Source organism: Oribacterium sp. C9 (genome assembly GCF_002007235.1).
Classification (GTDB): domain Bacteria; phylum Bacillota; class Clostridia; order Lachnospirales; family Lachnospiraceae; genus Oribacterium.
Window position 1 is genome coordinate 57,672 of record NZ_MUHW01000001.1, and the last position, 57,671, is coordinate 115,342.

The following is a 57,671-nucleotide window of genomic DNA, read 5'->3' on the forward strand; positions in this document are numbered from 1 at the left end:
TATCGTGATTATCCTGAGTTCCGCAGAGTGTTTGACGGCGTTTCAGAGGAACTTCAGAAAAAGAATTCATCTGACAGGAATTATGATCTCTGTCGTTTATGTTTTGAAGATCCTGATGGTGTGATAAATCAGACACGTTACACACAGCCGGCTATGGTGGCTTTTGCCTGCGGTGTAACAGAAATACTGAAGGTCCATGGAATACGTCCCGATTATGCGGCAGGATTATCACTCGGAGAGTATTCAGCATTACAGGCAGCAGAGGTCATGGATTCAGAGACTGCCGTAGAAATGGTGGCATTCAGAGGGCAGAAGATGGCTGAAGCCAGCGAAGGTGTTGACTGTGGTATGACAGCGATTTTAGGAATGAGTGAATCTGACATTCAGGATTGCTGCGAGAAGGTAAGAAAAGAAAGTGGAAAGATAGTATCGATATGCAACTATAACTGTCCCGGTCAGATCGTTATCGGTGGAGAGAAGGAAGCTGTAGATAAGGTAACAGAGTTGGCAGCAGGCTTTGAAAAGGTACGATGCATCCCGCTTAAGGTATCGGGACCTTTCCATACAAGTTATATGTCATCGGCAGGTGATGCACTTCAGGGGTATTTCAAGAATATCCGTATGAACCGTCCTAAGTGCAGTGTACTTTTTAATTTCCTGGGAGATGAGTCGGAGGCTGTTACTTCATCGATCAATTCGACCACTGCAACGACTGCCGCAGCTTTTCGTAAGGCTATTCCAGAGCTTCTGGTAGAGCAGGTACAGAAGCCTGTACGTATGGAATCGATAATCAGAAATCTCTTTGCGAAGGGTGTCACTGATTTTGTTGAGATAGGTCCCGGACATACCCTCAGTGGTTTTGTAAAGAAGGTTGCCAAGGATATGGGAATAAGAGAGTTTACAGTAAGTGCGGTGGAAACATCTGAGGATGTTGAAAAGTTAACATCAAGATAAAGAGAGAATAGGATGAATAGTTTAAATGGAAAGACAGCAATCGTTACAGGTGCATCAAGAGGCATAGGAAGAGCTGTAGCGGTTGAGCTTGCGGCGAGAGGCTGCAATGTGGTGGTTGATTATGCAGGAAATCAGAATGCAGCGGAGGAAACCGTAAAGCTTTGTCAGGAAGCGGGAGTACAGGCAATTTCAGTGTGTGCGGATGTATCTGATGAAAATGCTGTTAATGAACTTATAGCGAAGACACAGGAGCACTTCGGAAGCATTGACATACTTGTGAATAATGCGGGCATAACCAGAGATAACCTGATGCTCAGGATGAGTGCTGAGGATTTTGATGAAGTTATTTCAAAAAATCTTCGCGGTGCATTTCTTATGACAAAGTATGCAGGAAAGATCATGTTGAAGCAGAGATCCGGCAGAATAGTTAACATTTCGTCTATAGTAGGCCTTCACGGTAATGCGGGGCAGGCAAATTATTCCGCATCAAAGGCTGGAATAATCGGTCTAACCAAGACAACAGCCCTGGAATACGCAAGTCGAGGAATAACTGCTAATGTTATAGCTCCGGGCTTTATCGATACTGATATGACAAGTTCGCTTCCGGATAAGGTCAAGGAAACCATGCTTTCGCGCATTCCTGCAGGAAAATTCGGACAGGCAGAAGATATAGCAAAGGCAGTAGCATTTCTTGCATCAGATGATGCCCGTTACATCACCGGTCAGGTCCTCGGCATTGACGGTGGAATGGGAGCGTAGGAGTTTGCATCAGCAAACTCCGGAGCGATATGGCCCGAGCGAGCTCGGGTCCCGAAGGGATCAGGTGAGGTTGACAAAACCGAACCTGACCGGCGGAAAACAGAGGGTCCGGTCAGGTATATTTGATTTTGCATATTTAATTAGATTGGAGCAAAAATGGAGAATAAGCGAAGAGTAGTGATAACAGGTCTCGGAACTGTCAATCCAACAGGAAATACAGTGGCTGAATCCTGGGGCAATATCCGCCAGGGAAAATGCGGTATCGCAGCTATAACACATTTTGACACAGAGAATTTTACTGTGAAGCTTGCAGGAGAAGTAAAAAATTTTGATCCTTCAAGGCTGATAGACCGTCGTGAGCAGAAGCATCTTTCAAGATTTACACAGTTTGCCATTGTGGCGGCAGAAGAGGCAATTATTCAGAGCGGACTCAAAGAATCAGAGGAATATGACCCATCACGAATCGGAGTTATAGTATCTTCAGGAATCGGTGCGCTGGATACTATCGAGTCAGAGCATACAAAGGCGGAGAATCATGGATTTGAGAGAGTATCTCCCTTTTTCATTCCTATGACTATTTCAAATATGGCAGCAGCCAATGTAGCCATCCGTCATGGATTCAAGGGAATGTGCAGTTGTCCTGTTACAGCCTGTGCAGGTGGTTCCAATGCAATAGGTGATGCATTCCACAGAGTAAGAGATGGATATGAAGATGTTATGATAGCAGGAGGAACAGAAGCGTGCATATCTCCACTGGGAATAGGCGGATTCAGCAGCATGCGTGCACTGAATCATTCAGAGGATCCAAATCGTGCAAGTATTCCGTTTGACAGCGAGAGAAGCGGTTTCGTCATGGGTGAAGGTGCCGGTATTCTCGTAATGGAGGAGTATGAGCATGCGGTTCGCCGTGGAGCAAAGATCATCGCAGAAATCGTGGGATATGGTGCAAACTGTGATGCATTCCATATAACAAGCCCTAATCCTGAGGGAGAAGGGGGAGCTGACTGCATGCGTCTTGCAATCAAGGATGCAGGCATAGATCAGGCAGATATTTCCTATATCAATGCTCACGGTACCTCCACGCATCTTAATGATTCATGTGAGACCAAGGCCATAAAGGCAGTATTTGGTGACAATGCCTACAACATTCCTGTGTCTTCTACCAAGTCTATGACGGGACATCTTCTTGGTGCCGCAGGAGGAGTCGAAGCAGTATTCTGTGTAAAGGCTTTAGAGGATGGATTTATTCCGGCCACCATTAACTACAGGAGTCCTGATCCTGAGTGTGATCTGGATATAGTTCCGAATGAAGGCAGAAGTTCAGAGCTCAAATATGCATTGAGCAATTCACTCGGCTTTGGCGGACACAATGCATGTCTTATTTTTGCAAAGGCATAAATAAGATATTAATGTAAGATCTGGAAGTAAGAATTTTAAACTTAGTTATTGAGTCAGATACCGACATAGCGGATCCAAATATAATTCTGATTCATGGGGGTAAAAATGGCAGAGGAAATAAAAGAACAGGATAATGCTTCTGAAGGTAGGATACCGAAGACATTAAATATAGAAGAAATCAAAAAAATCATTCCACACAGATATCCATTCCTTCTTATAGATCATGTTAATGACTATGAGCCGGGTAAATTTGCGAACGCAAGAAAGTGTGTCAGCGTAAATGAGCCGTTTTTTCAGGGACATTTTCCTGAATATCCTGTTATGCCGGGGGTGCTCATCATCGAAGCTCTGGCACAGACAGGAGCGGTTGCCCTGCTCAGCATGCCTGAGAATCAGGGAAAGATAGCTCTTTTCGGAGGAATTAAAAATGCTCGTTTCAAGCGTCAGGTAAGACCAGGTGACGTTCTGGAATTTCACTGTGAGCTGACAAAGATGCACGGACCTGTGGGGATAGGTACAGCCACAGCAACTGTTGACGGAAAGACAGCGGTTGTTGCGGAGCTGACATTTGCAGTACAGTGAAAGGCTGTGATCTAACAAGACTTTGCAGCCGGAATAAGAAATTGAGTAAAATAATTCAATAGTTTTTTTCATAGTGCAAAAATAGCGATACTATGGCTACCGATTATATATTAAATCGATAGCCATTTTTGTTATAATGATTTCACACTTGTTTATATTATTCTTAGAGGGTATATATGATATAATCAATAGTAAATTAAAATCCAAAGAAATAATATGATTTTTATATAGTTAAGGATGAACAGATATGTTAAGTAATACTTTTGAGGAATTATATAATCGATTCCGTGTACATTTTTATATGCAGGTTTTTTCCAAGGAAAATTCCGGTGATGATACATTGACCTCTGTTGAGGCATTCAGTCTTGAGTGTATAAAATCACTTGGGGAACCTACGGTTGCTGAATTTGCAAAGATGATGGGGATTTCGGCACCAAATGCAGCCTATAAAGTCAATGCTCTGATCCAGAAGGGGTATATCGAAAAGGTACAGTCGGAAACGGATCACAGAGAGTATTTTTTGAGGGCAACGGATAAGTTGAAAGACTACTACAAAAACAGCTATGAGTTCCTACAGCAGATAGTAGAAAGATGTGAAGAGCGTTTTTCTAAGGAAGATATAGATAGGCTGGATCAGATGATAGCTACCATCACCGACGAAATGATACCGGAGCTGGATCCAAAGCATTTTAAAAAGAGAGACAGAAGGTAGGACGAGGGATGAGAGATGAGAGAGCTACTTTAGATATGCTCATCAATGTACTACGTCCTATATATCAGATGAACGTTTGGAATGTTATTTCAGAAGTCAGAGTAAAAAAACTGAGTTCAGAAAGGACATTTCCGGACGTTTTTTTATTTAGTGAAATACTGACAAAAACAGAAGTAAAATTAGTATTTATTTTACTAATTGACATATTAGAGTAAACAGAATATATTAAATGTAAGCGCTTACAAAAGTATGGCAGAGAACTGTGAGATAAGTAAGCATTATATTAAAATAAAGTTGATTCGATTGAAAGGGGATAATTCAATGGAAAAGTTAAACTATCAGGTACTCGAGAAGTCAGGTTATGAGGGGTATATCCTTAAAGATGCGCCTGTAAAGGTGATGCAGTTCGGTGAGGGAAATTTCCTTAGAGCTTTTGTGGATTACTGGTTTGATATGTCAAACGAGAAGGCAGGATGGAACGGAAAAGTTACACTTGTTCAGCCTATAGGACAGGGACTTACAGATCTTATAAATGAGCAGGAAGGGCTTTATACTCTTTACCTTCGTGGATCTGAGAATGGGCAGAAGGTTAATAAAAAGAGGGTTATTTCATCAGTTAAAAACTGCATATCTCCTTATACAAAGGAAGGATTTAAGGATATGCTTGAGCTTGCAAAGTCAGATGATCTCGAGTATATCGTTTCCAATACAACTGAGGCTGGTATAGTTTACGATCCTGAAACAAAGTTCGATCAGGAGCCTCCGGTTTCATTCCCCGGAAAGATGACAAGAGTCCTCTATGAGAGATTTAAGGCAGGAAAAGCAGGCGTTGTTGTTCTTTCCTGTGAGCTTATAGACAATAACGGACAGGAGCTCAAGAAGATTGTTAATCGTCATATCGATGAGTGGAATCTAGGAGATGATTTCAAGAAGTGGGTTAATGATGAGGTTCTTTTCTGCTCAACACTTGTTGACAGAATCGTTCCGGGTCGTATCCGTGATCCAAAGGAAGTGGAGGAGCTTGATAAGGAGAACGGCTACACAGATCCGCTTACAGATGTCGGTGAGGTATTTGGCGTATGGTACATCGAGGGTCCTAAGTCGCTTGAGGATAAGCTTCCGTTCAAGAAGGCTGGAGTAAATGTTCATGTTGTTCCTGAGGTAGCTCCTTATAAGAAGAGAAAGGTTCGTATCCTTAACGGTGCTCATACAGGTTTTGTTCTCGGTTCTTATCTTGCAGGGTTTGATATCGTTCGCGACTGTATGCATGACGATGTAGTTAAAAACTATATGAACAAGATGCTTAAGGACGAAATTATTCCTATTCTTCCATTAGATAAAGAAGATTGTGAGAATTTTGCATCAGCAGTTGAGGATCGTTTCAATAACCCGTTTGTAGATCATCAGCTCATGAGCATTTCGCTTAACTCCACATCAAAGTGGAAGGCAAGAAATATGCCATCACTTCTTGAATATGTTGATAAGTTCGGAAAGCTCCCAGAGGTTCTTTCGATGAGCTTTGCCGCATATATCGCATTTTATAACAATGATGTACAGCGTCGAGAAGAGGATGGACTCATCTGCAAGCGCCCTAAGGGTAATGAATATAAGATTCAGGATGACAAGGAAGTTATAGATTTCTATGAAGCCCATAAGGATGATGATGTAAAGACTCTCGTTCATGCTGTAATGACAAATGAAGAATTCTGGGGACAGGATCTTACCAAGGTTCCGGGTTTTGAGGAAGTAACAGTAAAGAATCTTACTCTTATCAAGGAGCAGGGAGCAAAGGCTGCATACGCGTCAGTACTTTAATGAAAGGAAACCTTCTTAGGGAAAAGAAACATGGCCAAAGCACAGATAGTACATATCAATCCGGAGGATAACGTTGTCGTTGCCATCGCGCCAATAGCCAAGGGTGACGAAATCAGAATCGATGATATTGATATAAAAGCAATCGAGGATATTCCTCAGGGACATAAGGTAGCGGTAAAGCCGATTCCCAGAGATGAGCAGGTGATCAAATATGGTGTGTCCATTGGGCACACCACTAAAGATGTCAAAGCAGGACAATGGGTTCATACACATGACATGAAGACAAATTTAAGCGGAGAAGTTGTGTATACCTACAATCCCGCTGTACCGGCAAAGGCAGAAATGCCTGTGGAGACATTTGAGGGATATGTCAGACCTGATGGAAAAGTCGGAACACGTAATGAGATTTGGATCATCCCTACAGTGGGCTGCGTCAATGATGTGGCAAAGCATCTTGTTGAGATGAATCAGGATCTGGTAAAGGGTTCTATAGATGGGCTCTATACATATACTCATCCATTTGGATGTTCCCAGACAGGAGGAGATCATGCACAGACACGTAGGGTACTTGCTGATCTGGTTCGTCATGCAAATGCCGGTGCTGTGCTTGTTCTTTCATTGGGCTGTGAGAACCTTACTCATGAACAGTTCCTTCAGGAGCTGGGCGAATACAACCCTGACAGAGTGAAATTCCTTACCTGTCAGGATGTAGAGGATGAATTCGAGGCCGGTTCAGAGCTGTTACGTGAGCTTGCTGAATATGCGTCAAAGTTTAAAAGAGAGACAGTAGGGATCGACAAGCTCGTGCTTGGAATGAAGTGCGGAGGATCAGACGGTCTATCTGGAATAACCGCTAACCCGACAGTAGGAAGAGTATCCGATATGGTCGTTGCTCAGGGTGGGACAACCATATTAACTGAAGTGCCCGAGATGTTCGGCGCTGAAAGTATGCTTATGGACAGATGCGTAAATGAAGATGTATTTAACAAGGCTTCAAATATGCTTAACGGGTTTAAGGACTATTTCATTAGTCACAATGAGGTTGTTTATGATAATCCTTCACCGGGAAATAAAGAAGGCGGAATAACCACATTGGAAGATAAATCCTGCGGATGCGTACAGAAGGGCGGAAAAGCTGCAATAGCTGACGTACTTTCATATGGCGAAGAGGTTCATACAAAGGGGCTTAATCTGTTATACGGTCCGGGAAATGATCTTGTATCGAGTACCAATCTTACTGCTGCAGGCTGCACAGTGATACTTTTCACAACTGGAAGAGGAACACCGTTTGGTTCGCCGGCTCCGGTCGCAAAGATCGCTACCAATGATAGGCTTGCTGAGAAGAAAAAGAATTGGATCGATTTTAATGCAGGTCCGGTTGCTTCCAGGGGTGAATCAATAGATGATGCCGGAAGACGTCTTTTTGATTTTGTAAAAGAGATAGCTTCAGGAAAGCAGACTCAGGCAGAAAAGCACGGATTCAGAGAGATATCCATATTTAAGGATGGTGTTGTATTATAATATAAAGAACGGACCTGAATCGGAAAGCCGGTTCAGGTCCTTTAATGCTTCAAAAAAATACCTCCCGGGCTAATGGGAGGTATCTATAGAAGAAAAATCAAGTCATGACTAAAAAAACACGACTTAAAAAATGAGAATTAAGTTTAAAAATTAAGCTGAAAAGATAATAGTCTTATCACATTTAATTTCAACCACCTGATTCGGATCCATGGAACCATTTGAAATCATACCAAGAAAAGAATCGACAGATGTATTTGTCATTTCAATATCTAAGTGTGAATTAAAACGGTAAACACTGATTTGGTGGTCTCCATTAAGCTGTGACAGAACCTTACGAATTCTATCCATCGCTATCCCCTCCTTATATTGATATCAAAGAGCAGAATAAATGCCAAAAACAAGTTGATGATCAATCAGATATATAATCAACCGGCAAAATCAAAATACTCTATAAACAAGTTTTAATTATAGCATATTTACATCAAATAGTCACATTAAAATCAAAATAATAACGCATTATGCACAACGGATATCAAATTCAAAGCCTGATTTATAAGGAAAAACATATATATTGTACATGCAAGTGAGCGGATAATTTGATATATTTTGTGGTACAGAATAATGTCGTTATGAAAGGGAGATAAAAAATGATCGATGAAAAGAAAATAAACGAATTCAGTGAAATGGCAGGGATCAAGTCTAAGAGAGACATTGAAGGAGGCGAGTCCCTGATGGAGAACTATATAAAAAATGCAAGAAAGTTTACATTAATTGGAACAGTAGGAGTCTTTATAGGGTTAATATGCATTCTGACCATAAGGGAACAGAATAATCCGTTTATGATACTTGCAGCCATAGTGATGTTTGCAGGGGCGCTTATAGCAGTGACAGGAATTTCCTCGTTAAGAGCAGAAGGTATGCTCAGGACTTTTGCGCAGATAGCTTCCATGCAGCCAACAACAGCTTCTATGAAAGATCTGGAAAAGGCTATAGTGCGCTGTGGTATGACGGGTGTTCGCAAGCAGGTTAAGTTCCAGATAGAAGCTGCTGTTTCAAAATATGAAAAGCTTGAAGGGGCTGATCTGGAGCTGGCTGAGGAAGTAAGAAGATCCGGTCAGAAACTGCATGTGAAAAGAATAATCTGAAACAGAAAATAGACACATTCAGTAACAACTGTACGATATTAAAAAATAATAATCTTTTTGTCTATGATAGTTTATAATCTGTGTAAAAATCACAAAAAATATTAATGTTTACATTAGGGCATTGCTATTTAATTCCTATGGTGGTAGTATTCCTTGCGATTATAAAATCCATGGTTCTGAGATATTTTTGTATACAGAAATTCAGTCTATACGGAAGATATACTATTTGTAAAAAGTATTAAAATCTCAAAAAGTTTTTGTTTGAACTATGGAAAGAATTAAGACATGGTGATATAGTGCATTTCATCACATGAGTTAAAAAGTGTTGGGTATAGAAAAAACATCCCATTTTTTTATTTTCAGGAGGAGTGATACGATGAGTGAATTAAGCATTATGATTCCGGATCGTGAGGCCGTAAGTGATTTTGTTGAAGTAACTTCAAAGCTTCCGTTTGATATGGATATCGTTCAGGGATCAAAGATCGTTGATGCCAAGTCAATACTTGGAGTTATATACATGGGTCTTGGAAAGGTTCTCAGCCTTAAGTTCAGAACAGAGAATCTTGCAGACGTAAAGTCATCACTTAAGGATTTTATCGTAGAGTGATATGTTAAATCTTTTAGAAGCGCTTGGATTGGGATGAATACCGATTCAGGCGTTTTTTATTTTATATAAGCACAGTGGCATTATATTAATTAATATTGGCATTTCTCCAATACCTGCTTTAGTTGTGGTAATATGAATCCAGGATGAGGTGTATATGCAGATAGAAATACAAAGATGTAACAGGAAATCAATAGTGATAAGTGTTAACAGTAAGGCGGAGGTAGTGATCAAAGCGCCTTACAGGACAACTGATACTGAAATACAGGAAGTATTGAAAAAAAGAGCTGCATGGATCAAAGAACATGTGGATAAGGTAATGAAGGAGAGGGAGAGAGCCGAGTCACTGGAACCGATTAGTAGCGAAGAACTGCAGAAATTAGGTGATAAGGCTGTTGAATTTATTCCAAAACGTGTGGAATACTTTGCAGAGAAGGTGGGGGTCTCTTACGGCCGTATAACCATAAGAAACCAGAAGACCAGATGGGGAAGCTGCAGTTCCAAGGGAAATCTGAATTTTAATTGTCTTTTGATGTTAACACCTCCTGATATAATAGACTATGTAATTGTACATGAGCTTTGTCACAGGAAAGTGATGGATCATTCTATTAAGTTCTGGGCTGAAGTCGAGAAGGTTCTTCCTGACTATAAAAAAAGGCGTAAATGGCTAAATGACAATGGTGGAGTGATAATAGGCAGAATGGAATAGAGAAAGCCCCGTTGGTACTGTCAGAGTACCAACGGGCTTTTTATCATCTTCTGCGATTTCTTTTTTTGGAGCGGCTGTTCAGAAGTATATCACGACGGGCCTTCTGCTCTCTGGTAAGGTCATGAGTGTGTTTAAGCATACGGGAGCGGCGTCTCCTTCGTATAAACTCCTCATGTCTTTCTAAGAGGTAGTATATTCCGAATACACTGATGGCAATCAGTCCAATCAAAGCAAGGATAGATACAAGCCTGATGATAGGCTTTTGGATCTCTATACGTCCTTCCTCCTGATTCAAGACCACAGGTGCGTGATTCTCGGCGCTTTCAACAGGCAACTGCCCTGAAACTGTAGGATGTGTGCTGTCACTATAGCTTACGCTGATGCTTTCAGGAACTGTTTCAACGATATTAGATTCGGTTTTTGCCTGTTCACTTGAAGCTGAGATATATTCATCTGACTGATCTGATAGCCTGATGTAGGCATTGCCGACAGATTTATCACCGTATGTATAGTCAATACGTGCGAATGCACCGTCTGTTTTTTCCGAATCATTTAATTCGTAACTTATGGAGCTTGAAACATCATCAAAGGATGCATCGGCAGGAAGGGTGACATGATATGAGGACGGGATGTCAAAGCTCAGAGAGTTTACCAGCTGAATACCATCTACCTTCAGGTTACTGGAAAGCTTATTTATCTTTGCATCATATGCTGCAGCCTCGTAGGATTTGAAATTCTTGTATCCGAAATCAAAGAGTTTTTTTGTATCTGTATATTGTGAGTTATGTCCGTTGAGAATTACGGATATAAGTGTCATTCCGTTCTTTTCACAGGCTGTTACAAGTGTATTTCCTGCCAATGTTGTATAACCGGTCTTTCCGGCGAAAACACCGGGGTAATACTCCGAATAACTCTTACGCATCATGTGATGGTGGGCATAAACTGTATTTTCGCTATCTGTATCATTGGGATACTTTGAGATGGGAGCGTGAGTATATACCTGAGCAGCATCGATAGCCCTGAAGGTATCGTTTTTAATGGCGTACTGCATTATCTTTGCGAAGTCATAGGCACAGGTATAGTGGTCAGGATTGTTAAGACCCGAAGGATTCGCAAAATGCGAATTGATGCAGCCGATATCTGCGGCCTTTTCATTCATCATATCAGCGAATTTCTCATTTGAGCCTGCTATATATTCCGCGAGAGCGTTGGCACAATCGTTGGCTGAATGCAGAAGAAGGCCATAAAGACAATCTCTTACAGAAAGTTTATCTCCGGGAATCGCACCGATGATTGTGGAGTTTGGCTCCAGATTACCGTTTACTGCTGCATAAGAGAAGGTGACTTTATCTTCAAGATCCTTGCAGTTTTCAAGAACAAGGACTGCAGTAAGTACCTTAGTAATAGATGCAGGGAAGTATGCTGTTGTGGAATTCTTTTCATAAAGTATGGCACCTGAGTCCGCATCAATAAGTATTGCACCCTCTGAATTCAATGAAAAGTCAGCCTGGGGCCATGAAACGGCTGCAAATCCGGTAATCGGAGTGAGTTTTAATGAATCGAAAACCTTGTTGACAACTTCCATGGAATGTGGATAAGCAGATGCGGTATCTGATATAGGGGTACCGGAGATGTTATATGTTTGTATGGAATTTGCTATAAGAAATGTGGCAGACAGAGCGAAAAACACTCGTCTGCCGAATTTTTTTATTTTTTTAAAAGAATAATTATTTTGTATCATTTGTTTCTTCTACAGTCTTTTTTAATATAACACTTACCTTGTAAAGATCACCATCTATAGTTATAACCAGTTCACCGTTCATAAGCTTGGTAAGGCTCTTTGCAATGGAAAGACCTAGACCTGAACCCTCTGTGGTACGGCTTACATCACCACGGACAAATCTTTCAGTAAGTTCCTCAGGAGAAATGTTCAGAGGACTGGATGAAATGTTCTTGATGGTGCAGGAAGCTGTACCGGATTCCTCATCATCAGTTATATCAACATATACTCTTGAACCACGTAATGCATATTTGCAGCAGTTGTTCAGAAGATTTTCTATTACTCTCCAAAGATGTCTGCCGTCGGCACTGATCATAACAGGATGATCCGGATAGTTGAGAATGATATCCAGTTTGGCTGAACTTGTTTTATCCTCAAATTCACCTAAAGCCTGTTCAACTATTTCGTTATAGTTGATCTCTGCAAACTCTATCTTCACATTTCCGGAGCTTGCCTTACTTGCCTCAACCAGATCTTCGGTAAGAGTTTTTAATCGGTTGGATTTCTGGTCAAGAACATTTATGTATTCCTGAACCCTCGGATTATCTATTTCTTCACGCTTGAGAAGATCAACGTAACTTATGATCGAAGTTAATGGTGTCTTGAGATCATGTGAAACGTTAGTTATAAGATCAGCCTTGAGACGTTCTGATTTTACCTGTTCATCAACTGCTTCGCTGAGACCTGTAGCTATACGCCAGGTATAAAAATCTATGGCAAGAATGATGATAAAGATGGCTACAGCAGCGAGGAATGCCTTTAAGCTCTGATTATTTATGAAGTGTACAAATAGAAGCACTATCATAATAAATGCAAAGGTATTGGGCAATACAAAAAGGATATAGCTGAAAAGTCTGGAGCTGGTTTTTTCTGCACTTTTAACATAATAACCGAATATATCACATATCTTTTTCAAAAGTGAAGATGACCATAAACGATCTGCTTTATATTTTCTGATAAGAGAAAAGGTCATGGGGAAGTATACCATGTATTTCATCAGCAGACTGAGACTGGATGTCCAAAAGTACCAGTTATCTATAGTGCCGATGATTCTTTCCACAGACTCAAGTATCTCTGGAGACAACGTATCAGCTATGAATCCCCATAAGAAGATGATACATAATGAGATCTCGGTAGGACAATTATCTATTTTATACAGATGAATTTTGGAATCGTTTTTATCACTACTGCGGCCGCTCCAAAGTACAAGAAGAATAAGAGTGAAGACAGTAGTGAGGCTGGAAAGAACCAGCATGGTGAGACCAACAACGCTTGTCACATGGTGCTCTGTATATTCATTGGACTGCCTTTGAAATGTATCCTCATTAGGGAAGGAAGTATCTATACCTACAGAAAAACGATATTGAGAGGAACTTGATCTGAAAGGATTACGTGCCTGTATAAGAGGAATCAGATTCTGAGGAAGGCTCATGAAGTTCGTTGAAACCTCAAGGGAATTGGAATCGGCATAGGCAAAGCTTGGAAGATTGCGGATATCCTCTTCTGAACGTGCAGGATCGTTGGTGAATGTGATTTCATCTTTTTTTGATGTGTAGGTTATATTGAAATAAAAATTGGTATTTTTATTATCGAATTCACTTTTTACAGCATAGTAACGGGCAAGATAAGTGAGTGCTTCTTCAGCGAGAGCGCCAAGGGACATCTGCCCGTCAGTAGGGCTTGTCTGCTTGTAATCCGGAAGATATGCCCTGTACTGCACTATGATCTGATGGTTCAATTCGTCCTCTGCTTTTGAAATGGTTCTTGCTCCATCATGTTGAAGCTGATTCCATGCATCAAAGTAATATCCCATGGATCTGGCGTATTGTATAAGGTAATCCAAAGAATATGAAACATTTTGCCCCTGAACATCTGCCTGGGCGATAATGAGCCCTAGATTAAGATTTCCATCTTCCTCAAAGATGTCTGTCAGCTGTACATAATCAAAAATATCCGTCATCATGTGATTCGTCTGCTCTTCAAAGGCTGAACTGTTCACATAATTCGGCTGACGCACATATTCAAGTGCAGCTCCGTCTGCAGCACCGAGAGTCAAAATGCCTACACTGCAGATGATCAGGAGGAATGAGATTATATTGATAAATGTAGTTATTATTTTTTTCATAAGGTCTAAATAATGTAAATGCCGGGAAAGAGAATTATCTCCAACCCGGCGAAATGTTGTGTAAAGTGTTCAGAAATAATTGGAAATGTTATTTAGCTGCATCCTGTTTTTCGATTTTATATCCTACGCCCCAGACTACCTTGAGGTATCTTGGCTCACGGGGATTTATCTCGATTTTTTCACGGATGTGACGAATATGAACAGCTACGGTGTTGTCGGCACCGATGGCTTCTTCGTTCCAGATTGAAGTATAGATATCATCGATAGAGAAGACTTTTCCGGCATTTTTTACTAAAAGGAGAAGTATGTTGTACTCTATCGGTGTGAGCTTTACAGGATTGCCATCAACCGTTACTTCCTTGGTATCATCGTTCATGAGGAGACCACCGCAGGCATAGATATTGTCATTATTATCAGCTTCACCGATATTACCTAGCTGGGTGTATCTGCGGAGCTGAGATTTTACACGGGCCACCAGCTCTAAAGGATTGTAGGGCTTGGTGAGATAGTCGTCTGCACCGACATTAAGACCGAGGATCTTGTCATTATCCTCACCTTTAGCCGATAACATAATGATAGGAATAGAACTGGACTCTCTTATCTTAAGGACTGTATGGACACCATCAAGTCCAGGCATCATAACATCTATGATCAGAAGATCAACCTTGTGCTGATCCATGATCTCGAGAACATCATAACCATCATACGCTTTAAGGACGTTAAATCCTTCGCCGGTCAGATAAATAGATATAGCTTCAACGATCTGCTTATCGTCATCACATACGATTATTGTCTGCATAAAAAACCTCCTGTTGGCAGGTATATAGTATCAAGGATACTAATAAACTACATTATTATACATTATTGATTTGTTCAATGCAAAGAGCGGGAAATATGAGTGAACAATAGAAGAAGATTTACAACCTAAAAGTAAAGTAATAAAAAGCTTCCGGTACCGTTCCGGAAGCTTTTATCAGCCATCAAGTTATGCGGCAGGAGACTCCTGAGCTACCTCCTGAACAAACTGTTTGTTCAGATATGCATCACGACCGTTGTAGTCGATCATGATCCATTCATCATCAGGAGAACCCTTGTATGTAACCTGCACTCCTGCATCAAGTACCTCAAGTACCTCACAGTTTGTATTGGGTTCGGTACGAACCTTGACACCGGTGGTTGTCACCCATACAGATGAAACAGCAGGTGTCTCGGGAACAGCTGTGGTCTCTGGAATGGTTTCCATAGTAGCCTGTGTTGTCTCTACAGCTGTTTCTGTTGGAGCCTGAGTTGTCTCAATAGTTGGCTTTGATGAGCCGCCGTTAATGATTTTAATAAGTATGATAAGCAGGATCACACATGAAATAGGGATGAGAAACTTCATGATGTTATAAAGATCCCATTCAACTCCCTTTTTACGTTTAAGTCTACGGTTTGGATTATGACCGGAGCGTCCGGATCTCTGGGCTGAAGAACGACGTCCGGAGGTTCTGGAAACACGTTCACTGTCCCTGAGCGGTCTGGTGGGGCGTCCATTACGTCGGTTTCCGCTACCTCTCATATCGGATGAGCCTGAAGATAAAGGAACATTTACTGCATTTAAATCAGAATAGCCTGCGGATACAGAGGGCTGATCAGGTACCTGTGGTTCTGAGTAGCGACCATCGTAAGGATTTCTGCTTACGGTATCAGTATCTGCTTGTCTGTTCTGGGCAGAATCGTATGAAGCAGCTGCCGGTCTTGACTGAAATGAATCAACATAAATATTTAGCTCATCACGAATAAGCGAAAAGGATTCGTTTGCTGCCTGAGATGTAGGTGTTTCTCCGGTCTCTGCCTGTTCCCCGTATATACGGATGGCATGATAATTGTCCCTGGATTGGGAAGAAATAAGTTGATTATCAAAGAGCTGATCTATATCATTTTCCAGATTGTTGGACACAAGTACAGCTCGATCAATCTGCATACGTACAAGCGCTTTAAGGATACGCTTGTCTATTATAAGTGCTTCTCCGTATTGTCCGTTTAATATATTCTGTTGTGCCTGACTTAAATCATTACGAATCTTTCCCCAGATGTTAGCTTCTCTTGGCGTTGGCATGAAAAAAACCTCCTTAACGGAAATAATGATTCAGATAATAGAGAATCGAGACAGAAAAAAGAGACATTCTGCGAATCGGAAAACTCATCTTTTTATTAAATATTCCCGAATATTTTACTTTTATTATACCCAATTTCAAAAATAGCTTCAAGGGAACAACAAGGTAATTGCTTGATTTTTAGTACATCAAAGCCGATAGCTTATGTACTTGCCGAAAAAGGGTTTCTATGTTAAACATAGTAGAAATAAATTTTACGGAGATGTGAAAGAGATAATTACAGAAAGGTTAATATAATATGAGATTGAGACATATTACAGGATCAGAGGATTTTGTGGCAAATTCAGAGTATGTTACCCATGATCCGGAGAAGAACAAGGGTAAGTGGAGAGAATATTTCGGCAATGATAATCCCATAAGAATCGAAATAGGAATGGGTAAGGGACAGTTTATAGAGGCTCTTGCAGCTAGAAATCCGGATATCAACTATATAGGTATAGAACGTTATGATACGGTCATACTTAAGGCTATCAAGAAGAGAGAGCTTCTTGAACAGGAAGGAACAGATCTGTCTAATCTTACTTTTATTTCTATAGATGCAAGACTTCTTGCAGATGTTTTTGCACCTGGTGAGGTTGACAGAATTTATCTTAATTTTTCTGATCCATGGCCAAAGGACAGACAGGCAAATCGCCGTCTGACAAGTCCGGTTTTCATGAAGATATACAGAGAATTTCTTAAGTCTGACGGACAGCTTGAGTTTAAAACCGATAATATGGGACTGTTTGATTATTCTTTGGAATCTGTCCCTGAATCCGGATGGAAGCTTTCTCAGGTGACCAGAGACCTGCATAATGATCCTTCTATGAATGAAGGAAATATTATGACCGAGTATGAAGAGAAGTTTTCTGCAAAGGGAAATCCTATATATAAACTTATTGCAGTACAGTGATATACGTAATAGAAATTACAGGCTGAAATAGTGGAAATCAGCACTTTATTTCAGCCTTTTGAAAAAAATTCAAAAAATGATTGACAAGTATCATTGTATTTTGTAATATAAATGAGCGCTGTGAGGAACGGCGCAGAGATATGCACCTTTAGCTCAGTTGGTAGAGCAGCGGACTCTTAATCCGTTTGTCCAGGGTTCAAGTCCCTGAAGGTGCATTTTTTGTTGCCTTAAATCGAAAAGTTGTCCAGGAAAACCTAGGTTCTTTAGAGAATCAAGGTTTTTTTTATTGTAAGAATAAAGTAACATGAAATTATAATCGTAATGTTATAATTTTATGACTAATGGAGTGGAATTGTGTGCTATCATATCGTGCACAGAGACATTACTTAAGAGGTCTCGATATAGATTGTGCTCCGAAGGAATGCGGAGGAATGGAGATATTTATGTTCAATCGTAAATTATTGCGAGGAACTTCACTGTTACTGACTGCAAGTATGCTTATCATGACTGGTTGTGAGCAGCAGATAAGTGCGACCGAAGGAACAGAAAGTGAATCGGAGATAGTTGTTACAACTGCTCCTGAGACGGAATCAGTTGAAATGGTAGCCGCATTGGGAATTAATTCCAATGTTTTGCCATCTATAGCAGGAGTAACAGTGGATGATTCGGCAGAGGAGCTGGCACCTGTTAATCTTACAGTCGGTGTTATAAACTCCGTAGTTAAGGATCTTCAGCAGAGACTTATGGATCTCGGATATATGGATCCCGATGAACCTACAACATATTATGGAGAGGCCACATCTCTTGCCGTACAGTACTTTCAGAGACAGGCAGGTATGGCCATGGATGGAATCTGCGGCGTTGGAACATGGGACGCCATCATGTCGGAAAGTGCTCCACATTATGCACTGAAGCTTGGATTTCAAGGAAATGATGTAACCCATGCTCAGTATCGTTTATATAATCTGGGATATTTATACAACGGCTCTGATATAAACGGAATATATGATGAAACTACAATGAACGCGGTCAAGAAGCTGCAGGAAACCAACGGACTTACTCCTGACGGAATATACGGTACAAGTACATATAATCTCTTGTATTCAGATGAAGTTAAGGCCAATGTTGTAGCCCTTGGAGAGCAGTCTGATCTGGTTAAGAAGTATCAGCAGATACTTATAAATCTCGGGTATCTCGACGGAGAAGCAGATGGTAATTTCGGATTGGGAACACAGAATGCCATAAAGGCTTTCCAGTCCAGAAACGATCAGGTAGTAGACGGATATCTGGGACCGGATACAAGAACAGCTTTGGATTCACCCAATGCGATTCCGTTCGCTATGCGTCTCGGAGAGCAGTCAGAGTCTGTTAAGGAACTTCAGCAGTATCTGGTGAAGTATGGATACCTTTCATCAGATAAGGCAACAGGTTACTTTGGAGAGCTTACAAAGAGTGCAGTAGCTAATTTCCAGAGAAGAAACGGATTGACAGCAGACGGACTCGCTGGAGCCAAGACCATATCACTTCTTCACAGCGGAAATGCAAAGAAGAATACGACTACAAGCAGCTCTTCAAGTTCCTCAAGCTCAGGCAGCTCATCGGGTACAGCATCCGGTGCAGCAGGAACAGGCGGAACATCTGCAGTTACGATCCCTTCTACTTCAGCAGTAGGAGCAGGTGGAGCGACAGTATCAGGTTCAGCTGCGGCCCTTATATCTATTGCTGCATCAAAGATAGGATGTCCATATGTATGGGGGGCAAAGGGACCTAACAGTTTTGACTGTTCAGGTTTTGTTTACTGGTGTCTCAATCAGGCAGGAGTAGGTATTTCTTATATGACTTCATCAGGATGGAGAAATCCTGGAAGATTCAAGAGAGTATCCTATAACGAGCTTCAGGCAGGTGATATAATCGTAGTATCGGGTCACGTTGGAATCGTTGCAGGTGGCGGAACCATCATTGATGCGTCATCATCTAATGGTCGTGTAGTTCACAGATCACTGGGATCATGGTGGGCAAATCACTTTATCGTTGGATGGAGAATTTTTAGTTAATATGTAAAAGAAAAGCGGTATCGTTCCGAAAGGAACGGTACCGCTTTTTTTCTAAGTTCAGTCGACGGAAACAGATAAGACGGAATTTCGGGATGAGATAAGGCAAACATGATGTCATATCCCGTTTGATTTAAAGAGAAAAAATTTGAAAAATAAATACAGCTGGAATCAAATCCTTGTTTCTGTCACGAAGGTGTCAATGAGCCTTGCGGCTGCAGTGGAAAGATTTCTGGATCTGTCTATGACGAGACAAAAGGTTCTGTCCGGTATTGGTTCCAGCAGAGGAACCCTGTATACAAGACCACGTTCTATAGCATCAGCGGCCAGTGCCTCTGGATAGAAACCAACGCCCAGATCATTTTCAACCATAGGTAGTATCTGATCAGTTGATGATGCTTCAAGTTCAGGCTGAAAAGTCAGCTGATGATTTAGAAAGTACTGTACATAAAGCTCACGTGTACCCGTATCGCGTCCTACGCTTATGATAGGATATCGGTTCAGCTCCTTTAGAGACATGGGACTTTTGGTAAGATGCTTATAACCGGGTCCAACTATGGGTATTTCCCTGAAATTAAACAGCGGATCCATGGTGAAAGGTTCACGGACTGTAAGGGGAGTGGTAACAAGGGCAAAATCCGCAGAGCCGTTCTGGAGGGTCTTTATTGCTTTCGGAGTTGCGTGATTGGAAATACGAATGCTTATTTCAGGATATTTGCTTTTGAAATCATGCAGAACAGGAAGCAGAACAAGTCTCAGGGCGTTTTCGGAAGCGGCTATGGTTACCTGACCGGATTCCAGATTCACATCTTTATCAAGCTCCTTTTCACCAAGTTCCAGCTGCTCAAAAGCGATAATTACGTGTTCATAAAGTCTCTGTCCGTTTTGAGTCAGTGTAATTCCCCGCTTTCCGCGATGCATAAGCTTACATCCGAGACTTTCCTCAAGATGGTTCATGGCTCTGCTGACATTCGGCTGATTGGATCCGAGCACCTTTGCTGCCTGAGTGAAGCTTTTGAAGGTTCCAACATAGTAGAAAATCCTGTAATAATCATAAGAAATCATAATGATAAATAGTCTCCTATAGATCGATAAAAACAAGAAGATTAAATTCTTTTGATAAAAAATTAAATTTAATAGGGTAAAGAAGCGAAAAAAACAGCAGTAAAAAGACTTGTTAAAATTCTTAATATGAATGGGATAACAGGTTATATGTTGTCTTTTTCTGTCGCATATATAAGTGTATGGGGTGAAAATAATAAAAAAATTTGCAAAAAATCCGGGCTTTAAACTCCATCCTCGAGGACAAATTATCATCAAAAAACTCTAATTTTTTATCGAATTTATAAGACGAAATATAACAAATCTGACAATACATGTCAAATTGATATGAGCAACATGTAAAAAATACGGCTTGAATATTAAAAAACCGGAAATATAATAAGGTCGCACGAGTTTTGATATATGTAAAAAAACATAGATCAGAACTTTTAATTCACTATAAAAGTTAAGAATGGAGGTAGTAGAATGGAGCACTTTACCGAGGAACTCCAGGAACAGTTGCAGGTATCGACCGCGTTTACTGTTCCGGTGTTCGGAGGAATTCAAGTTGCCGAGTCAACAGTTATCACATGGGTGATCATGGCAGTGCTTGCTGCATTATCAATTTATCTTGGTTCAAATCTGAAGGTCAGAAACCCTGGTAAGCGTCAGCAGCTGGCTGAGATGATAGTCACATGGTTCGATAACTTTACCGGGGAACTTCTTGGAGAACATGGAAAGCAGTACAGCACCATAATTTCCGTTATTCTCATCTACATCGGATTTTCAAATGTCATCGGGCTTTTTGGATTGAAGCCCCCTACAAAGGATCTTAACGTAACAGTTGGTCTTTCGATTATCAGTATCTTCCTTATCGAGATCGCAGGATTCAGGAAAAAGGGAGCGAAGGGCTGGGTAAAGCATTTTTCGGAGCCGGTAGCTATAGTAACTCCGATTAATATTTTAGAGCTTGTTATCAGACCTTTGTCACTGTGTATGAGATTGTTCGGTAATGTACTCGGTGCATTTATCATCATGGAGCTTATCAAGATGGTAGTTCCTGTTGGTATTCCTGCCATCTTCAGTCTTTATTTTGATATTTTTGACGGACTCATTCAGGCATATGTATTTGTTTTCCTGACATCCCTTTATATTCAGGACGCAACAGAATAAAAATTAAAAAAGAAACTAAATTAATTATTTTATTATTAAAGGAGAATTATTTATGAGCATGACAGCTATTGGTGTAGGTTTAGCAGCACTTGCATGTTTAGGAGCAGGTCTTTCAATCGGTATCGCAACAGGTAAGGCAGCAGAGGCAATCGCAAGACAGCCTGAGGCTGACGGAAAGATCATGAGAATCCTTCTTCTCGGTTGTGCACTTGCGGAGGCAACTGCAATTTACGGATTCGTTCTTGGTATCCTTTGCATTTTCTTCCTTAAATAATTTTATATTGTCAAATTATTTGAAATTACAGGAGAAGAAAACACATGTTAAGAGTAGATATCAATTTATTATTTACTATCATCAATCTGCTGGTACTTGTTTTTCTTATGAAGAAGTTCCTCTTCAGTCCTATCCGTGTTGTGCTTGAGAAGCGTCAGGCTGAGATCGAGGAGTCTTATAAGAAGGCAGAGGAGACAAATACAGCTGCTAATGAACTTAAAGCAAAGTATGAAGCAGGTCTCAATGACATTGAGGAAGAGCGTAAGCAGACTATAAATAATGCCAAAATTGAGGCTTCAAAGGAATACGATGAGATCGTAAATAATGCCAATAAGAAGGCTGACAAGATTCTTGCAGATGCAAAGCTTCAGGCAGCAAAGGAAGCTGAGACGAAGCAGCGCGAGATGCAGCAGCAGATGGCTGTTCTTGTTGCAGAGGCGGCATATAAGATCGCAGCTTCACAGGACAGTGCAGCAAATGACAAGAATCTGTTCGATCAGTTCCTCAGCAGCAACAGCCAGCCAACCAACAAGAATGATCAGGAGGCATAATAGTGAGTCTGAATGCCAGAGAAATAGCAGAACGTCTGATTCAGTTACAGGTTTCAGCAAGCGTGATGAAGGCTACTTCACGTATTTTTGAAGTATTGCCGCAAACCGCATCTCAGCTCAGTGATCCGACTATAGATTTAGCAAAGCGCAATGATGTAGTTGATAGTGTATTTCCTACAGAAGTCAGAGGAATACTGAAAGAACTCTGTGATGAAAACAAGCTTTCCATGTGGAAGGAGATCGCTGATCAGTATAAGAGCATACGTGCCAATGCAGAGAAGCAGCTCCATGTTCAGCTTAGATATGTAACCAGACCTTCTGAAAAACAGCTTCTGGATATACAGAAGTTTGTATTTGATAAATATAATACTCAACATTTTGAGTTTGATATGACAGAGGATAAAAGCTTAGGCGGCGGATTTATCCTCGAGGTTGGAAATGATCAGTATGACTGGTCTACAAGCGGAAGAAGAAACCAGTTCCTTGAGCAGCTTAAGGTGACACGTTCCGGACTAACCAGTGACGCGGATATCCTTACCATCCTTCAGCAGAGTGTCAATAACTTTGATCTTAAGGCGGAGAAGAAGGAGATCGGTTTCATTGAGAGTATAGGTGACGGCATCGCCATAGTTAACGGACTCGATCATGCCATGTATGGTGAAGTTATTTCCTTTGACAACGGTACAAAGGGAATGGTTCAGAATATCGAGAGAGACAGGATAGGTGTAATCCTGTTCGGTGATGAAACAGGTCTTGGTGAAGGAAGCAGAGGTATCCGTACAGGACGTATGGCAGGTATCGGAGTTTCAGACGATTATCTGGGAAGAGTTGTAGACGCTCTCGGAAATCCTATAGACGGTCTCGGCGGAATCAATGAGGTTGAATACAGACCTATAGAACAGCCGGCTCCCGGAATCATCGATCGTCAGCCTGTAAATGAGCCTATGCAGACAGGAATCCTTGCTATCGACTCCATGTTCCCTATAGGAAGAGGACAGCGTGAGCTAATCATCGGAGACCGTCAGACAGGTAAGACTTCCATAGCTCTTGATACTATACTTAATCAGCATGATAAGAATTGTATATGTATCTATGTGGCCATAGGACAGAAGGAATCTACTGTAGCAGCGCTGGTTGAAAACCTGAGAAAACACGATGCTATGAAGTATACCTGCGTAGTAGCCGCTACAGCAGCTGATCCTGCACCTATACAGTACATAGCGCCTTATTCGGCAACATCACTTGCCGAGTACTTTATGTATAAGGGACACGATGTGCTTATCGTTTATGATGATCTTTCAAAGCATGCGGTAGCATACAGAGCACTGTCACTGCTTCTTGGACGTTCACCGGGACGTGAGGCATATCCTGGAGATGTATTCTATCTCCACTCAAGACTTCTTGAGCGTTCCTGCCATCTTAATGATAAGCTGGGCGGAGGATCTATCACAGCCCTTCCTATCATCGAGACTCAGGATGGAGATGTTTCCGCATACATACCAACCAATGTAATTTCCATCACAGATGGACAGATCTTCCTTGAGTCAAACCTTTTCTTCGAAGGTCAGCGTCCTGCGGTTAATGTAGGTCTTTCTGTTTCCCGAGTTGGCGGAGCAGCCCAGGCCAAGGCTATGAAGAAAGCTTCGGGATCACTTCGTATCGATCTGGCTCAGTACAGAGAGATGGCTGTATTTACACAGTTCTCTTCAGATCTTGATCAGAATACAAGAGATCTTCTTACTCAGGGTAAGGTACTGATGGAGCTTTTGAAGCAGCCGTTAGGATCTCCTATGTCCCTTAGCGATCAGGTCATAACTCTTGTGGTTTCACTTAATCATAAGATGATGGATATTGAGCCTAAGAGGGTTAAGGAATTCCAGGGTAAGATGCTGACATATTTTGCCCAGAGATATCCTGAGATCGGCAAGAATATCGAGATCTCAAGACTTCTCGGTGATGATTCAAAGAATCAGATCCTTAATGTGGCAGACGAGTTTAAGCGTCTTTGGGATGAAAAAGACGGACATTTTGAGCTTTCTGAAGAAGAAAAGTGATTGTAACTATGATTGAGCTGTACCGAGAGCGGTATAGCTCAATTAGAAATAGATTATAATGAGGATTAAATAGTGGCAACCATAAGAGAACTGCGAGACAGAATCTCGAGTATTGATAATACTTTAAAAATAACAAATGCCATGTATCTTATCTCCAGCACGAAGCTTCGTAAAGCAAAGACGGAACTTCAGCAGACTGAGCCGTACTTTTATACACTTCAGACCATGATTCAGAGAATCCTCAGACATCTGCCTGAAGATTTCACTCATCCGTATCTCGATCTCAGAGAGAATCTCCGTGAGACAGTGGATCCCGTTGATTATCGCACCGCTATTATCTGCGTTACTGCTGATAAGGGTCTTGCGGGAGCATACAATCATAATGTAATTAAACGTACAGAAGAGCTTCTCAGAGAGAGACCGAAGCACAGATTATATGTGGTCGGTGAAATGGGACGTGTTTATTTCCGTTCCAGCGGAGTAGATGTAGATGAGCAGTTCCAGTACACAGCACAGAATCCGACTTTGCATCGTGCCCGTGTTATAACAGGTAGAATGCTGGATCTTTTCCAGGAAGATAAAATAGATTCCGTTTATATCGTATATACGAGAATGAAGAATTCTCTGGAGATGGTAACGGAGACAGAACAGCTTCTTCCTATCGATAAGATCAATGGCGGAATATTGGGCAACAATCAGATACCTATGGTGGCAGGAATGGAGGATTTCAGACTTCGTCCTACACCTAAGGCAATTATCGACAATGTTATCCCTGACTACATCAATGGTTTTATATACAGTGCGCTGGTAGAGTCCTTCTGTTCCGAGCAGAATGCAAGAATGACTGCCATGGACGCTGCCAACCGAAGCGGCAACAAGCTTAGACAGGAACTGAGCATCCAGTATAACAGAACCCGTCAGGCTGCCATCACACAGGAAATAACTGAGATAGCAGCAGGAGCGAGAGCCCAGAAAAAACGGTAACGGATAAAGAAATCGAAGTACGCTTTATATATAGGAAGAAACAGCTTATGTAAAGTGTTGATGAGTGAGCAGAGGGCAAAGCATTGTCAGCTGCCATAAGGAGATATATATGCAGACAGGAAAGATTGTGCAGGTCATGGGACCGGTAGTAGATGTTGAATTTGAATCAACGCCGCTTCCGGAGATCAAGACCGCACTTACAGTAGATAATCATGGTACGAAGTGTACCATGGAAGTTGCCCAGCAGTTAGGGCGCAGTACCGTTCGCTGCATAATGCTTACAGCGAGCGAAGGTCTCGAGAGAGACATGGAGGTACAGAATACAGGGGCCGGTATAACTGTTCCTGTAGGTGAGAAGACACTGGGAAGACTTTTTAATGTTCTCGGTGATGCCATAGATGGACAGGCGGCTCCTGAAACAGAGGAGCGTTGGGAAATCCACAGAAAACCTCCTAAGTTTGAAGATCAGAATCCTGTTCAGGAAGTTCTGGAAACAGGCATAAAGGTAATAGACCTTCTGGCACCTTACGCAAAGGGCGGAAAGATTGGTCTTTTCGGTGGTGCAGGTGTAGGTAAGACCGTCCTTATTCAGGAGCTTATCAGAAACATCGCTACTGAGCATGGCGGATATTCCATATTCACAGGTGTAGGTGAGCGTTCCAGAGAGGGAAATGATCTTTACAGTGAGATGACAGAAAGCGGTGTTATCAAGAATACAGCGCTTGTATTCGGACAGATGAACGAGGCGCCGGGAGCCAGAATGAGAGTTGCGGAGACAGGTCTCACCATGGCGGAGTACTTCAGAGATGTTCAGCATAAGGATGTACTTTTGTTCATAGATAACATTTTCCGTTTTGTACAGGCTGGATCAGAGGTTTCTTCCCTCCTCGGAAGAATGCCTTCAGCAGTAGGTTATCAGCCTACTCTTGCAACAGAAATGGGACAGCTTCAGGAAAGGATCGCTTCCACCAGAGAGGGTTCCGTAACATCTGTTCAGGCAGTATATGTACCGGCGGACGATCTTACTGATCCGGCTCCGGCAACAACCTTTGCCCACCTTGATGCGACTACCGTTCTTAGCCGTAAGGTAGTTGAACAGGGTATTTATCCTGCTGTAGATCCGCTTGAGTCATCATCAAGAATTCTTACAGAGGAGATAGTCGGTAAGGAACACTATGAGACAGCTCAGAGTGTCTTGCGCATACTCCAGAAGTATAAGGAACTGCAGGATATCATCGCCATCCTCGGAATGGAAGAGCTTTCCGAAGAGGATAAGCTGACTGTATATCGTGCACGTAAGATACGTAACTTCCTTAGCCAGCCGTTCTTTGTTGGAGAACAGTTCACAGGTGTTCCCGGAAAGTATGTTCCTCTTGAGGAGACAGTCAAGGGCTTCAAGGCTATCATTGACGGTGAGATGGATGAGTATCCTGAAAATGCATTCTTTAATGTAGGAACCATAGAGGATGTCAAGAAGAAGGCACAGGATATCTCAAATGCTGAAGCGAAGAAGATATAAGGAAAGAAGCGGTTTATGCCGGTGGGGATAAATTGCCTTCGTGACCTTGATCTGTGTGAGCGACAGAGATATTGATATTTTTTGTAATAGATTATGGGAGGTTTTGAAATGGCAGAAACACCAACGTTCAGCCTGAAGGTAATAGCTTCCAATAAGGTCTTTTATGACGGACCGGCAGAATATCTGCAGATTATTACACTTACCGGTTCACGTGGATTTATGGCGCATCATGCACCATGTATAGTTGCCGTAGAGACCGGTACCATGAGTATAGTGAAGCCGGGAGGAGAAAGGGAGACCGTTGTAGTAAGTGGAGGAATCTGTTCCTGTGCAAACAACAGACTTACAGTGCTTGTAGATACCTGTGAAACAGCTGACGAGATCGACGTACGAAGAGCAGAAGAAGCAAAGGAAAGAGCTCTCGAGCAGCTGAGACAGAAACAGTCCGTAGGAGAATATAAGATGACCCAGTCAGCCCTGGCGCGTGCCCTGACCCGACTGGAATTCTCCAGCCAAAAGAAACACTATATTTGATCAGCCGTTGCAAACGCAACAAGACAAGGAAGCAACCTCGCTGCAAGTTTACTTGCAAGCGAGGTTGCTTTTTTGGATTGTTATGTGGCAATGCCACATAATCGGCACGTAGCACGAAGTGCTATGCCGCAGATTGCGGTGGCAATGCTAATCATAACCAAAAAGAAATAGAAATCCACAATACAAAATTATAAAATGGATAGAGAACTCTTGATAGAAAGGCAAACCCTATGAAGACCATAAATGAACTTAAGATAGGTTATATCGGTTTCGGGAACATGGCAGGAGCCATCGCTCAGGGACTTATAAATTCAGGATTCAAAGCATCCAATATGTACGCTGTGGCGGGACATTTTGATAAGCTAAGTGAGAAATGTGAAAAAATGGGCGGTATCAATGCGCTTTTGGATCCACTGGAGCTTGCATCTGCCTCGGATATAGTTTTTATAGCGGTAAAGCCAAATAAAATAAAGGATGTAATTACTCCTCTTGCAGAAGCTTTGTCAGAGGAAAAAGTGGTTATATCCATAGCATGGGGTTATGACTTTGAAAGATATTTCGAAGAAGATGTACTGAAGACAGGTACACATCTAATTTGTACCTGCCCCAATACTCCTGTTTCCATAAACAAGGGAATATTTGTGGCTGAGAACAGGCACTCTCTCGCAGAGGAAGAGCTTAAATCTGTTGAAGAGCTCCTTTCAAATTTAGGAAGACTGATATTTGTTGATACTAAGCTTATGGGAGCATCAGGAACAGTATGCGGCTGTGGTCCGGCATTTGCTGATCTTTTCATGGAGTCAATGGCAGATGCGGCTGTAATGTATGGTATTCCGAGAAAAACAGCCTATGAGATGGTTTCTGCCATGATAGAGGGTAATGCTGCTCTCCAGCTTTCAAGTGGCAAGCATCCGGGAGAAATGAAGGATGAGGTCTGCTCTCCGGGAGGATCCACTATAAGAGGCGTCGCGGCCCTTGAAGAATATGGATTAAGAGCAGCGGTTATAGCTGCAATAAAGGCTATTCAGGAGAAATAAACATTTAAATATTGACTAAATTCCGCTTACAGGAATCATCATATGTTAATCCCAACGATAAAAAACTTGTAAGTATTACGTAAAAAGTGTATTATATAAAAAATATTGGCAGAATTATGCCGGTTTAGACATTGAATACCAAAAGGGATTTCAAGGAGATTTAATTAAGATGATGAGTCCAAAAGCAAAGAAGACTATATCAGCGGTTATTGTCATTGCTCTTATACTTGCAATGGTGCTGACTATGGTTCTTCCTTATATTGTTTGAAGAAGACAGAGTAAAACGAAGCGGCAGTCCATTGAGGACAGCCGCTTTTTTTATAACAGCAGTAATATTTGTTTTGGGATTTCTCATTAAACATAACAGCAGATTGGATATTTAATATGAAATATAAAATTACTCCCGGTCAGGATCTGGTTATGGTCGGTGAAGCAGGAACCTACGCTGTCAGAAGGCTTTTGGAGGGTTTTTCCGATAAGATCAGTGGCAGATTCTCAAATAGTTATCTTGCTGAAGAGATCAGTAAACTTTCTGAACAGGATGAGGCTATAGAACAGTGGTATAATGCAGCGAGAGAGGCACGAGCGGGACAGCTAGATGATCCTGTGGAAAGTCTGATTCCGGGCTATAAAAGTAAATACGGAGTTACAAAGGTATGTCCTGTTGAGAAGGGGGGAGTTCTGAAGGCTCTGTGGGATTTTTGTGAGTCAGAGGCATTGGACCCTGAAACAGGAAAGAAAAAGGGAAATGGAGTTGGCTGTGAATTCAGATATGATCGTATCCCTGTAAGCCAGTTCACAACTGAAATTTGCGAGATATTTGATTTATCGCCATTTAGGCTGTGGTCTGAGAATTGTTGGATCATGGCTATGGATAAAGGGACTCAATTCTGTGAAGATTTTGTAAAGCTTCAGATCGAGCATTCCAAAAGTATTGCCGATGAAGGCCTTTTAAATGGAAAGAGAGCAGGCTTTGACAGCGAACATCTGCGTACCACTGAACCTGTTAAAGCTTCTGTTTTTGGAAGATTTACAGCTGAAAAAAAGAGAATACGTGTAGATGGGGCGGAAATTGCCTATTTGACAAAGGAATCTTATGAGGAGTTGGATAAAATACTCATGGGAGAAAGTGAGGAGAAAAAATGAGAGAGAAAATATTGACTATAATAGAAAAGAATTCTCGTCTTACCGTTAAGGATATAGCCAGTATCCTTGGAGAGGATGAGGTAAAGGTAGCTGCTGAGATTGAAGCTCTGGAAAAGGAACACATAATTTGCGGTTATCATACACTTATTAACTGGGACAAAACAAATGATGAAAGAGTTGATGCTCTTATCGAGGTAAAGGTTACTCCACAGCGAGGACTTGGATTTGATTCCATAGCACAGCGCATTTATCAGTATGATGAGGTGGATGCAGTATATCTTATGTCCGGCTCTTTTGATTTTACCGTTCTTATCAGCGGAAAGACTATGAAGGAGGTAGCATCTTTCGTTTCCAGCAAGCTTTCTCCTATGGATTCTGTACTTTCAACTGCAACACATTTCGTACTTAAGAAGTATAAGGATCACGGCACTGTCATTGAGCAGCCGAGAGTTGATGAGAGAATGAAGGTATCACCATGAGAAATCCTTTAAACAGTAAGATCACAGGAATACAGCCAAGTGGAATTCGTAAGTTCTTTGATATAGTTGCAGATATGAAGGATGCTATTTCCCTTGGTGTAGGTGAGCCTGATTTTGATACTCCGTGGCATATAAGAGAAGAGGGTATACATTCTCTGGAAAGAGGAAGAACCTTCTATACATCCAATTCAGGTCTTAAGGAGTTAAGACAGGAGATCACCAATTATATAAAGAGGAACTATGATGTTGATTACAATCCTTTGACGGAAGTTGTGGTTACAGTAGGTGGTTCAGAGGCTATAGATCTTGCCATGAGGGTAATGCTTGATCCCGGTGATGAGGTACTTATTCCTCAGCCAAGCTATGTATCTTACGTTCCTTGTGCCATAATGGCGGGAGGTGTTCCGGTTCCTATAGAGCTGGAAGAGAAGGATGAGTTCAGACTCACACCTGAGAAGCTGTCTGAAAAGATAACAGAAAAAACAAAGCTTCTCGTTCTTCCGTTTCCAAACAATCCTACAGGTGCCATAATGGAGAGGGAGGATCTTGAAAAGATCGTTTCCATCATCGAAGAGAAGGATATCTATGTTATCACTGATGAGATATACAGTGAGTTAAGCTACAAGGGTAAATCTTCGAGTATCATAGAGTTTCCTGGTATGCGAGAAAGAACCGTATACATAAACGGTTTCTCCAAAGCCTATGCCATGACAGGATGGAGACTTGGATACTGTTGCGGTCCACAGCTTATAATGAAGCAGATCCTGAAACTGCATCAGTTCGCTATAATGTGTGCACCTACAACCTCCCAGTATGCAGCGGCTGAAGCATTGAAAAACGGAGACGAAGATATCGCCAAGATGAGAGAATCCTACAATGAACGCCGCAGGTATCTGGTGACCAGACTTAGGGATATGGGGATGGAGTGCTTTGAACCTTATGGAGCGTTTTATGTATTCCCATCCGTAAAGAATTTTGGTATGAGCTCTGAAGAGTTCGCCACAAAACTTCTTGAGGAGGAAAAGGTAGCCATCGTTCCGGGTACTGCTTTTGGAGATTGTGGAGAAGGGTTTATGCGTATTTCTTATGCATATTCTATTCAGGATCTGAAGAAGGCTCTGGACGGAATAGAGCGTTTTGTAAGCCGGCTTAAAACAAAATAAAGCGGAGGAAGCTATGGCATGGTACGATAGTGCAATTTTTTATCACATGTATCCCCTTGGCATGGTAGGAGCTGATAAGGAAAATGACGGAGGAGAAGTAAGACAGCACTTTCATGAGCTGACAGCCTTCATACCTTATTTAAAGGTCCTCGGATGTGACGCTATCTATATAGGACCCATATTTGAGTCCGGAAGTCACGGTTATGACACCATTGATTATAAGATGGTGGATAGAAGGATAGGTTCCAATGAGGACTTCAGAAAATTTGTGGATACAGCCCATAACTATGGAATCCATGTAGTCGTGGATACGGTATTCAATCACACAGGAAGAGGCTTTTTTGCATTCAGGGATATCCAGGAGAAATTGTGGGACAGTCCATACAAAGACTGGTACAAGGGCATTGATTTTTCTCAGAGATCTCCTTTGGGAGACAGTTTTTCTTATTCTGCCTGGAGAAATGCCTGGGAGCTGCCGGAATTGAATTTCAACAATGAATACATGAGAAAGTATCTCATTGAAGTGGTTCAGTATTGGGTAGATACCTTTGATATAGACGGTCTTCGTCTTGATTGTGCAGATGTGCTGGATATTAATTTCCAAAAGTCTCTCAGATACTTCACAACTCAGATGAAGCCGGAATTCTGGATAATGGGAGAGGTCATTCACGGGGAGTATCCGAGATGGGTCAATGCCGAGACTCTGCACTCTGTTACCAATTATGAACTGCATAAGTCCATATACAGCGGTTTCAACAGTCACAACTTTTTTGAGATAGCCCACAATCTGAACAGAAACATGAATATAGCCAGAGATCTCTATCTTTTCCTGGAGAATCATGATGTTGATAGAATAGCATCAAAGCTGGAGAATAAAGATAATCTCAGATCTTGCTATATGGCACTCTTCACATTGCCCGGAAAGCCTTCCATTTATTATGGAGGAGAATTCGGACTTGAGGGAAAGAAAAGAGACGGCTGGGATGACAGTCCCCTTAGACCATCCATCAATATAGATGAGATGAAGCCGAATAAGCTGACTTCCTTTATAGCAAAGCTTGCCGAGATACATGGAAAAAATTCTGAGTTGCATATGGGACAGTATAAGGAGCTGTATCTTCAGTGTAAGCAGTGGGCGTATGCTCGTCTCGATACAAACAGTGCAGTGATTACGGCTCTGAATAATGATGAGGAGCCGGCAGTGTTCTATGTTACTCTTCCTGTTAAGGGAAATGTCGCCTTTGACCTGTTAACTGAAGAGGAGATCCGGATAGAGCAGGATAACCGCATCATGATTACCCTGAAGCCTAATTCAGGAAAGATCATAAAGGTGAAGTGAATATTAATTCCATTTTTTGAACTAATACGAGATTTATTTTTCAGACCGATCGGCAAAAGCCGGTCGGTTTGTTGTATAATGAGACTGATTAGCGATTTATGAGCGTATGGAGGGGAATCATGGCAACAAGGTCTTCAGCAAGCAGAAAACTGACCAGAGAAAAAACAGTAACGAAAAGTGCTGCAAAAAAAACCACAGCCGGGAAAAATACACTCAGAGTGGTAGAACAGATTGAGACAGCTGAGGTCTCAAATGAAAAAAGAAAATGTAATGTTGAATTGGATCCTGTTTTCATAACAGAGTTGGATCGTTATCTGTTCGGACAGGGAAGAAATTATAAAATATATGAAAAGATGGGTGCACATCCGGGCACTTTGTTCGGAAAGAAGGGCATGCATTTTGCTGTTTGGGCGCCTCATGCAAAGGCAGTGTCCATAGTTTGCGACAGAAATAACTGGAATGTAACTGCAAACTATATGCTTCCGCTTGAGAACAGTGGCATATATGAAGGTTTCATAGAGGATATGGGATATGATGAGCTATACAAGTTCGCCATACACACCCAAAGAGGAGAGGTACTTTATAAAGCTGATCCCTATGGCTTTTCAGCTGAATTTCGTCCGGGAACAGCATCTAAAACTGCAGACGTATCAAACTATAAATGGGGAGATGCAGACTGGCTCAGTAAGAGAGCGAAGACTCCGACATTTGCACAGCCTATCTCCATTTATGAATGTCATATAGGTTCATGGAAAAAGAAGGATAGAGAAGAGAAGAATGGTTTCTATACCTATGTTGAAGCAGCGGAGGAGCTTGCAGAGTATTGCAAAGACATGGGGTACACGCATGTGGAGCTTATGGGAATAGCAGAGCATCCGCTTGATGCAAGCTGGGGATATCAGGTAACAGGATATTATGCCCCTACCAGCAGATATGGTACGCCTAAGGAATTTATGTATATGGTGGACTATCTGCATAAGAATGGCATAGGTGTTATCCTTGACTGGGTGCCGGCACATTTCCCGAAGGATGCTCAGGGACTGGCGGATTTTGATGGTACTGCCACATATGAGTATGCAGATCCACGTATGGGAGAGCACCCGGATTGGGGAACAAAGATTTTTGATTACAGTAAGAATGAGGTTAAGAATTTCCTTATCGGTAATGCACTCTATTGGTATGATGAGTACCATATTGATGGATTGAGAGTGGATGCGGTAGCTTCTATGCTCTACTTGGATTATGGACGTGAAAACGGGCAGTGGATACCGAACAAATATGGTGGAAACGGAAATCTGGATGCCATAGAGTTCTTTAAGCACTTAAATTCTGTTATACGCGGCAGAAAAGACGGCACCATGATTATAGCCGAAGAGTCAACTGCCTGGCCCAAGGTAACTGCATCTCCGGAAGATGAAGGACTTGGATTTACCTATAAGTGGAATATGGGCTGGATGCATGATTTTCTAGGATATATGAAGCAGGATCCACTGTTTCGTAAAGGTGCTCACAATATGATGACCTTTGGTATGAGTTATGCTACTGCAGAGAAATTCATACTGGTTCTGTCACATGATGAAGTTGTTCATCTTAAATGCTCCATGATAAACAAGATGCCGGGATTATATGAAGATAAGTTCAGAAATCTTAAGTGTGGTTATCTTTTCATGTTCGGTCACGCCGGAAAGAAGCTTCTTTTTATGGGGCAGGATTTCGCACAGCTGCATGAGTGGAATGAGGCAGTAGCACTGGACTGGTATCTGACAGAAGAACCATGGCATAAGAATATGCAAAATTTTGTTAGAGATCTTCTTCATATTTATAAGAAGTATCCTGCTATGTGGGCTCTGGATGACAGCTGGGATGGTTTTGAATGGATAAATGCTGATGATGCTGACAGATCTGTATTTAGCTTTGTACGTAAGGACAGTACCGGAAAGAACAGCCTTCTTTTTATAGTCAATATGACACCGATGGAGAGAAGTGACTATGTCGTAGGAGTTCCAGTAAACGGAAGATATACTTTGATACTTAACGAAGATGGAAATGTTGATTCAAAGCAGTCAAAGAATGTAGTGCACTCTGAGAAACAAGAATGTGACGGACAGCCTTATCGTATAAGTTATCCACTTCCTGCATACGGATGTGCGGTATTCAGATTTGATTACCATAAATAAATGTTAAACTATTAACAATAAACAAAAAGGAAACGGAAATTTCGTTATTTATTTAACAATTTTCTGTTTCCTTTTATTTTTTGCTGTAGTAAAATTGGCATATAAGTAAGAAGGATGTTTTACTTGGTAAAGGAGATAGAATATGGCTAGAGAATTATTATCACAGAGCTCTTCAAAAAGCGTATATCGTGACGGCGACAGAATCTTAAAAATATTTGCAAAGGACTTTGATAAGGCAGAAGTATTCCATGAAGCATTCATAAATACAAGGGTAGAGAACATCGAAGGTATAAATGTTCCTAAGATTTTGGGTGTATTCGTCGAGGACGGACAATGGGTGATCGAGAAAGAGTATGTTGAAGGAAAGACATTAAAGCAGCTCATGGACGAAAATCCTGAGAAGCTGGATGAGTATATCGGAAAGCTTGTAGATCTTCAGATGACGGTATTTACGAAAAAAGCACCGTTGCTTCAGAAGCTTAAGGATAAGATCACATATCAGATAAACGGATTAAACACTATTGATTCCAGCACAAGATATGAACTTCTGACGAGACTGGAGTCTATGCCTAAGCACTTTAAACTTGTGCATGGTGACTTCAGACCCTCCAACATTATCGTTAAGGATGACGGAACCATGTATCTCATCGACTGGGTACATGCGGCACAGGGTAATGCCAGTGCGGATGTGGCTAGAACCTATACGACTTTGTATTTATATGATCAGAACGCTGCTGAGAAGTATTATGCTGATTTCTGTTCAAAGACCAACACTGATAAGAGTTATGTTCATAAGTGGCTGCCTATCATAGCTGCTGCCAACCTTACAAAGAAAAGACCTGAGGAAAAAGAAATCCTCGAAAAATGGCTCAATGTTGCAGATCTGATGTGATATGGGTTTGACAATTGAAAAAAAGATATGATAAAATCGCTGTCATTAATCTGACAGCGATTTTATCATATGAAGAATCTGATTATTATAAGAAAAAATATCCTATAATCGTTAATTAGTACATATTTATTATCGTTAAACAGTATTATAATGTGTTATACTATGATTAATTGATGCAAAGTGCTTTTCAAAATACTTTTTTATATTTAAAATATAAAAGCTTAAGACCGAAGCTTTTGTGAGCACTGATAGTTTTTATTTTGTGAGGTGAATATATGAAGAGATGGTATAGCGAGGAAAGAGTCGCTCTTGTAATCAGTAAAGAAGAGTTTCCTGTTATATATCAGAACTATCTTATTAAAAATATGAAGTATATCCGAAATGAGTGGATCAAGGATATGAAAGACACTTCAACTCCTAACGTAACTCAGGAGCAGTTCATGAATCGTGAGATCATTGGTGAGACTAAGTGGATCCGTGCGCAGTTTGCCGGAAGCATGGGTGAGGCTGAGGAGCAGTTCTTCAGTGTTTATGCTCTTGATAACAAGCCTGCTGAAAGAAGTATCGTATTCACTCCATTTATTTCTGTAGATGGATTCGGAAGTGCCGGTTTCAATTCAAAGCGTACAAAGATCGATTACTCAGATACTGATAAGCTTTACTATATTCTTCCTGATAAGATGGATTACTGTGATATGATTTCTGCTGTATCAGGTACAGTTTATTCTACGAAGGCCCTCAGCACAGAGTATCGCACAAAGCTTGGTGATTATCTTCCAGGAAATTTTGCCATCGAGTCACATATCGGTCTCATTTCCTTTACTTATGAGAAGGAAGTTTAAGCGTAATAATATAAAATAGTAGTCTCCCGGGGTTAGATATTCTGCCTTGGGAGACTTTTTTTCGATAATATTTCAGGGTACGTTTTATTCGATCATGCGTCTTCAGGAAGCTTATTCATTATCAGATCAAGAGCGATCATCATGCAAAGACCTATTTCCAAAGCCATAATAAGAGGGAATGCTTTTTTGAATATAAGTCCGCCTTTCAGGAACCATACAAGAGATGGGATAAGTATCATCAACAGTATCGTGAAAAGTATTTTTCCCTTTAAGGAGTTGGATCTATTTTTTTCACTAAGTGATTCTTCAATAGTTGGTTGATGAATCATAGCCGCTTCTGATACTTTTTCACATTTCTTTGTTTTTCCCGGAAATGAGAAGAGACCGAAAATCTTTGGATGTTCTTCTTCGGAAAGATCCTTAATTTCCACCCCCGGCACAAGATCATCTTCGGGGTAATCCTCATTTCCATAGTCCGAGTTAAATGCAATTTCGTCAGCTGAATAGACTGTTTTAGGTGAGTGGTGGAGTTCAGGAATATCTCTATGTGATGTTGAGTCATTAGCAGAAGGGGAGGATGAATATGAAAGAGGAAGCTCGTTAATAGCTTTATCGTTTCTTTTTATAGAAGTAAAATCACTCTTACTATCATTTTTATACCTGGGATCAAGAACTATGCCTGCATCTATGGGTCTGAAGATTCCATCATCAGATACCATAGTCCGGGTTTCTGCTGTCTTATCAGTAGATGAATCGAATTCCGACGAAGAACAGTTGATCTTAGACATTTGTTCTTTGGCCATATTTGTTCTTACTATACGAAGCAGATCCGTGAGCTGATAGAACTCCTTTCCGCTTTCCTGAAATAATGAATAGGCCATGATAATGGCTCTGTCATCAGTATAATCAATATGCTTAAGCAGATAGGAAAGAAAATCTGACAGGGTAGTTCGGAATATGTTTTCAAATGAGGGGATAAGCGTAAAGATCCATTCATCGTTTTCAGGACAGAAAAAAACAGATGAAGGCGATAGAAATACTGAGTTTTCGGAGATCATATATTCCTCGAGGGTAGAGAGCAGCTTATTCAGACTTTCCATGAAAATGGAGATGGCTGAATGGGTCAAAGGATGGGATTCAAGGTGTTTTTCCATGGATTCGAGGCCCGAGATGACATAGCTAAGTGTATGATCTTCTGCCGAAATGCTGTAGTTCATCTTTAATGTACCGGGAATAGAGGTTTCTTTTAAGAGCTTTGATTCATAGCTGTCCTTCGGCAAAGATACATTTTTAATATGCATATAGCTGTGTCTTAAAGAATATTCATAGCTTATGTTGTTTTCTGTTATATTCATAATTGGTTCTCCTTATTCTGCGGGATCCACATCCTGTTCAAATAGGCTGATCTCCCGTATGAAATTTTCCGGTTTAAATATCTTTTCTCCATCGGCTTCATGACTGTTGATTTCGGATTCCAATGCTGATCTCGTGTAGGCATTGATCCTGGATTGAAGATGTATGGCACCGTTGATCAAAGTTGCGATGACCAAAAGGGAAATGCTGAAAATATATGCGGCTTCAAGAGTGTTCATAAAAATTCTCCTGTGAATTCCATATTTCTTAGAATGAAATAAAGTCCGGGCAGCATAAAAGGGATAAATGGAAGGGAAATGGTATATAAATGTTTTCCTTTCAGCTTCCCATAAATCAGAATGATGATGCTTGCGATAAATGCTGTCATAAAACCACTGATGATGAGGATAAGAATATAGTTTAAAGGAATAAATAATGCGGAAACAGTTATGAATACAGCGTCACCTATTCCCAAACCGCCTCTGGAGACTATGCTTATCAGTGAAAGGACGATCCCTGGGATAAATCGTACCAGGGAGCATATGACCAGATCAGGTCTTAAAACGGTTTCTGACAGGAAGTTGAAGTATATAAAAACGGGGAATCCCACTAGAATGAACAAAATATGCAGAAGATTAGGAACGCTTTTGTTCTTTAGATCATAGATACTTGAAAGAAAAAAATATGACAGAAATATCAAGAGATAAAAATAAGTTATGGAAAAAGAAATGTACATTTGAATTCATATCCTTTACAAAATCAGCTACATCGTACACAGGCGTGTTTTCCTGCTGCTACAGCTTCAGATTTTTTCATCGGCTGGATATAGCTGGATAGTGTTTTACATGTAGGAGTGCTGTGATAACTTCTTGCTCCACTTGTGTAATAGACCGTAGAAAGTCTTGTATTAGGTCTGCAGGAAGCGCAAGGAGAGAAGCGTCCTCCGAATTTGGTTCGAAGATTAAGGATAGCTGCGCCGGAGGTCATTTTGATGTCGTGCGTTATGTAAGTACAGCTCATGGTGCTATGATATACGTCACTGTCTTTGGTGCTTACAAAAACGGTTTCATCCGCGTTATCGTCAGAATTACCGTTATCCTCCATCCAGCGATTGCCTTTTTCACCTATCCATGCCCGTCTGCTGGCGACGATCTGCTGGGAGAGACCGTTTAATCCAAAGACGGAAAAGGGTAAGATGGCTTCATAATTGGCAACGTATTTGATTTTTTTGTCTGTGACCTCTGATTCACTCAGCATATCGATGTTCTTCATGCCGGGCTGTTCAATCTGTGATGAAAGAGAAAGAGCGGAAATAGTGGTTTCCATCCCGTTCATAATATCTGTATCCAGCTTTATGGTGCCATCCTTGGTCTTGTAGTATTCTATGTATTTTTCCTGAGCCACCATACGTGCATTATCTTCAAGAATGATACTTGCGTTGCGCTGGTGGTTCAGGATCAACATAGGAGTAATGAAGATCACACTGGCAAATATGACAAGTGTCAAAGCAAGTGAAGCCTCCACTGTGTATGAAGAACGACATGAGGAAAGAAGCAGATTATTTAATTTTTTAAAAAATAAGGTTTTGTATTCTGATTGCGATTGTTCGTACCTGGAGTGTGTGAACGTTGGCAAAATAAAATCAATAAAGTTCTTCTTCATGTCGGTTTTCATTAATGAGTATCGTTTTTGTATTTATAGTAGGTGGATAAGTTAAAAGAATACTTTTTTTCGGGATTTGAACCGTATACAAGAGGAATGATCCCGGTATCGTACATTACATGCTGCGTGTCTGCCTGAATATCTATCCTTAGGGCATAGAGGCATTCATCTATAGAAAATGAGGTTTCTGGATCCTTCCCTATAACCTGTATGTTTTTTTCTATTCTGCTGAGCATCCTTTTATTAATGATGGTCTGGTCGAGTAATCCCTGACCGAGAAGAAATGTTCTGAGATAATCTCTATAGGATAATCCCTTTTTACTGTCAGAGTCAGCCTCAATAGAACGGCTGCTTCCAAAATCCAGAAGACCGCCTATATCCATGGACCAGCTTTCAGAATCGTGAAAAACAGGTACCTTTCCGTTGGAAAGAAGGGTTTTAACGTCTTTTATTGATTGTGCCAGAGCCCAGATTCCCAATACAAAAAAGGTAAAGACCGAAATAAGGGCAGGATTAGCTGTTACACAAAGAAAAGAGGTCACAAATGCCCGTGCTTCGTTACGTTTTGCTGTATCGGTATAGAGGTAGATAAGGTTAAGACCTTCTCGCAGGGTTACAAGCTTGGCGACAAATTCAGAAAGATTTTCATAGTCACTTTCTTCTCCGCCTATAAGATACTCTATTTCCAGATTGGTGTTTCCGCTTGGAGGCATAGTATCTTTTTTGGGAATACCCTGATGATAATAGTTGAAATATTTTATGGCATATTCTCCCATGATGGCTATTTCCACAGGATTCAATGTGGAATCAGTCATAAAATGTGGATTACTCACATTTGTTTTTGATTTTGAGGGAATCTCCTGATTTTTGGGAAGTACCATGGAGAGAAGATCAGCTTCCGCAAATCTGCTGATTTGGTCGAGAAGCTGCTTGTTTTTGTTGTTTATCTGCGAAACATTTCCATGGTAACTTATGAGTGGAAAACTACTCCAATCATGAGCGGCACTATTGTAAAATTCGGTGATTTCAGAAGAAAAGTCATAATCCTCATCGTCTTCGTCATCCTCATCCTCACAAGACTCCATAGCTTCTTCCAGCCATTCTTCAAATTCTATAACATTGTTTTCTACACGATCCGCTTCATTGCGAAGATGCATAGTTTGTGAAGGGATCGCTTCTATTTCTGCTCTGACAGAGCCATTTCCTGAAACATAATTTTCATATTCTGATATTTCAGCTTCTATTGCGGCAATGCCCTCTGCGGAAAGAGTGGCCTTTCTGGATTCAAAATCATTCCTCAATTCCTGTACCTTTAAGGCAAGGTTATCTGCTGCAGAGCTGAATTCCCGGACATATGAATCGATAGAATCAAGAGAAGCTGTGAATTGATCCTTATGGCTGTAAAAACTGTAGGGGCTTTCTGCGTCAAGATAAGACCGGCAGTCATGATGACAGGCGGTAGCGTTTTTTGCAGCGGCGTCAACATTGAAAATAGCATTTTCAACCTGTTTAAGGTCATCGGAATTCAGAGAATATTTTTTTTGCAGTTCGCTTATTTCTTTTGTTTCGCTTGTCCTTTTGAAGATGTTTTGCATTTCTTCGGAAATATCCGCTTCGATATATTCAGATCCTGCGAAGTGTATAAGAGAATCTATGAGCCCGTATTTCATATATTCAAGGACCTCTTCTTCAAAACAGGTATCCTCTGTTAAATGAAGCTGTTCTGAGAGAATGATGTTTTCTTCCTTGAGACTTCCCGGAAATAGATTATGGGCTGTCCTGTAGGGTTCGGTGAAGTTATAGAATTCTTCTATGAGATCACCATCCGTTCTGTATTGGAGTCCCAGGACTCTGTAATTTTCCCATAGTGTACGATGATATTGAGAAAAAAGAGATTCCATGGATGCGTCGGAAGCTACCTGCCAAAAGTATCTTTCACCTGCGGTTCTGCAGGATTCAACTATGGTAAGCAGTAGTGCGGCGATCATGGTAAAGCTCAAAGCCATGAAAATAGTTACAGAGCATTGGGTATCTCTACGGAACATCAATATACGCTCTGGGCAGAGCTGTCTATCTGATCAAAGATGTCTGTTAAGAGAGCATTTATCCTTCCCTTGAAGACGATGACAAGGGCAATGAGTACTACCAGAATGAGTACCATTTCGATTGTACCGATTCCGGATTCGCCATGAAAAAGATAGTGAATATGGTTTTTTACAGCATTTTTGAATTTCATACCATAGTAAAAGAGTCCATAACGGCATTTCTCATAGACCTTATTGATCTGTTCCTCGAGATCATTATCAGGTCTTGAGGGTAAACCCGGCATGGTTAAAATGGCTGCAGTAGTAGTTGTGTTCATGTTTAATTCTCCTTTTGAGGTTTTGCCTCAGTTAAAAATATATTTAAATCTCAATATTAATTTTGAGATCCAACAGCGTTTTGAAAATTTCTATAGGAAAACTCTATGTAATTAGAGAACTATTGTATTGCTGTAAGAGCAGGGACGATGATTATCACCATTACTATGGAAAGTAAAAGAAACAGAGGGAGTAAAAGCTTTGTACCTGCTTCTTCTCCGAGACGCTTTGCTGTGGTCTTACGTTGCTCGAAGGCATCGTTCATTTCAAGCTCCAACATTGCTCTCAGATTCTTTGTGCCGGTTCTTCTGTTTTGCTCTATGAGACTGACAAGCTTTGTATATGATTTGAGATTGATTCTTCTTCCCAAATCTATATACACCTCGGATTCAGGCATATTTCTTTGAAACTGGTAGCAAAGTATCCTTAATTCATGATATAGAGGACGGTCGGGACGAAGCTTACGCTTGATCAGTTTGTCGTAGTTTTCGGATATAGTGATAAATGAGTTTTTAATTGTCAGACCTGCTCCGGTATATACAATGAGCTTTGATACAAGGTCGGAGTAATCAAGAAGCAGCATTGCATCCCTTTTCTTTTTTTCTTCCTTTGTCATGGATCCCTGTCGTAGATAAAGAGCTGCGGCTGCGATGATTCCGAGAAACGGGAAAATCAGATAAGTATTATCCTGGGCTTCATGATAACTGAGTTTTAAACCATCGAGTTCTGTAGGAAGAATGAGAGACTCATTTTCAAGACCGGATATATTTGCTTCATTTATTTTTTTATTGAGTGCTTTAAGCAGAAGTTCATAATCGCTAAAAGACTTTGGTATGACATTGACATAGATCTTATAGGGTTCAGAATGATATTTTACCTTTATGTAATCCTTTTGATCCTTATCATCCGCACTATCAGTTTCGGGAACAATGTAGGTGCTCATGACCAGAGAAAGGTAACCTGTTACAACCGTACCTTCCGGGATATCATCATTATTCACCTTTCCGTCATCTTCTATCAGGTGCCGGTATTTTCTGTAATCTGAAGGATCCTCGGTTTCCGGGTAGAAATCCCAGGACAGTTCCACACCATATTCCTTAAGTTTCGTGATCAGATTTAAATCATGGTTAACTGATGCAAGGCTTTGATCGCCTTTTACTATGAAACCCTCGATGTTTTCGACTATATAAGAAAAAACTTTATCAGCTTCCTCTTTTGTGTAACGTCTTGGACTTACAGTTATGTCTAAAGGTATGTCCTTGTCAGATGAAAGACCGGACACTTCCAGAGAGAAGGTCCTGTTGCTGCTGCCGTAGCTGCTTCGTTTAATGAGATTTCCGTTAGTAATGATGCTGGAGTTCAGTGATGAAAAAAAGACTATAGCACTCAGGATGAGAGATACCGCTATGCAGAGTATCTGTTCCTTAAGGACTTTTTGCGGTATGTTTTTGAATTTTGATGTCAGATAGTTTTGTGATTTTTGAAGTAGAGACGAGTATTTTAGATGGTTTTTCATGTATTTATATGAGAATGCTTATATTATACTTCTATGCTCATGATGCGATTTGCGAGAAAAATGGAAAGAAAATATATGAAAAGACATATAGTCATAGTTACCCTTCCCAGAAAGGTAGTATATAGAGATACAAAGAAATCCGGAGAAGTTATATTCATGTAAATGATTATGATAAATGGGATAATGTTCATCATCCGCTGCTCATATATCTTTGATGCGTTTAATGTTTTTATATCTTCAATTATCTGAACCTTATCTCTGATGATCCCGGAGGTGTGAGTCAGTATATGAACCAGATTCCCTCCATTTCTTTTGGCGATATTAAAGGTATCGGCGAAATTGCTGATATCATCAAGACCGGAACGGAAGGCAAAATCCGAAAGCATTTCTTCCAGAGGCTTGTTTAGATTTAAACCATTGACTATAGCGGAGAATTCAGCAACTATCATGGCCCTTTCACTGAACATTGTCTTTAGTTCCGGTATAGCGGCACGAAATGCATTTTCCGTGGAGTAACCGGCACTTAAAAAGGATGAGAGTATGGAAAGAGATTCTTTGAATTGGTTTAGCAGATCTCTCCTGCGTTTTTCTATGAGACTGTTTCGGATAAAAAAGGGATAAATGAAGCATAGAGGCAGCAGGACAAAAAACAGAAGCTTACTGCGGTAAAAGGTATAGCTGATTAAAAGATCGCCTGTTGAAGCGAATAGAACATTACGGAAAAACTCAGAAACGGTGAAAGCGTATTTACTGTAATCTGTTAAGGAGTTTCTGGTTTTTCGAAAGGGATGAAAGTTTTTGAAGCTTTTTGCCATCGTATTTATAGAGCTGATTGAGGATGATTTCACCGTTTTCAATTCCTGTGACCTCCGATATTTCTAGGACTCGACGTTTATGATCCTTGGTTTTTCCCAGATGAATGACTATTTCTATGGCTGATGCAATCATATTTCTAATAGCTGGAAGAGGGAGATCTGCTGCCTGAAGTATCATGACCTCCATACGTTTAAGCATGTCTCTTGCGGAATTGGCATGACCGGTGCTGATGGATCCGTCATGTCCTGTATTCATGGCGTTAAGCATATCGAGAGCTTCTCCGCCTCTGACCTCGCCGACGATTATTCTGTTAGGCGACATTCTGAGAGATGCCTTTATGAGATCAGACATACTTATCCTACCTTCACCTTCTGAATTTGCATTCCTCGTTTCCATGGAAACAAGGTTCTGGACATTCTGTATCTGAAGCTCTGCTGAATCTTCTATGGTTATCACACGTTCATCAGAGGGAATATACTGGCTGAGTGCATTTAAAAATGTTGTCTTGCCACTGTTGGTTCCACCCGATATGAAGATGTTATAACCTGCTCTGGTGAGATTTTTCACGAAATCAGCTGCTTCTTCAGTGAGAGACTTGTAAGAGATGAGTTTTTCCATAGTTATAGGTTCAGGGAATTTTCTGATGGTAAGAGTTGGACCTTTGAGAGAAATAGGAGGAAGTACGACATGTACTCTGGAACCGTCCTCCAGACGGGCATCTACAATAGGATTACTGGTATTTACAGAACGGTTTACCTTACTGACTATAGTCTGTATTACCTCTTCGAGCTGATCCTTTGATTCAAAGCTTCGGTTCCACTTTTCCTGATGGCCGAAACGTTCTATAAAGATTTCCTGGTGAGAATTTATCATTATCTCAGTTATTTCGGGATCATCCAGCAGCTCTGAAAGAACATCCAGACGTCGAAAGCTGTTAAAAATCGCTGATCTAAGATACAGTTTATTTTTCAGACTTAAATCCTTACGCTGATAAAGTATCTCATCTATTTTACCGTAGAGTTCTTCATCATCCAGATTTTGTCCGTCTGTCAGTTCGGAAACGATCTTATGTTTTAAATCTTTTTTTAGTTCACTTAATGAGTTCATGATCAAAAATAAATGTAGTTCTTTATAACGGCGGAAGTATATTCCATAAGAGTATCTGAAGCATTAGGCATATCGATGGAAGGGTGCAGTTTTTCTGTATCGGGTACAATGAGCTTGGTTATATGATTAAGTACCTCGGGGGATTGGGATCTGGAAAGATGTGATTCCAGAAGTCCAAGCTTTAAATTGGATGAGGAATCTTCGGTTATAGGCATAAATATCCTGCTGGCATAAGGAAGAAGTCCTTCGATGCGGCTAAGAATACTGTCTGAATCTAGTATGATGGCATCCTTTTCTGAAACCGATCTGATATGCTGAATGAAATCAATCAATTCTCCGGAATCAAGAGTTGTAAGATCTTCAGGTGTTCTCACCGGCAACAGATGGTCATAGTCCTTTGAGTGACAGATGAGATCCTGAAAACGGGATTTTGTAAGCTTTCCTTCCTTGAAAAAATAGAAGGCTTCAGATAAAGTGTCGTGAAAAAGTGCATCACCGTGGAAAGTTTCAAGATCAGAGACCTCCTCCAGTGTTATGTAAAGAGGATTACAGTCTTTTGTTAGTGCTTTTGTAAGACTTCTGGCGAAGGTTGTTTTTCCGGAACGTCCGATCGGACTGTAAACAAGATACAGCTTTGCTAGTTCTCCGTTATATTCTATTGGGGATTCTTCTCTTTTTCCGTATACGGATAGGATTTCCCGTAAAATGCTTTCTCCGGATTGATATTTATATATTTCATGATTCCTGTGTACGGAGCTTTGGGTGGCTGATTCGGAGTATGGTTTTGGAGGAGACTCTGAAAGTCTGATGAGTGACCTGGCGGGGATCCGGTAGAGGGGATTGTCAAAAGATGCTTCTGTGGATTCCGGGCCTCCGGGGGTATGTGCACCTTGGTCATGATCCGAAACTTTTATTTCACTGCCTACAAGAAGTTCTATGGGGTGATCCTGAGAGAAGTGCTCAAGGGCTTTGTAGTCGTGAAAAGAGTATACAGTAAAGGGACAGTTTGAATGAGCAGAAGCGAATTTTTTGAATCGATCGCTATAGATCTGATCTTCATCAAAAAAAGCAAGTATGTGCTGCATGGTTATCTCCTTATAAAAAGTGTTTCATTGTTTTCATTAGGTTTTGCAGAACTCAGTGAAAACAATTAGTGACCAGTCCCGGAATTGCACCGAGAAAAACAGGAACAGCCAGGGGAAGAGAATTGAATTCTGGAATGGTAATGTAGGCTCCAAGAGTTCTCCATAGTTTTATTAGCAAACAAAACAAATTGTTCGTTTCCCTATCGTGAGGCACAGTTCCTGATACATTGGGGGGAACAATAGAATAAAGAACTGTGACCCGTCTGCAATTATTTTTGGGGGTGAGATCATTACAGAAGGGGTATGTTTTGGCTGATAAACCTGTTTCAGCTTTGCTGATCATGATAAAGGCAAGGGCAAGCAGGAGACCGGGAAGAAGCAAGTAAATGCCTTCGAAGAATCCTGTCCATGAAAGAATGAGAGCCAATAGTTTGGCATCACCTGCCCCTGCATGAGTCATAGCGGTAAGAACTGAGAGCACAAATCCGATGAAAAGATACTGAGTGAGAAAGAAGAGTGGATAGAAGAGGTTCAAAGTGCCGTTTTCTTCCACGATAGAGATACATCGAAAATTGAAGAGAATTCCGAGTGATAGATAAGTACCGAGCAAAAGATTTGGGATACGTCGATCAAAAAGATCTGTGAGAGCAGCTCCGAAAAGAAACTGCAGAAGAATCAGGTTTGATGCTATCATGTTGCCTCCGTATGAATTTGTGAGTTCAGTATAGGCGCTGTTAATCAGGATTCATATAGTCTAAAAAACGACCATGTCTAAAATCAGACTATACGTTCTGTGAAATGAAAACATAATAGTAGAATTATGATGTGCATGGAATCAAGAAGACTGATAGTGCTTACATTCATGGATTTCAAGCCGGTTCACAGATACCTGAGTAAACCTTGGCTGTGAGTTATAAAAACAGAAAACCATAGTCCTTGGTCAATGCTGACAAAACATATGTAAGATTATGGTGATTATATACAAATGCCTTGATATTTCGTAATTATTAATAAGCGCTTGATTGATAAACTCTTGGGATATGCTAAAATATCTAGGTCCAAAAACACTCATATGTCGAGGATGAAGATAAAATCATTAGATATAAATGATGGAGAGCAATATGGATTTTTTTGAAGAGTATAAGCGTTGGATAGAGTTTGCAAAGGGCTCTGATGAAGATATAGAGAAAGAGCTTGAGTCTATGGAGGGTGATGAAGTAAAAATAGAAGATGCCTTCTACAGAGATCTCGAGTTTGGAACAGGAGGACTCAGGGGAGTAATCGGTGCGGGAACCAATCGTATGAATGTTTACACTGTTGCTAAAGCTTCCCAGGGACTTGCTAACTATGTGGTAAAAAAGTATCCTGTCGAGAAGCGCCGTATTGCAGTTTCCAGAGACAGTCGTATCAAATCAGATATTTTTGCCAGAACGGCGGCAACAGTCTTTGCTGCCAATGGAATAGATGTTTATATCTATGAGGATATAATGCCTACACCTTGTCTCAGCTTCGCTACAAGGGAGCTTGAGTGTGCAGCAGGTATCATGGTGACAGCCAGCCACAATCCGTCAAAGTATAACGGCTATAAGGTATATGGAGATGACGGATGCCAGATAACAACCGTAGCTGCTGCAGAGATACTTTCAGAAATCGAAAAGATAGATATATTCAGTGGAGTGAAAAATCTTCCATTCGGAATCGAGGGCACAGCGGATGAGCCTGTTGCCATCACTGATGCCGGCGATGAAAGAAAGGGAAGGATATACTGGATAGGTCCAAAGATCTACACTGATTTCATAAAGAATGTAAAGGCTCAGTCAGTACTTTCTGAAGATGAGAAGATAGATAGAAATGTCGCCATAGTTTATTCACCCCTTAATGGTACAGGATTAAAGCCGGTGACCAGAGTTCTCAGTGAGAGCGGATACACCAACATTACAGTGGTAAAGGAGCAGGAAGCTCCTGACGGAAATTTCCCGACATGCCCGTATCCGAATCCCGAGATAAAAGAGGCTATGGCCCTTGGTATGGAGTATGCAAGGAAGGAAAATGCAGATCTTTTACTTGCAACCGATCCGGACTGCGACAGAGTTGGAATCGCTGTTAAGGATGAAAACGGAGAGTACCGTCTTTTAAGCGGAAATGAGACAGGTATACTGCTCCTCGACTATATTGCATCCAAGCGACAGAAGAATGGCAGCATGCCGGAGCATCCTGTTATGGTAAAGACCATAGTTACCATGGACATGGCAGAGCGTATCGCCGAACATTATGGAATAAAGACCGTCAATGTACTTACAGGCTTCAAGTTCATAGGTGAACATATAGGAAGACTTGAAAGTGAGGGAAGGGAAAAGGATTACATATTCGGTTTTGAAGAAAGCTACGGTTATTTAAGTGGTGGATATGTGAGAGACAAGGATGCTGTTGACGGAGCCTTCCTTATCTGCGAGATGTTCTCGTACTATAAGACCAGGGGTATAAGTCTTCTGGAGAAGCTCTCAGAGCTCTACAGGGAGTATGGATACTGCTTAAATACTCTTCACAGCTATCAGTTTGAGGGTTCTGCAGGATTTGAGAAGATGCAGAGGATAATGCAGCAGTTCCGCATGGATTCCTACGCGGCAAAGCTTCAGGGTGCAGCAGTACCTGAGGATAAGCCGGGACAGCATCAGGCAGAAGCATTGGAATGCTTTGGCGACAAGGCTATAGAAAAGCTTTTGGATTACAAGCCGGGCCTGGACGGACTTCCCAAGTCTGATGTACTGAAGTATCTTTTGAGTGACCACTGCTCCGTTGTGATCCGTCCTTCAGGAACGGAGCCTAAGCTTAAGGCGTATATCTCCATCAGTGCGGAGAGTCGTGAAGCGGCAGAAGCCGTTGAAGAGAAGATAGCTTCAGAGCTTCAGGAAAGAATGAAGTGAGAATAATGACAGTGCGAATACCGAAGAGATTCGATATCATTTTTTGACGCGCACATTATAATATTTGATCCGGTGAATTTTTCGATTTCTGAATCGGAAGATTCACCGGATTTTTTTGTAGAAAAATATACAAATATAGGGATGATTATTTTAATAAGGTGCTTGTCTTTGGATGGTAAAAATAAAAACAAAATAAAATTAGCACTCACCACTTGAAAGTGCTAACAACTGAGCTATAATCATTATTAACAGAGAAAGATATATCCGGATGTTTTCTCTGTATGTTTTTCAGGAGGAATCAGTTTATGAATATCAATAAATTTACCAAGAAATCAATAGAAGCTATAAACAAGTGTCAGGATATAATCACAGAGTACGGGAATCAGTATGTTGAGCAGATACATCTCTTGTTTAGTCTTATCACCATAGATGAGAGTCTTATCGCTCAGCTTTTAAAGAAAATGGGAGTTCCTGTTGATGAGTTCAGGGATAGTCTGGAGGCTGAGATCTCCAAGCTTCCGAAGGTCACAGGAACGGGTCAGATGTACATGTCACAGGCTGCAAACCTTGCCTTGACTAGAGCTGAGGATCATGCAAAATCCATGGGAGATGAGTATGTTTCCGTAGAACATATTTTCCTTTCCATAATGAAGGAAGCAGATCCGGCAGTAAAACGTCTTTTTAAGGAATACAACATAACAAAGGATGGATTCTTAAAGGCACTTTCTGAGGTACGTGGTAATCAGAGAGTGGTTTCAGATAACCCGGAGGACGTTTACGATACCCTTAATAAGTACGGATATGAGATGGTGCAGGGTGCCAGGGAGCAGAAGCTTGATCCTATCATCGGTCGGGATGATGAGATACGTAACATCATACGTATACTTAGTCGAAAGACTAAGAATAATCCTGTTCTTATAGGTGAGCCCGGTGTTGGTAAAACAGCTGTAGTTGAAGGTCTTGCCCAGAGGATAGCAAAGGGAGAGGTTCCTGAAAGTCTCAAGGATAAAAAAATATTTGCACTTAATATGGGTTCCCTTGTGGCAGGCGCAAAATACAGAGGTGAATTTGAGGAGAGACTCAAGGCTGTTCTTGATGAAGTAAAGAAATCAGAAGGACAGATACTGATGTTCATAGATGAGCTCCATACCATAGTGGGAGCGGGAAGAACAGACGGGGCCATGGATGCAGGCAATATACTTAAGCCTATGCTTGCCAGAGGAGAGCTTCACTGTATCGGTGCCACGACTCTTGATGAATACCACAAATATATAGAAAAGGATGCGGCCCTCGAGAGACGTTTCCAGCCTGTACAGATCGATGAGCCGGATGTGGAGGATACCATTTATATTTTGAGAGGTATCAAAGAGAGCTATGAGCAGTATCATGGAGTCACCATTACGGACAATGCTCTTGTGGCGGCGGCAACATTATCCGACAGATATATCTCCGACAGATTTCTTCCGGACAAGGCCATAGACCTTGTGGATGAGGCCTGCTCCATGGTGAAGACCCAGATGGAATCCATGCCGGAGGAAATGTCAGAGATTCAGAGCAGACTTACACAGTTAAGGATGGAGCAGATCTCTCTCAAGAAAGAGGATGATAAGCTTTCAAAAGATCGTCTTCAGGAGATAGAGAAGGAGCTTGCAGAGCTTCAATCTGAGTTTGATGCCAAGAAGGCTCAGTGGGACAATGAAAAGAATTCCGCTGAAAATCTTCAGAAGCTCCGTGAACAGAGAGACCGCGTCCGTAAGGATATAGAAAAGGCCATGCAGATGGCTGATTATGATAAGGCTTCAAAGCTTCAGTATCAGGATCTTCCGGAAATAGAGAGAAAGCTTTCAGAAGTTGAAAACAGTGTTCACGGTGAGGACAAGTCACTCCTTCAGGAGACTGTAACTGAAGAGGAGATAGGGAAGATAGTAAGCCGCTGGACAGGCATACCTGTTTCCAAGCTCAATGAATCGGAGAGAAGCAAGGTACTCCATCTGGATCTCGAGATTCACAAGAGACTCATAGGTCAGGACGAGGCTGTGGAGAAGGTAGTGGAAGCGATCCAACGTTCAAAGGCAGGCATAAAGGATCCGGGAAGACCTATAGGCTCATTCCTGTTTATGGGACCTACCGGTGTAGGAAAGACCGAGCTTGCCAAGGCTCTGGCTCAGAATCTTTTTGATGATGAAAATGCTATGGTACGTATAGATATGTCGGAATACATGGAAAAGTATTCCGTATCGAGACTTATCGGTGCGGCTCCGGGATATGTTGGATATGAGGAAGGCGGTCAGCTTACAGAGGCTGTGAGACGTAAGCCATACTCTGTTGTGCTTTTTGATGAAATAGAGAAGGCACATCCGGATGTGTTCAACATACTGCTTCAGGTACTGGATGACGGACGTATCACAGACAGTCAAGGTAAGACAGTGGACTTCAAGAACACCATAATCATACTGACCAGTAACCTGGGCGCCCAGTATCTTCTGGAAGGGATCGATGGAAACGGAAACATCACAGAGGCAGCAAGGAAAAATGTTCATGATGAACTCTTTAAATCCTTCCGGCCTGAGTTTTTAAATCGTCTGGATGAGATCATAATGTTTAAGCCTCTTAGCAAGGACAACATCGGAAACATCACAGATCTCATGATAAGCGATATCAATAAGCGTCTTTCGGACCGTCAGCTTTCCATAGAGCTTACATCCGGTGCCAAGGAATATATCGCAGATTACGGATATGAACCTCAGTTCGGTGCAAGACCACTTCGTCGTTTCATTCAGAAGAACGTAGAGACAATGGTAGCAAGATGCATACTTGAAGATAAGGTTCAGGAGGGTGACACCATGGTCATCGATCAGAGATTGGGAAAACTCAGTGTTGAAATCAGACATTAAGGATATAAGAGGAGTAGTAATTTCAGTATCCTGTCATCTAAATTTAAGCATTTCTTTTACTATTCTGTGATATACTCAAAAAGATTTAAGATGGTGCACATCATAAGAGCTTTATATGTGCATCATCATATCTTTTTGATTGAAGCAGCCCTTAGGTGCTGTTCATCATATTGTATTCCGGGAGAAAAATATGAAATTAAATAAGATGATAAAAGTCATGATAACAGCGATGACCCTGTCAACACTGGCCGGTGCTCCGGCTATGGCGGACTGGCAGTACACCCTTTACGGACCGGTCGCAGTATGGACCAATACCGTAACCGGTGAACAGACAACTGTGTATGCAGGTCAGCCTGCACCGGATGGTACAGCAGCACCGACACTGGCATTGACACAGGAGAACACAACCGCATCCTATGACGTCAATGCGGCCATAGCGGCAGCAAACGCGGCTGTGGATGCAGCGAAGGCTGCCCGGGGCGGAAGTACAGGCAGTGTTATTTCACAGGAGCAGATGGCGGCAAACACTGCAGCGGCTAATGTAAATATGAATACAAATACGGTTACCGTCATAAACGGAGTCTCATCAGGAAGCAGGGCAAGTGGACTCAGCAACGCAGAGCTCCCGATGATCTCGACCGGAGACCAGACACAGTACAATTCCACAGGTCTTTCTGATGGTACATATGTAGGACCGGGTAACAGTGTTTCTGCAAAGATTTCAGGTGGAAAGGTTTCCACTCAGGATTCAAGCTATGTTGCAAAGGACGGGCATATAGTGACAAATGCCCAGGCTCCTGACGTGACAGCTGTTTCTGTTGCGTCATCAGGCAGTACAGGCTCAAACGGTACCGCTTCGGTTCCGGGAACTTCAACAGCCACATCGACAGCTGCTTCAACAGGAAATACTGTGGTCAATTATAGCGGTACACTGCCATCTACAGGTGCAGGTAATGTAAGCACATATTCAACTCCTGTAGCTTGAGCTTGAGCCTATATTGTAGCCGTAACTTCATAGCCAAGTCATTTAGGCTATATGTAGTGTATAGTAAAACCTAAAAAAATGTGTTAGTATAATCTCCAAATGCCGAGAAGGCATCTGGAGATTTTTTTATGACAGAAAATGAAATAAATAATATAAACAAAGAAGCCGGTGATGATTCAGCTAAGGGTGCTTCGGATGTTGTTATCGACGTGAAGGATGTTACAAAGATCTACAGACTTTACGACCAGCCGATAGACAGACTGAAAGAGGCTATAAGCGTTACCCATAAGAATTATCATCGAGATTTTTATGCTTTAAATCATATAAATTTTCAGGTGGGGAAAGGCGAGTCTGTAGGTATCATAGGTACCAACGGTTCCGGTAAGTCCACTATACTGAAGATCATAACAGGAGTTCTCACCCCGACAAGCGGTTGTGTGAACATTAACGGTATCGTATGTGCACTTTTGGAGCTTGGAGCAGGCTTCAACCCTGACTATACAGGTATCGAGAATGTTTACATGAACGGTACCATGATGGGCTTTACCAGAGAACAGATGGATGCGAAGCTTCAGGAGATTCTTGATTTTGCTGACATAGGGGATTTTGTGAACCAGCCGGTAAAGAGCTATTCAAGCGGTATGTTCGTACGACTTGCATTTGCCATGTATGTAGCCATGGATCCAGAGATCCTGATAGTAGATGAGGCTCTTTCTGTAGGAGATGTCTTTTTTCAGGCAAAGTGCTATCACCGTATGGATGAGCTGAGACGAAACGGTACAACTATCCTTATGGTCACCCATGATCTTGGTTCGGTTATGAAGTACTGTGACAGAGTCATACTTATAAACAAGGGTGAAAAGATATCTGAAGGTCAACCGGGAGATATGGTGGATCTTTATAAGAAGATCCTTGCCGGAAGATTCACAGAGGAAGATAAACTGGACTTAAAGCGCCGCGAAGAAGTTAAGGCTGCCAGTGATTTTATAGATGGGCAGAATTTCGGTGTGGATACTGTTGGGACAGCCGCCATGGATGAAATGGCAGATTCCGCTGCATCCCGAACTGAGGATAAAACTAAGGATGTATCGGCGGTTATCGAGAAAAGTGAGACTTCCGGGAATTCTGAAAAGCAGCATTATACTGAAGCCGGTAAAAATTCTTATGAAGCCGGAAAACTCATGCAGGATGAGCTGAGTCTTAATCCACATGTTCAGCATTACGGTGACGGCAGAGCATCCATATGGGATCTCGGTATCCTGGATGAAAGAGGAAAGGTCACCAATGTTATAGTTAAAGGTGAGATGTTCTCCATAAAAGAAAAAATCAGATTTAACGCGGATATCGAGGCGCCTATATTCACCTTCACCATAAAGGACAAGCGGGGCGCGGACCTGACAGGAACCAACACCATGATAGAAGGCAGCGACATTAAACCTGTTAAGGCCGGAGATGAGTATGTGGTTACATTTACCCAGAGGATGACCCTTCAGGGAGGGGAATATCTTCTGAGCATGTCATGTACCGGATTTGAACAGGGAGAGCATGTTGTATATGACAGAAAGTACGATGTTGCTTCCCTTACGGTACTTTCAAATAAAAACACTGTAGGTGTATACGATATGGAGTCTCAGGTGACTCTGGAAAGGCATAACAAATAATGAGTTTTACACGTCATATGACCAATCTTATAGATTGGTTCTATTTTGAAGATGTGACCACCGGTATGGAAAGGGACGCATCTGTGCTGATCCTCGGTGAAAAGGATTATACAGCACCATTTATCGAGCTTCTTGAAAAAAGAGTAAAGACAGTATCGAGAAGACTTGATGAGTCTACATATGATTACGTTATCATTCCTGTACTCACCAGGAGAGTTCTCAAGATGTTCAAGGGAAATCTCGGAACCATGTACAGCTCAATTACCGGAACCTGGCTCAAGCAGGGCGGATGTATTATGATGGGTATGCAGAATGCTCTGGATATCGACCGTATGTCATCGGGAGAGAAGGAAGCAGATGTTATCTATATGCGCTGGTCAAAGATAAATGAGCTTCGCAGTCTCCTTCGCGAAGAGCATCCTGAGTCAAAGGAATGGATGTATTATCCGGTTCCCGAGCTTAAGATGCCACTCAATTTTTATACTGATGAGCGCCTTCCGGGACCTGCGGATGAAACAGAGAAGATAGCTCTTCTCGTTAAGGAGAATCAGTTCCAGGAGTTTGCGCCATCCTATTATTACATTTTCCAGCCGGACGGAACTCATCGTAGCAGGGCAAAGGATTATCGAAAATACCTTCCGTTATATCTTAAGTACAATTCAAGCAGAAAGCCTGAATATGCCATAAAGACAGAGATATACAGAGACGACAAGGGAAAGCGCCATGTGGTAAAGGCAGGAATCACTCCGGATGCCAATGCTCACATCGATTCTCTTACCGAAAAGGCAAAGGAGCAGCGTAAGGCAAATCCTACCGTGGATGTGCTTATGGCTGAGGAAACAAGTCATGCTCTCGGAGATTTCCAGCTTCTGAGCTATCAGGTATACCCATATCTTGAGGGAAAGAATCTCGGAAAGATCCTTGCAGATATGATAAAAGACGGAGTCGCTCCGTTAAAGGAGCTTGCCGAGTCTGTAGACATGGTCATCGGTGCTGTGGACGGCACGGTCAATCCTGCAAATCTTGATTGTCTCTTTGATAATGTGATCATGGAGAACGGAAGACCTACACTTATTGACTGTGAGTGGGTACTTCCAAGGGAAGTGGAAGTAAGGTTCTTACAGTTCCGTATCCTTTATTACTGGTATCTTGAGTACCGTGACAGCATGGCTTATGATGATCTGTTCGGATTCCTGCGTAATTTCGGATTCACAAAGCCGGAATGTCAGGAGCTTCTCGACAAGGAAAAGGAGTTCCAGCTCTTTGTTCACGGGGACGGTCAGGACAGCAATGTAAATGCCTACTATGAGAATAAAGTGACGGTTCATCGTTTCAATGAGCTCAAGGGCAACCTTGCCGTAGCTGAGAATGAGAGGACCATACTCGCTCAGGAGACTAAGGAGCAGAAGATCGCTCTCAGGAAGGAACGTGAGATCAACAGACTGACATCTGTGCATGTTGCCAACCTTACAAAGGTGATAAAGACCCACGAGAGAGACATTGACACCCTCATCAAGGAGAGAGAATACTATAAGGCTCATATGGGATGGACAGGAAAGGTATCTGAAAGCATCAATGATGCCTACACAAGAAGATTTCCTGTAGGCTCCAGAAAGCGTAAGCTTCTTTCTTATGTCGGTCAGACCTTTGCACATCCTATAAAGATGCTTCCTATGTTCTTTACCGAGGAAGGAAAGAACCTTATCCGCGGTGATTTCAACATAGGCGCTTTTTACAGTGAGTACGGAAAGGTATCATTTGAGAAAACAGACAAGCCTCTGGTAAGTATCGTTATTCCTTGTTATAACCAGATCAACTATACATATCAGTGTCTAGTGAGCATAAAGCAGCACACTGATTTCGAGAAAACTCCGTATGAGGTCATCATCGCAGATGATGTTTCGACTGATGCGACCCGTGAGATCGGATTCTATGCCGATAATCTGGTGATCGCCAGAAATACAGAGAATATGGGATTCCTCAAGAATTGTAATCAGGCAGCAGCCATTGCAAGAGGACAGTATATTTTCTTCCTTAACAACGATACAAAGGTAAATGACGGATGGCTCGATTCTCTTGTTGAGCTTATAGAGAGTGACGACTCCATCGGTATGGTGGGATCCAAGCTCGTATATCCTGATGGACGTTTACAGGAGGCAGGAGGAATCATCTGGTCTGACGGTTCAGGCTGGAATTACGGAAGACTCCAGGATCCTGATGAACCTGAATACAATTATGTAAAGGAAGTAGACTATATTTCCGGTGCAGCCATCATGATCCGCACAGATCTCTGGAAGGAGATCGGAGGCTTCGATGAGAGATTTGCTCCGGCTTATTATGAGGATACCGACCTTGCCTTCGAAGTGCGTAAGCATGGAAAGAAGGTTGTGTTCCAGCCGAAGTCGGTAATCACTCACTTTGAGGGTATCTCAAACGGTACAGACACATCGGATACTTCGGGACTTAAGCATTATCAGGTGGTAAACCAGCAGAAGTTCAAGGAGAAGTGGGCGGAGGAGCTGAAGAAGCAGTCAGTAAATGACGGCAGTCCTAACCCGTTTGCAGCCCGTGAGCGCGGACAGAATTCCAAGTATATCCTTGTGGTGGATCATTACGTTCCTACCTGGGATAAGGATGCAGGCTCCAAGCTTGATTATCAGTACATGCAGCTTTTCATGAAGGTTGGTTACAGGGTCAAGTTCCTGGGCGATAACTTCGCACATGAGGAGCCTTATACTTCGGCTCTTCAGCAGATGGGAATCGAAGTACTGTATGGAAACACCATGCAGTCGGGAATCTGGGATTGGATAGACAGGAACAAGAAGTTCATAAATATCGCATATCTCAACAGGCCTCATATCGCTGCCAAGTATATCGACTATATATGTGACAACACAGAT

General features: G+C 41.6%; 49 protein-coding genes and 1 tRNA gene (2 of these 50 cut by a window edge). 33 read left to right on the forward strand and 17 right to left on the reverse strand.

From position 1 onward, the window contains the following. From BXO88_RS00265 to BXO88_RS00300, 7 genes are all read left to right on the forward strand, one after another. Positions 1–954 carry the 3' portion of an ACP S-malonyltransferase gene (locus BXO88_RS00265; RefSeq protein WP_078035800.1) on the forward strand. 63 nt of this gene lie to the left of the window's left edge, so the window shows 954 of its 1,017 coding nt (coding positions 64–1,017); the start codon falls outside the window, past its left edge; the stop codon is at positions 952–954. A 12-nt stretch (positions 955–966) separates the two neighbouring features. Further along, positions 967–1,713, forward strand: coding sequence for a 3-oxoacyl-[acyl-carrier-protein] reductase (gene fabG / locus BXO88_RS00270; protein ID WP_078035801.1), 747 nt, complete (start codon positions 967–969; stop codon positions 1,711–1,713). A 156-nt stretch (positions 1,714–1,869) separates the two neighbouring features. Continuing rightward, entirely contained in the window at positions 1,870–3,111 is a 1,242-nt protein-coding gene (gene fabF, locus BXO88_RS00275; RefSeq protein ID WP_078035802.1) for a beta-ketoacyl-ACP synthase II, read from the forward strand. Between the two features lie 105 nt (positions 3,112–3,216). Beyond that, the gene (gene fabZ / locus BXO88_RS00280; RefSeq protein ID WP_206099939.1) at positions 3,217–3,693 is read left to right on the forward strand and encodes a 3-hydroxyacyl-ACP dehydratase FabZ; all 477 of its coding nucleotides are present in this window, start codon (positions 3,217–3,219) and stop codon (positions 3,691–3,693) included. A 247-nt stretch (positions 3,694–3,940) separates the two neighbouring features. Continuing rightward, positions 3,941–4,405, forward strand: coding sequence for a MarR family winged helix-turn-helix transcriptional regulator (locus tag BXO88_RS00285; protein WP_078035803.1), 465 nt, complete (start codon positions 3,941–3,943; stop codon positions 4,403–4,405). A 321-nt stretch (positions 4,406–4,726) separates the two neighbouring features. Continuing rightward, positions 4,727–6,220, forward strand: coding sequence for a tagaturonate reductase (locus BXO88_RS00295; protein ID WP_078035805.1), 1,494 nt, complete (start codon positions 4,727–4,729; stop codon positions 6,218–6,220). Between the two features lie 30 nt (positions 6,221–6,250). Then, a complete protein-coding gene (locus BXO88_RS00300) occupies positions 6,251–7,741 on the forward strand; it encodes a UxaA family hydrolase (protein WP_078035806.1) in 1,491 nt (496 codons plus the stop codon). Positions 7,742–7,891: 150 nt separating this feature from the next. On the opposite strand, the gene BXO88_RS00305 is transcribed toward BXO88_RS00300, so the two are convergent. Further along, the gene (locus tag BXO88_RS00305) at positions 7,892–8,089 is read right to left on the reverse strand and encodes a hypothetical protein (protein WP_078035807.1); all 198 of its coding nucleotides are present in this window, start codon (positions 8,087–8,089) and stop codon (positions 7,892–7,894) included. Between the two features lie 299 nt (positions 8,090–8,388). Here BXO88_RS00305 and BXO88_RS00310 point away from each other — a divergent pair, with 299 nt between their 5' ends. The 3 genes from BXO88_RS00310 to BXO88_RS00320 all read left to right on the forward strand — a co-directional run bounded on the left by BXO88_RS00310 (position 8,389) and on the right by BXO88_RS00320 (position 10,199). Continuing rightward, a complete protein-coding gene (locus tag BXO88_RS00310) occupies positions 8,389–8,886 on the forward strand; it encodes a hypothetical protein (protein WP_078035808.1) in 498 nt (165 codons plus the stop codon). A gap of 376 nt (positions 8,887–9,262) precedes the next feature. Then, positions 9,263–9,493 (forward strand): HPr family phosphocarrier protein, encoded by a 231-nt coding sequence (locus tag BXO88_RS00315; RefSeq protein ID WP_044995602.1) that lies wholly within the window; start codon positions 9,263–9,265, stop codon positions 9,491–9,493. 154 nt (positions 9,494–9,647) lie between these two features. After that, positions 9,648–10,199, forward strand: coding sequence for a M48 family metallopeptidase (locus BXO88_RS00320; protein ID WP_206099941.1), 552 nt, complete (start codon positions 9,648–9,650; stop codon positions 10,197–10,199). 43 nt (positions 10,200–10,242) lie between these two features. Here the strand turns inward: BXO88_RS00320 and BXO88_RS00325 are convergent, their stop codons facing one another. The 4 genes from BXO88_RS00325 to BXO88_RS00340 form a co-directional block, all read right to left on the reverse strand. Continuing rightward, positions 10,243–11,940 carry a D-alanyl-D-alanine carboxypeptidase family protein gene (locus BXO88_RS00325; RefSeq protein ID WP_139355461.1) on the reverse strand — a complete coding sequence of 566 codons (1,698 nt, stop codon included), beginning with the start codon at positions 11,938–11,940 and terminating at the stop codon, positions 10,243–10,245. Continuing rightward, on the reverse strand, positions 11,927–14,104 hold the full coding sequence (locus tag BXO88_RS00330; protein ID WP_078035810.1) for a sensor histidine kinase: 2,178 nt from the start codon (positions 14,102–14,104) through the stop codon (positions 11,927–11,929). The genes BXO88_RS00325 and BXO88_RS00330 overlap by 14 nt, the downstream gene beginning before the upstream one ends. 88 nt (positions 14,105–14,192) lie before the next feature. Then, the gene (locus BXO88_RS00335) at positions 14,193–14,903 is read right to left on the reverse strand and encodes a response regulator transcription factor (protein WP_078035811.1); all 711 of its coding nucleotides are present in this window, start codon (positions 14,901–14,903) and stop codon (positions 14,193–14,195) included. A 186-nt stretch (positions 14,904–15,089) separates the two neighbouring features. After that, positions 15,090–16,202, reverse strand: coding sequence for an SH3 domain-containing protein (locus BXO88_RS00340; RefSeq protein WP_078035812.1), 1,113 nt, complete (start codon positions 16,200–16,202; stop codon positions 15,090–15,092). Between the two features lie 296 nt (positions 16,203–16,498). Between BXO88_RS00340 and trmB the strand changes: the two genes are divergently transcribed. The 3 genes from trmB to BXO88_RS00355 all read left to right on the forward strand — a co-directional run bounded on the left by trmB (position 16,499) and on the right by BXO88_RS00355 (position 19,206). After that, positions 16,499–17,152, forward strand: a complete 654-nt coding sequence (gene trmB, locus BXO88_RS00345; RefSeq protein WP_078035813.1) for a tRNA (guanosine(46)-N7)-methyltransferase TrmB — start codon at positions 16,499–16,501, stop codon at positions 17,150–17,152. Positions 17,153–17,294: 142 nt separating this feature from the next. After that, positions 17,295–17,367: transfer RNA gene (locus tag BXO88_RS00350), tRNA-Lys, on the forward strand. A 216-nt stretch (positions 17,368–17,583) separates the two neighbouring features. Further along, positions 17,584–19,206 (forward strand): C40 family peptidase, encoded by a 1,623-nt coding sequence (locus BXO88_RS00355; protein ID WP_078035992.1) that lies wholly within the window; start codon positions 17,584–17,586, stop codon positions 19,204–19,206. Positions 19,207–19,374: 168 nt separating this feature from the next. Here the strand turns inward: BXO88_RS00355 and BXO88_RS00360 are convergent, their stop codons facing one another. Next, positions 19,375–20,268, reverse strand: a complete 894-nt coding sequence (locus BXO88_RS00360; protein WP_078035814.1) for a LysR family transcriptional regulator — start codon at positions 20,266–20,268, stop codon at positions 19,375–19,377. Between the two features lie 462 nt (positions 20,269–20,730). Between BXO88_RS00360 and BXO88_RS00365 the strand changes: the two genes are divergently transcribed. The 15 genes from BXO88_RS00365 to BXO88_RS00435 all read left to right on the forward strand — a co-directional run bounded on the left by BXO88_RS00365 (position 20,731) and on the right by BXO88_RS00435 (position 36,408). Further along, positions 20,731–21,417: a F0F1 ATP synthase subunit A gene (locus BXO88_RS00365; RefSeq protein ID WP_078035815.1), complete on the forward strand. Its 687-nt coding sequence runs from the start codon at positions 20,731–20,733 to the stop codon at positions 21,415–21,417. A 58-nt stretch (positions 21,418–21,475) separates the two neighbouring features. Beyond that, entirely contained in the window at positions 21,476–21,691 is a 216-nt protein-coding gene (gene atpE, locus BXO88_RS00370) for an ATP synthase F0 subunit C (protein ID WP_029199782.1), read from the forward strand. Positions 21,692–21,735: 44 nt separating this feature from the next. Continuing rightward, a complete protein-coding gene (atpF, locus tag BXO88_RS00375) occupies positions 21,736–22,242 on the forward strand; it encodes a F0F1 ATP synthase subunit B (protein ID WP_078035816.1) in 507 nt (168 codons plus the stop codon). A 2-nt stretch (positions 22,243–22,244) separates the two neighbouring features. Next, the gene (atpA, locus tag BXO88_RS00380; RefSeq protein WP_078035817.1) at positions 22,245–24,296 is read left to right on the forward strand and encodes a F0F1 ATP synthase subunit alpha; all 2,052 of its coding nucleotides are present in this window, start codon (positions 22,245–22,247) and stop codon (positions 24,294–24,296) included. A 72-nt stretch (positions 24,297–24,368) separates the two neighbouring features. Beyond that, positions 24,369–25,280, forward strand: coding sequence for an ATP synthase F1 subunit gamma (gene atpG / locus BXO88_RS00385; RefSeq protein ID WP_044995590.1), 912 nt, complete (start codon positions 24,369–24,371; stop codon positions 25,278–25,280). A gap of 109 nt (positions 25,281–25,389) precedes the next feature. After that, positions 25,390–26,799 carry a F0F1 ATP synthase subunit beta gene (gene atpD / locus BXO88_RS00390; RefSeq protein ID WP_078035818.1) on the forward strand — a complete coding sequence of 470 codons (1,410 nt, stop codon included), beginning with the start codon at positions 25,390–25,392 and terminating at the stop codon, positions 26,797–26,799. A 108-nt stretch (positions 26,800–26,907) separates the two neighbouring features. After that, entirely contained in the window at positions 26,908–27,333 is a 426-nt protein-coding gene (gene atpC, locus BXO88_RS00395; protein ID WP_078035819.1) for an ATP synthase F1 subunit epsilon, read from the forward strand. Between the two features lie 230 nt (positions 27,334–27,563). Then, a complete protein-coding gene (proC, locus tag BXO88_RS00400; RefSeq protein WP_078035820.1) occupies positions 27,564–28,370 on the forward strand; it encodes a pyrroline-5-carboxylate reductase in 807 nt (268 codons plus the stop codon). A 384-nt stretch (positions 28,371–28,754) separates the two neighbouring features. Next, entirely contained in the window at positions 28,755–29,516 is a 762-nt protein-coding gene (locus BXO88_RS00405) for a hypothetical protein (RefSeq protein ID WP_078035821.1), read from the forward strand. Then, positions 29,513–29,995: an Lrp/AsnC family transcriptional regulator gene (locus tag BXO88_RS00410; RefSeq protein WP_078035822.1), complete on the forward strand. Its 483-nt coding sequence runs from the start codon at positions 29,513–29,515 to the stop codon at positions 29,993–29,995. The genes BXO88_RS00405 and BXO88_RS00410 overlap by 4 nt, the downstream gene beginning before the upstream one ends. Next, entirely contained in the window at positions 29,992–31,158 is a 1,167-nt protein-coding gene (locus BXO88_RS00415) for a pyridoxal phosphate-dependent aminotransferase (protein ID WP_078035823.1), read from the forward strand. The genes BXO88_RS00410 and BXO88_RS00415 overlap by 4 nt, the downstream gene beginning before the upstream one ends. A gap of 13 nt (positions 31,159–31,171) precedes the next feature. Beyond that, complete coding sequence (locus BXO88_RS00420) at positions 31,172–32,497, forward strand: alpha-amylase family glycosyl hydrolase (protein WP_078035824.1); 1,326 nt, start codon at positions 31,172–31,174, stop codon at positions 32,495–32,497. A gap of 218 nt (positions 32,498–32,715) precedes the next feature. Continuing rightward, positions 32,716–34,674, forward strand: coding sequence for a 1,4-alpha-glucan branching protein GlgB (glgB, locus tag BXO88_RS00425; protein WP_242945124.1), 1,959 nt, complete (start codon positions 32,716–32,718; stop codon positions 34,672–34,674). Positions 34,675–34,816: 142 nt separating this feature from the next. Next, on the forward strand, positions 34,817–35,566 hold the full coding sequence (locus tag BXO88_RS00430) for a phosphotransferase (protein WP_078035826.1): 750 nt from the start codon (positions 34,817–34,819) through the stop codon (positions 35,564–35,566). Between the two features lie 275 nt (positions 35,567–35,841). After that, positions 35,842–36,408, forward strand: a complete 567-nt coding sequence (locus BXO88_RS00435) for a hypothetical protein (RefSeq protein ID WP_078035827.1) — start codon at positions 35,842–35,844, stop codon at positions 36,406–36,408. A 92-nt stretch (positions 36,409–36,500) separates the two neighbouring features. Here BXO88_RS00435 and BXO88_RS00440 read toward each other — a convergent pair whose 3' ends face one another. The 11 genes from BXO88_RS00440 to BXO88_RS00490 all read right to left on the reverse strand — a co-directional run bounded on the left by BXO88_RS00440 (position 36,501) and on the right by BXO88_RS00490 (position 47,001). Further along, the gene (locus BXO88_RS00440; protein ID WP_078035828.1) at positions 36,501–37,763 is read right to left on the reverse strand and encodes a DUF6382 domain-containing protein; all 1,263 of its coding nucleotides are present in this window, start codon (positions 37,761–37,763) and stop codon (positions 36,501–36,503) included. Positions 37,764–37,775: 12 nt separating this feature from the next. Then, positions 37,776–38,000, reverse strand: coding sequence for a hypothetical protein (locus tag BXO88_RS00445; protein WP_078035829.1), 225 nt, complete (start codon positions 37,998–38,000; stop codon positions 37,776–37,778). Then, positions 37,997–38,497 (reverse strand): prepilin peptidase, encoded by a 501-nt coding sequence (locus BXO88_RS17205; RefSeq protein WP_078035830.1) that lies wholly within the window; start codon positions 38,495–38,497, stop codon positions 37,997–37,999. Before BXO88_RS17205 ends, BXO88_RS00445 begins: the two co-directional genes overlap by 4 nt. A 23-nt stretch (positions 38,498–38,520) precedes the next feature. Next, the gene (locus BXO88_RS00455; RefSeq protein WP_078035831.1) at positions 38,521–39,267 is read right to left on the reverse strand and encodes a hypothetical protein; all 747 of its coding nucleotides are present in this window, start codon (positions 39,265–39,267) and stop codon (positions 38,521–38,523) included. A 167-nt stretch (positions 39,268–39,434) separates the two neighbouring features. Beyond that, positions 39,435–41,468 carry a DUF5702 domain-containing protein gene (locus BXO88_RS00460; RefSeq protein ID WP_139355462.1) on the reverse strand — a complete coding sequence of 678 codons (2,034 nt, stop codon included), beginning with the start codon at positions 41,466–41,468 and terminating at the stop codon, positions 39,435–39,437. Beyond that, the gene (locus BXO88_RS17015) at positions 41,468–41,785 is read right to left on the reverse strand and encodes a Flp1 family type IVb pilin (RefSeq protein ID WP_330395032.1); all 318 of its coding nucleotides are present in this window, start codon (positions 41,783–41,785) and stop codon (positions 41,468–41,470) included. The genes BXO88_RS00460 and BXO88_RS17015 overlap by 1 nt, the downstream gene beginning before the upstream one ends. Positions 41,786–41,904: 119 nt before the next feature. Then, complete coding sequence (locus BXO88_RS00470; protein WP_078035833.1) at positions 41,905–43,299, reverse strand: hypothetical protein; 1,395 nt, start codon at positions 43,297–43,299, stop codon at positions 41,905–41,907. A 23-nt stretch (positions 43,300–43,322) separates the two neighbouring features. Further along, positions 43,323–44,114, reverse strand: coding sequence for a type II secretion system F family protein (locus BXO88_RS00475; RefSeq protein ID WP_078035834.1), 792 nt, complete (start codon positions 44,112–44,114; stop codon positions 43,323–43,325). Further along, entirely contained in the window at positions 44,047–45,222 is a 1,176-nt protein-coding gene (locus tag BXO88_RS00480) for a CpaF family protein (RefSeq protein ID WP_078035994.1), read from the reverse strand. The genes BXO88_RS00475 and BXO88_RS00480 overlap by 68 nt, the downstream gene beginning before the upstream one ends. Before the next feature lie 2 nt (positions 45,223–45,224). After that, on the reverse strand, positions 45,225–46,307 hold the full coding sequence (locus BXO88_RS00485) for a hypothetical protein (RefSeq protein ID WP_078035835.1): 1,083 nt from the start codon (positions 46,305–46,307) through the stop codon (positions 45,225–45,227). 52 nt (positions 46,308–46,359) lie between these two features. Next, positions 46,360–47,001, reverse strand: a complete 642-nt coding sequence (locus BXO88_RS00490; RefSeq protein ID WP_078035836.1) for a prepilin peptidase — start codon at positions 46,999–47,001, stop codon at positions 46,360–46,362. 427 nt (positions 47,002–47,428) lie between these two features. Between BXO88_RS00490 and BXO88_RS00495 the strand changes: the two genes are divergently transcribed. The 5 genes from BXO88_RS00495 to BXO88_RS00515 form a co-directional block, all read left to right on the forward strand. After that, positions 47,429–49,231, forward strand: coding sequence for a phospho-sugar mutase (locus tag BXO88_RS00495; RefSeq protein WP_078035837.1), 1,803 nt, complete (start codon positions 47,429–47,431; stop codon positions 49,229–49,231). Positions 49,232–49,536: 305 nt separating this feature from the next. Beyond that, positions 49,537–52,125 (forward strand): ATP-dependent chaperone ClpB, encoded by a 2,589-nt coding sequence (gene clpB, locus BXO88_RS00500; RefSeq protein ID WP_078035838.1) that lies wholly within the window; start codon positions 49,537–49,539, stop codon positions 52,123–52,125. A gap of 190 nt (positions 52,126–52,315) precedes the next feature. After that, positions 52,316–53,110: a hypothetical protein gene (locus BXO88_RS00505; protein WP_078035839.1), complete on the forward strand. Its 795-nt coding sequence runs from the start codon at positions 52,316–52,318 to the stop codon at positions 53,108–53,110. 128 nt (positions 53,111–53,238) lie between these two features. Then, positions 53,239–54,771, forward strand: coding sequence for an ABC transporter ATP-binding protein (locus tag BXO88_RS00510; RefSeq protein ID WP_078035840.1), 1,533 nt, complete (start codon positions 53,239–53,241; stop codon positions 54,769–54,771). Then, positions 54,771–57,671, forward strand: the 5' portion of a protein-coding gene (locus BXO88_RS00515; protein WP_078035841.1) for a glycosyltransferase. The gene runs 801 nt beyond the window's last position; the window shows 2,901 of its 3,702 coding nt (coding positions 1–2,901); it begins with the start codon at positions 54,771–54,773; its stop codon lies beyond the right edge, outside the window. Before BXO88_RS00510 ends, BXO88_RS00515 begins: the two co-directional genes overlap by 1 nt.

Bases quoted from the DNA above. Each gene is read 5' to 3' on its own strand.
- BXO88_RS00435 (WP_078035827.1), top strand. From the start codon at position 35,842: ATGAAGAGATGGTATAGCGAGGAAAGAGTCGCTCTTGTAATCAGTAAA.
- BXO88_RS00430 (WP_078035826.1), top strand. From the start codon at position 34,817: ATGGCTAGAGAATTATTATCACAGAGCTCTTCAAAAAGCGTATATCGT.
- BXO88_RS00325 (WP_139355461.1), bottom strand. From the start codon at position 11,940: ATGATACAAAATAATTATTCTTTTAAAAAAATAAAAAAATTCGGCAGA.
- fabZ (WP_206099939.1), top strand. From the start codon at position 3,217: ATGGCAGAGGAAATAAAAGAACAGGATAATGCTTCTGAAGGTAGGATA.
- fabF (WP_078035802.1), top strand. From the start codon at position 1,870: ATGGAGAATAAGCGAAGAGTAGTGATAACAGGTCTCGGAACTGTCAAT.
- BXO88_RS00365 (WP_078035815.1), top strand. From the start codon at position 20,731: ATGGAGCACTTTACCGAGGAACTCCAGGAACAGTTGCAGGTATCGACC.
- BXO88_RS00315 (WP_044995602.1), top strand. From the start codon at position 9,263: ATGAGTGAATTAAGCATTATGATTCCGGATCGTGAGGCCGTAAGTGAT.
- BXO88_RS00295 (WP_078035805.1), top strand. From the start codon at position 4,727: ATGGAAAAGTTAAACTATCAGGTACTCGAGAAGTCAGGTTATGAGGGG.
- BXO88_RS00505 (WP_078035839.1), top strand. From the start codon at position 52,316: ATGAAATTAAATAAGATGATAAAAGTCATGATAACAGCGATGACCCTG.
- atpD (WP_078035818.1), top strand. From the start codon at position 25,390: ATGCAGACAGGAAAGATTGTGCAGGTCATGGGACCGGTAGTAGATGTT.
- BXO88_RS00470 (WP_078035833.1), bottom strand. From the start codon at position 43,299: ATGAAAAACCATCTAAAATACTCGTCTCTACTTCAAAAATCACAAAAC.
- BXO88_RS00420 (WP_078035824.1), top strand. From the start codon at position 31,172: ATGGCATGGTACGATAGTGCAATTTTTTATCACATGTATCCCCTTGGC.
- BXO88_RS00480 (WP_078035994.1), bottom strand. From the start codon at position 45,222: ATGAACTCATTAAGTGAACTAAAAAAAGATTTAAAACATAAGATCGTT.
- BXO88_RS00320 (WP_206099941.1), top strand. From the start codon at position 9,648: ATGCAGATAGAAATACAAAGATGTAACAGGAAATCAATAGTGATAAGT.
- BXO88_RS00510 (WP_078035840.1), top strand. From the start codon at position 53,239: ATGACAGAAAATGAAATAAATAATATAAACAAAGAAGCCGGTGATGAT.
- BXO88_RS00475 (WP_078035834.1), bottom strand. From the start codon at position 44,114: ATGGCAAAAAGCTTCAAAAACTTTCATCCCTTTCGAAAAACCAGAAAC.
- BXO88_RS00340 (WP_078035812.1), bottom strand. From the start codon at position 16,202: ATGCCAACGCCAAGAGAAGCTAACATCTGGGGAAAGATTCGTAATGAT.
- BXO88_RS00285 (WP_078035803.1), top strand. From the start codon at position 3,941: ATGTTAAGTAATACTTTTGAGGAATTATATAATCGATTCCGTGTACAT.
- BXO88_RS00355 (WP_078035992.1), top strand. From the start codon at position 17,584: ATGGAGATATTTATGTTCAATCGTAAATTATTGCGAGGAACTTCACTG.
- BXO88_RS00490 (WP_078035836.1), bottom strand. From the start codon at position 47,001: ATGATAGCATCAAACCTGATTCTTCTGCAGTTTCTTTTCGGAGCTGCT.
- BXO88_RS00300 (WP_078035806.1), top strand. From the start codon at position 6,251: ATGGCCAAAGCACAGATAGTACATATCAATCCGGAGGATAACGTTGTC.
- atpC (WP_078035819.1), top strand. From the start codon at position 26,908: ATGGCAGAAACACCAACGTTCAGCCTGAAGGTAATAGCTTCCAATAAG.
- BXO88_RS17015 (WP_330395032.1), bottom strand. From the start codon at position 41,785: ATGAACACAACTACTACTGCAGCCATTTTAACCATGCCGGGTTTACCC.
- BXO88_RS00405 (WP_078035821.1), top strand. From the start codon at position 28,755: ATGAAATATAAAATTACTCCCGGTCAGGATCTGGTTATGGTCGGTGAA.
- BXO88_RS00445 (WP_078035829.1), bottom strand. From the start codon at position 38,000: ATGAACACTCTTGAAGCCGCATATATTTTCAGCATTTCCCTTTTGGTC.
- BXO88_RS00485 (WP_078035835.1), bottom strand. From the start codon at position 46,307: ATGCAGCACATACTTGCTTTTTTTGATGAAGATCAGATCTATAGCGAT.
- BXO88_RS00335 (WP_078035811.1), bottom strand. From the start codon at position 14,903: ATGCAGACAATAATCGTATGTGATGACGATAAGCAGATCGTTGAAGCT.
- BXO88_RS00360 (WP_078035814.1), bottom strand. From the start codon at position 20,268: ATGATTTCTTATGATTATTACAGGATTTTCTACTATGTTGGAACCTTC.
- BXO88_RS00415 (WP_078035823.1), top strand. From the start codon at position 29,992: ATGAGAAATCCTTTAAACAGTAAGATCACAGGAATACAGCCAAGTGGA.
- atpE (WP_029199782.1), top strand. From the start codon at position 21,476: ATGACAGCTATTGGTGTAGGTTTAGCAGCACTTGCATGTTTAGGAGCA.
- BXO88_RS00440 (WP_078035828.1), bottom strand. From the start codon at position 37,763: ATGAATATAACAGAAAACAACATAAGCTATGAATATTCTTTAAGACAC.
- BXO88_RS00305 (WP_078035807.1), bottom strand. From the start codon at position 8,089: ATGGATAGAATTCGTAAGGTTCTGTCACAGCTTAATGGAGACCACCAA.
- BXO88_RS00495 (WP_078035837.1), top strand. From the start codon at position 47,429: ATGGATTTTTTTGAAGAGTATAAGCGTTGGATAGAGTTTGCAAAGGGC.
- BXO88_RS00460 (WP_139355462.1), bottom strand. From the start codon at position 41,468: ATGTTCCGTAGAGATACCCAATGCTCTGTAACTATTTTCATGGCTTTG.
- BXO88_RS00410 (WP_078035822.1), top strand. From the start codon at position 29,513: ATGAGAGAGAAAATATTGACTATAATAGAAAAGAATTCTCGTCTTACC.
- trmB (WP_078035813.1), top strand. From the start codon at position 16,499: ATGAGATTGAGACATATTACAGGATCAGAGGATTTTGTGGCAAATTCA.
- proC (WP_078035820.1), top strand. From the start codon at position 27,564: ATGAAGACCATAAATGAACTTAAGATAGGTTATATCGGTTTCGGGAAC.
- fabG (WP_078035801.1), top strand. From the start codon at position 967: ATGAATAGTTTAAATGGAAAGACAGCAATCGTTACAGGTGCATCAAGA.
- BXO88_RS17205 (WP_078035830.1), bottom strand. From the start codon at position 38,497: ATGTACATTTCTTTTTCCATAACTTATTTTTATCTCTTGATATTTCTG.
- BXO88_RS00330 (WP_078035810.1), bottom strand. From the start codon at position 14,104: ATGAAAAAAATAATAACTACATTTATCAATATAATCTCATTCCTCCTG.
- clpB (WP_078035838.1), top strand. From the start codon at position 49,537: ATGAATATCAATAAATTTACCAAGAAATCAATAGAAGCTATAAACAAG.
- BXO88_RS00310 (WP_078035808.1), top strand. From the start codon at position 8,389: ATGATCGATGAAAAGAAAATAAACGAATTCAGTGAAATGGCAGGGATC.
- atpF (WP_078035816.1), top strand. From the start codon at position 21,736: ATGTTAAGAGTAGATATCAATTTATTATTTACTATCATCAATCTGCTG.